The organism is Pontibacter liquoris, assembly GCF_022758235.1.
Classification (GTDB): Bacteria; Bacteroidota; Bacteroidia; order Cytophagales; family Hymenobacteraceae; genus Pontibacter; species Pontibacter liquoris.
The window spans coordinates 1,728,082-1,785,752 of record NZ_JALEBG010000001.1; the positions used below are offsets into that span (position 1 = coordinate 1,728,082).

At 51.7% G+C, this 57,671-nt stretch carries 43 protein-coding genes (1 of these 43 running past the window's edge); 20 read left to right on the top strand and 23 right to left on the bottom strand.

The genetic code is table 11. The features are described 5' to 3' along the window. From LWL52_RS07110 to dctA, 11 genes are all read right to left on the bottom strand, one after another. Positions 1 to 608: the 5' portion of a metal-dependent hydrolase gene (locus LWL52_RS07110; RefSeq protein WP_242920670.1), read on the bottom strand. The gene continues 73 nt to the left of window position 1, outside the view; only the first 608 of its 681 coding nucleotides appear in the window; the start codon lies at positions 606 to 608; the stop codon falls past the left edge of the window. 702 nt (positions 609 to 1,310) lie between these two features. Further along, complete coding sequence (locus LWL52_RS07115; protein WP_242918311.1) at positions 1,311 to 2,126, bottom strand: YsnF/AvaK domain-containing protein; 816 nt, start codon at positions 2,124 to 2,126, stop codon at positions 1,311 to 1,313. Positions 2,127 to 2,214: 88 nt separating this feature from the next. Continuing rightward, positions 2,215 to 2,775, bottom strand: a complete 561-nt coding sequence (locus LWL52_RS07120) for a YsnF/AvaK domain-containing protein (protein WP_242918313.1) — start codon at positions 2,773 to 2,775, stop codon at positions 2,215 to 2,217. A gap of 458 nt (positions 2,776 to 3,233) precedes the next feature. Beyond that, the gene (locus tag LWL52_RS07125; RefSeq protein ID WP_242918315.1) at positions 3,234 to 4,307 is read right to left on the bottom strand and encodes a 3-oxoacyl-ACP synthase III family protein; all 1,074 of its coding nucleotides are present in this window, start codon (positions 4,305 to 4,307) and stop codon (positions 3,234 to 3,236) included. Positions 4,308 to 4,616: 309 nt separating this feature from the next. Further along, positions 4,617 to 5,141, bottom strand: coding sequence for a DUF6438 domain-containing protein (locus tag LWL52_RS07130; protein WP_242918317.1), 525 nt, complete (start codon positions 5,139 to 5,141; stop codon positions 4,617 to 4,619). Beyond that, positions 5,125 to 5,715: a hypothetical protein gene (locus LWL52_RS07135; RefSeq protein ID WP_242918319.1), complete on the bottom strand. Its 591-nt coding sequence runs from the start codon at positions 5,713 to 5,715 to the stop codon at positions 5,125 to 5,127. The genes LWL52_RS07130 and LWL52_RS07135 overlap by 17 nt, the downstream gene beginning before the upstream one ends. Positions 5,716 to 5,851: 136 nt before the next feature. Next, positions 5,852 to 7,684 (bottom strand): membrane protein insertase YidC, encoded by a 1,833-nt coding sequence (gene yidC, locus LWL52_RS07140; RefSeq protein WP_242918321.1) that lies wholly within the window; start codon positions 7,682 to 7,684, stop codon positions 5,852 to 5,854. A 29-nt stretch (positions 7,685 to 7,713) separates the two neighbouring features. Further along, positions 7,714 to 9,342: a CTP synthase gene (pyrG, locus tag LWL52_RS07145; protein ID WP_242918323.1), complete on the bottom strand. Its 1,629-nt coding sequence runs from the start codon at positions 9,340 to 9,342 to the stop codon at positions 7,714 to 7,716. A 263-nt stretch (positions 9,343 to 9,605) separates the two neighbouring features. Beyond that, a complete protein-coding gene (locus LWL52_RS07150; protein WP_242918325.1) occupies positions 9,606 to 12,095 on the bottom strand; it encodes a zinc-dependent metalloprotease in 2,490 nt (829 codons plus the stop codon). 230 nt (positions 12,096 to 12,325) lie between these two features. Beyond that, positions 12,326 to 13,405, bottom strand: a complete 1,080-nt coding sequence (dinB, locus tag LWL52_RS07155; protein ID WP_255748677.1) for a DNA polymerase IV — start codon at positions 13,403 to 13,405, stop codon at positions 12,326 to 12,328. Positions 13,406 to 13,598: 193 nt separating this feature from the next. After that, on the bottom strand, positions 13,599 to 14,903 hold the full coding sequence (gene dctA, locus LWL52_RS07160; RefSeq protein ID WP_242918327.1) for a C4-dicarboxylate transporter DctA: 1,305 nt from the start codon (positions 14,901 to 14,903) through the stop codon (positions 13,599 to 13,601). 337 nt (positions 14,904 to 15,240) lie between these two features. On the opposite strand from dctA, the gene LWL52_RS07165 reads away from it, so the two are divergent. The 3 genes from LWL52_RS07165 to LWL52_RS07175 all read left to right on the top strand — a co-directional run bounded on the left by LWL52_RS07165 (position 15,241) and on the right by LWL52_RS07175 (position 18,073). Beyond that, a complete protein-coding gene (locus tag LWL52_RS07165) occupies positions 15,241 to 15,921 on the top strand; it encodes a type 1 glutamine amidotransferase domain-containing protein (protein ID WP_242918329.1) in 681 nt (226 codons plus the stop codon). 197 nt (positions 15,922 to 16,118) lie between these two features. Continuing rightward, complete coding sequence (cysM, locus tag LWL52_RS07170; RefSeq protein ID WP_242918332.1) at positions 16,119 to 17,000, top strand: cysteine synthase CysM; 882 nt, start codon at positions 16,119 to 16,121, stop codon at positions 16,998 to 17,000. A 221-nt stretch (positions 17,001 to 17,221) separates the two neighbouring features. Further along, positions 17,222 to 18,073, top strand: a complete 852-nt coding sequence (locus LWL52_RS07175; protein WP_242918335.1) for a pirin family protein — start codon at positions 17,222 to 17,224, stop codon at positions 18,071 to 18,073. A gap of 210 nt (positions 18,074 to 18,283) precedes the next feature. Here LWL52_RS07175 and LWL52_RS07180 read toward each other — a convergent pair whose 3' ends face one another. From LWL52_RS07180 to LWL52_RS07190, 3 genes are all read right to left on the bottom strand, one after another. Next, positions 18,284 to 19,333 (bottom strand): pseudouridine synthase, encoded by a 1,050-nt coding sequence (locus LWL52_RS07180; RefSeq protein WP_242918337.1) that lies wholly within the window; start codon positions 19,331 to 19,333, stop codon positions 18,284 to 18,286. A gap of 245 nt (positions 19,334 to 19,578) precedes the next feature. Then, positions 19,579 to 20,571, bottom strand: a complete 993-nt coding sequence (gene rluF, locus LWL52_RS07185; RefSeq protein WP_242918339.1) for a 23S rRNA pseudouridine(2604) synthase RluF — start codon at positions 20,569 to 20,571, stop codon at positions 19,579 to 19,581. 249 nt (positions 20,572 to 20,820) lie between these two features. Then, complete coding sequence (locus LWL52_RS07190; protein ID WP_242918341.1) at positions 20,821 to 21,270, bottom strand: DUF1622 domain-containing protein; 450 nt, start codon at positions 21,268 to 21,270, stop codon at positions 20,821 to 20,823. A gap of 262 nt (positions 21,271 to 21,532) precedes the next feature. Between LWL52_RS07190 and LWL52_RS07195 the strand changes: the two genes are divergently transcribed. Together LWL52_RS07195 and LWL52_RS07200 are read left to right on the top strand one after the other, a co-directional pair. Then, the gene (locus LWL52_RS07195; protein WP_242918343.1) at positions 21,533 to 23,398 is read left to right on the top strand and encodes a CocE/NonD family hydrolase; all 1,866 of its coding nucleotides are present in this window, start codon (positions 21,533 to 21,535) and stop codon (positions 23,396 to 23,398) included. A 616-nt stretch (positions 23,399 to 24,014) separates the two neighbouring features. Further along, complete coding sequence (locus LWL52_RS07200) at positions 24,015 to 24,653, top strand: hypothetical protein (protein ID WP_242918345.1); 639 nt, start codon at positions 24,015 to 24,017, stop codon at positions 24,651 to 24,653. Positions 24,654 to 24,919: 266 nt separating this feature from the next. Here the strand turns inward: LWL52_RS07200 and LWL52_RS07205 are convergent, their stop codons facing one another. Beyond that, positions 24,920 to 27,364 (bottom strand): zinc-dependent metalloprotease, encoded by a 2,445-nt coding sequence (locus LWL52_RS07205; RefSeq protein ID WP_242918346.1) that lies wholly within the window; start codon positions 27,362 to 27,364, stop codon positions 24,920 to 24,922. Between the two features lie 298 nt (positions 27,365 to 27,662). Between LWL52_RS07205 and LWL52_RS07210 the strand changes: the two genes are divergently transcribed. The 11 genes from LWL52_RS07210 (at position 27,663) to LWL52_RS07260 (ending at position 40,111) form a co-directional block, all read left to right on the top strand. After that, a complete protein-coding gene (locus tag LWL52_RS07210) occupies positions 27,663 to 28,202 on the top strand; it encodes a c-type cytochrome (protein WP_242918348.1) in 540 nt (179 codons plus the stop codon). 685 nt (positions 28,203 to 28,887) lie between these two features. Further along, positions 28,888 to 30,567, top strand: a complete 1,680-nt coding sequence (locus LWL52_RS07215) for a GMC oxidoreductase (protein ID WP_242918350.1) — start codon at positions 28,888 to 28,890, stop codon at positions 30,565 to 30,567. Positions 30,568 to 30,643: 76 nt separating this feature from the next. Beyond that, entirely contained in the window at positions 30,644 to 32,107 is a 1,464-nt protein-coding gene (locus LWL52_RS07220; protein WP_242918352.1) for a Gfo/Idh/MocA family protein, read from the top strand. A gap of 180 nt (positions 32,108 to 32,287) precedes the next feature. Further along, complete coding sequence (locus LWL52_RS07225) at positions 32,288 to 32,851, top strand: gluconate 2-dehydrogenase subunit 3 family protein (RefSeq protein ID WP_242918354.1); 564 nt, start codon at positions 32,288 to 32,290, stop codon at positions 32,849 to 32,851. 106 nt (positions 32,852 to 32,957) lie between these two features. Next, a complete protein-coding gene (locus LWL52_RS07230) occupies positions 32,958 to 34,124 on the top strand; it encodes a Gfo/Idh/MocA family protein (protein WP_242918356.1) in 1,167 nt (388 codons plus the stop codon). Then, positions 34,121 to 35,173, top strand: coding sequence for a sugar phosphate isomerase/epimerase family protein (locus LWL52_RS07235; RefSeq protein ID WP_242918358.1), 1,053 nt, complete (start codon positions 34,121 to 34,123; stop codon positions 35,171 to 35,173). The genes LWL52_RS07230 and LWL52_RS07235 overlap by 4 nt, the downstream gene beginning before the upstream one ends. A 21-nt stretch (positions 35,174 to 35,194) precedes the next feature. Further along, positions 35,195 to 35,686, top strand: a complete 492-nt coding sequence (locus LWL52_RS07240; protein ID WP_242918360.1) for a c-type cytochrome — start codon at positions 35,195 to 35,197, stop codon at positions 35,684 to 35,686. 6 nt (positions 35,687 to 35,692) lie between these two features. After that, positions 35,693 to 36,451 carry a 3-keto-disaccharide hydrolase gene (locus LWL52_RS07245; RefSeq protein WP_242918362.1) on the top strand — a complete coding sequence of 253 codons (759 nt, stop codon included), beginning with the start codon at positions 35,693 to 35,695 and terminating at the stop codon, positions 36,449 to 36,451. A 71-nt stretch (positions 36,452 to 36,522) separates the two neighbouring features. Next, positions 36,523 to 37,812, top strand: coding sequence for an MFS transporter (locus LWL52_RS07250; RefSeq protein ID WP_242918364.1), 1,290 nt, complete (start codon positions 36,523 to 36,525; stop codon positions 37,810 to 37,812). A gap of 108 nt (positions 37,813 to 37,920) precedes the next feature. Next, positions 37,921 to 38,886 carry a sugar phosphate isomerase/epimerase family protein gene (locus LWL52_RS07255; protein WP_242918366.1) on the top strand — a complete coding sequence of 322 codons (966 nt, stop codon included), beginning with the start codon at positions 37,921 to 37,923 and terminating at the stop codon, positions 38,884 to 38,886. Between the two features lie 175 nt (positions 38,887 to 39,061). After that, a complete protein-coding gene (locus tag LWL52_RS07260; protein WP_242918368.1) occupies positions 39,062 to 40,111 on the top strand; it encodes an NAD(P)-dependent alcohol dehydrogenase in 1,050 nt (349 codons plus the stop codon). Positions 40,112 to 40,796: 685 nt separating this feature from the next. Here LWL52_RS07260 and LWL52_RS07265 read toward each other — a convergent pair. The 5 genes from LWL52_RS07265 to LWL52_RS07285 all read right to left on the bottom strand — a co-directional run bounded on the left by LWL52_RS07265 (position 40,797) and on the right by LWL52_RS07285 (position 46,778). Next, entirely contained in the window at positions 40,797 to 41,963 is a 1,167-nt protein-coding gene (locus tag LWL52_RS07265) for a sigma-54-dependent transcriptional regulator (RefSeq protein WP_242918370.1), read from the bottom strand. 282 nt (positions 41,964 to 42,245) lie between these two features. Beyond that, on the bottom strand, positions 42,246 to 43,139 hold the full coding sequence (locus LWL52_RS07270) for a transglutaminase-like domain-containing protein (RefSeq protein WP_242918372.1): 894 nt from the start codon (positions 43,137 to 43,139) through the stop codon (positions 42,246 to 42,248). 473 nt (positions 43,140 to 43,612) lie between these two features. Next, the gene (locus tag LWL52_RS07275) at positions 43,613 to 44,713 is read right to left on the bottom strand and encodes a hypothetical protein (protein WP_242918374.1); all 1,101 of its coding nucleotides are present in this window, start codon (positions 44,711 to 44,713) and stop codon (positions 43,613 to 43,615) included. An 88-nt stretch (positions 44,714 to 44,801) separates the two neighbouring features. Then, positions 44,802 to 45,593, bottom strand: a complete 792-nt coding sequence (locus LWL52_RS07280) for an FRG domain-containing protein (RefSeq protein ID WP_242918376.1) — start codon at positions 45,591 to 45,593, stop codon at positions 44,802 to 44,804. A gap of 123 nt (positions 45,594 to 45,716) precedes the next feature. Then, positions 45,717 to 46,778, bottom strand: coding sequence for a PA0069 family radical SAM protein (locus tag LWL52_RS07285; RefSeq protein ID WP_242918379.1), 1,062 nt, complete (start codon positions 46,776 to 46,778; stop codon positions 45,717 to 45,719). Between the two features lie 991 nt (positions 46,779 to 47,769). Here LWL52_RS07285 and LWL52_RS07290 point away from each other — a divergent pair. Next, positions 47,770 to 48,648, top strand: coding sequence for an alpha/beta fold hydrolase (locus tag LWL52_RS07290; RefSeq protein ID WP_242918381.1), 879 nt, complete (start codon positions 47,770 to 47,772; stop codon positions 48,646 to 48,648). 70 nt (positions 48,649 to 48,718) lie between these two features. Here the strand turns inward: LWL52_RS07290 and LWL52_RS07295 are convergent, their stop codons facing one another. Beyond that, positions 48,719 to 49,153, bottom strand: a complete 435-nt coding sequence (locus LWL52_RS07295) for a hypothetical protein (RefSeq protein ID WP_242918383.1) — start codon at positions 49,151 to 49,153, stop codon at positions 48,719 to 48,721. A 189-nt stretch (positions 49,154 to 49,342) separates the two neighbouring features. Between LWL52_RS07295 and LWL52_RS07300 the strand changes: the two genes are divergently transcribed. Next, positions 49,343 to 49,804 carry an AAA family ATPase gene (locus LWL52_RS07300; RefSeq protein ID WP_242918385.1) on the top strand — a complete coding sequence of 154 codons (462 nt, stop codon included), beginning with the start codon at positions 49,343 to 49,345 and terminating at the stop codon, positions 49,802 to 49,804. 78 nt (positions 49,805 to 49,882) lie between these two features. Here LWL52_RS07300 and LWL52_RS07305 read toward each other — a convergent pair whose 3' ends face one another. Then, positions 49,883 to 52,291 carry an ABC transporter permease gene (locus tag LWL52_RS07305; RefSeq protein WP_242918387.1) on the bottom strand — a complete coding sequence of 803 codons (2,409 nt, stop codon included), beginning with the start codon at positions 52,289 to 52,291 and terminating at the stop codon, positions 49,883 to 49,885. A 581-nt stretch (positions 52,292 to 52,872) separates the two neighbouring features. On the opposite strand from LWL52_RS07305, the gene LWL52_RS07310 reads away from it, so the two are divergent. Then, the gene (locus LWL52_RS07310; protein ID WP_242918389.1) at positions 52,873 to 54,264 is read left to right on the top strand and encodes a sigma-54-dependent transcriptional regulator; all 1,392 of its coding nucleotides are present in this window, start codon (positions 52,873 to 52,875) and stop codon (positions 54,262 to 54,264) included. Beyond that, positions 54,254 to 55,609 (top strand): sensor histidine kinase, encoded by a 1,356-nt coding sequence (locus LWL52_RS07315; protein WP_242918391.1) that lies wholly within the window; start codon positions 54,254 to 54,256, stop codon positions 55,607 to 55,609. Before LWL52_RS07310 ends, LWL52_RS07315 begins: the two co-directional genes overlap by 11 nt. Positions 55,610 to 56,123: 514 nt before the next feature. Here LWL52_RS07315 and LWL52_RS07320 read toward each other — a convergent pair. After that, the gene (locus LWL52_RS07320) at positions 56,124 to 57,647 is read right to left on the bottom strand and encodes an MBL fold metallo-hydrolase (protein ID WP_242918393.1); all 1,524 of its coding nucleotides are present in this window, start codon (positions 57,645 to 57,647) and stop codon (positions 56,124 to 56,126) included. Positions 57,648 to 57,671: the final 24 nt, after the last annotated feature.

Consider the following 57,671-nt stretch of genomic DNA (forward strand, 5'->3'; position numbering starts at 1 on the left):
TCGTCTTTGTCTATTTTGATGTAAGGGAACGTGTCGTAGTGCATGCCGATCACCCGGTCTACCTGCACAAAATCGGCAGCGATCATGGCATCGTTAATGTCCATAGTAAAGTTATCGCCGATCGGCAACAGTGCAAAATCCAGATCGAACTGCTCAGGTATGAGCTTCATGTCATAGGTTAGCGCCGTATCGCCGGCAAAGTAGAAGGTCTGGGTTTCCGTTTCGACCACGTAACCGGTGGCTACACCGCCGTAGGAGCCATCCGGCATAGAGCTGGAATGTATGGCTGTCACCATTTTAACGGTGCCGAACGGGAGCGTTACTTTACCTCCGGGGTTAAGCGGATGCGTTTTTTCCACGCCTTTGTTTTCAAACCAGCTGGCTACTTCAAAGTTGGCGATTAGGGTGGCATTGTTGTTTTTAGCGATGCGCTCGGCATCAGCCACATGGTCGCCGTGCCCGTGCGAAAGCAGGATGTAGTCGGCTTTGATGCTATCCACGTCTATTTCCGAAGCAAGTTCGTTCGGCGAAATAAAGGGATCAAATAGAACACGATGCTCCCCAATTTGAAATAAGAAGCAGGACTGTCCGTAGTATGTTATCTCTATCATGTTGCTCGTTTTACGCTGGGATCAGCTATACATATAGCTTACATCCTGCACAAAGATACATTTTTTTACCCAATTTAGGAGGACCAAACCGGTACAGAGAGGGTATATTTATCCACACTTTTTGTGCACATTTTCCTGTTTATTGCAAGGTTAACAAGGAACGACTAAAAAGAATTTAAAGTGTAAAATACCCGGCCTCCTGCTATTTCTTTGCGGGTTTATAACCCAAAGGCTGTAGGCCTGTAGGCAAGCTACTGGATTTTAAATATAGATCATACTATATATTTCGATGTGCTGTACTGATCAGAAAGGGGAAGATGAAACTTCCTGGATGTGATGAACATACTTAAACATATAAATTATTTAACGGCTTGTAAAATGCTAAATAGTAGGCAGGTATAAAGTATGCCTTGTGTACTTCCAGCGGAATGGAATTCATACATTAGTACAGCTAAATGGAGTATAGTGGTAAGCTGCATTGGTTTAAGTAATTCCTTTCCAGCATGTTTTATTCAGATAGATTGTATGCAGCTAGCCTTCAAGCTTATTCTATCCGCATACTTGCTAAATAAGTAGCGATCTCTTTGTGAACTACGATCAAGGTAAGCAAGTATAGGACAAGTATGAAGCGAATGCTTCAGTAACAAAAAAGGACAGCTACACAGGCAGCTGTCCTTTTTTATACCTCAAACAAATAGGTTAAACGTTCTCCGGGCCTCTGCGGGGATCGTTTAAGCGGTCTCTGTCGTGGAGCTTATCAATTTCGACGTCCTGTTTACGTTCGGTTCCCCGAACGGTCTCCTGGCGTTCTTCTGTCGTTTTGTTCAGTCTCACTTCTTCCACTACCCGGGCTTCTTTGTTCACTACCGGCACTTCGGCATGCTCGGTCATGGTAATTTCGCCTTCCTTAAAGTTTTCGAGGTCTCGCTCGTTAGCCGGGCGATTTACGGGTCTGCGTTCTACATCGATGTGCTCTTGGCGCAGGCGCAGGCGCTCTTCTACCGGGCGTTCCACAATGCGGCTCCTGATATGCACGCCGCCTGTTTCTACTTCGCGCTTGCCCACCTTCATTTTTTCTTCTACTATCGGAATAGCGTTATTGGAGTTTATCCAGTTACCTCTTTTTTCCTGGGGCATGCTGCGGTATTTCTCGGCTCTGTCGTTTACATCAATGGCGCCGCACTTGTCTAGCAGTTCGGCAGCCTTTTTTGCCTGCTCCCTGCTTTCGGCATGTACTGTCAGTATGGATCCATGCTCCGCTACTTCTGCATACTTTTGGGATTCATCACGGTCATCGAACAGTGAACCAAAGAAATTTTCTGTTCCGCGGGCGTTCTCTACAGGCCTGTCAGGTGCTGCAGCGGGCGGGGCCATCCTGTTCTCATTTCTGTCGCGTAAGCCGTTCACGGTCAAGTCAATGTGGTCGCTTGGGATACCGTGTTGCATAAGTTCCTGCGCAGCCACCTGGGCGTCTACGCCATAATCAAAAATTCCTATTACAGTTTGTTTTTCCATCGTAGTTGGGTTTTATGTTACACAATCTCAGGCCAGCTCAGCTGGCCTGCTTCGGGAACGAAGCGTGGCTTATTCCCTGTAAAAAATATTATCTTGGTCTGTCAGCACTGTTTCTGTCTTCGCGGTTTACCTGAATTTCTTCTTTGCGGAGCGTTACTTCCTCCGGTTCATGGGTGCGTACCACGCGTTTGGTTACATGCAGTTCTTCCACCAAAACCAGGCGCTTTACCACCACAGCCTCCTCGCGCATCACCGGAATAATGGTTGTGTCACCTTCATACCGGATTTCAGGAGGGGCCTCCACATACTTGTTCACCGCAATCCGTTGCACGTCTATTTCCTCATGTGTGGTAGGGACGTCAACCGTCACCCGCTCTTCATGCACATTTTTAGAGATGTGCACCCGGCCAGTTTCCACCACCCGCTTGTCGATGCGGACATTCTCCTCAATAACAGGGATGATGTCGGATTCTTCGGTTCTGCTGCGGGGTTGTCTGTTCGTGTCATATTCCGCCGGCCTCGGAGCAATATCATCTCTGGCAGCAACATCATCCGTTTGCGGCGGGATGGGTGCATTGGCAGAGGTGGCCATGCTCTCGCGGAGCTTTTCTTCAAATTCGGATTGTATTTTTTTAGATGACTTGCTCATTTTCGTTCTTTATTAGCCGTTTTAAATATAGCTATTCAGGGTGGATTGCATTTAATTGCCCCTGTAGTTTTGTACGATGGCAACCGGTTTGCGTTCAGAAAAGATAAATTTTACCAGGCGTAAGCAGGGTGCAGTATGTAGAAAAGCGCCAAACCCATACCACTGATGAAATGAGAATCGGAAGGATAGCTGGTAAAAGATTCTACGCTCCCGGATTGACAGGTTGGTTTTGAAAAATGTGGGTTTGAGGGCCGGTTTCGGGACGCCGGTTAGAAATTCAGCAGGGGCAAGAAGAAGTATAAACCTGATCTGCAGCAGCCAGTTTGCGGATGGGAAGTATGGCTTGGCGCCAGCTTTAAACAGGGAGAACACAAGTATGGCCGGTGCCGGAAAACAGAAATCTGCTTACCGGCACCGGCCATACTTTTGCATTTTAAAAGAAGCGTTACTACAGGCGTTTATACTCGGTAGCAGATTGCATTGATGTTCATGCCGGCGCCAACAGAGGCAAAGAGTACAAGATCACCGGGCTGCAACTCATGCTCATCGTCTTTCCCTTTCCGAACCAGGTCATACAAAGTGGGCACGGTGGCCACAGAGCTGTTGCCCAGGTAATGGATGCTCATGGGCATAATAGCTTCCGGCAGTTCCCGTATGCCGTATAGTTTGTACAAGGCCTGAATGATGCCCTCGTCCATTTTCTCATTGGCCTGGTGGAGGAATACTTTTTTCACGTCCCCGATGGATACGCCGCATTTATCCAGGCAGTTCTTCATTGCCTCGGGCACCAGTTTTATCGCATATTCATACACTTTGCGGCCCTTCATTTTGATGTAGCGCACACCAGGCGTACATTCAGGTGCATACGAGGTAGCCATGTTGATGTAGTAAGCCTCATCCAGACTATGGCTAAGCGCGCTGCTACCCAGGATGCCGCTGCCGGTTTCAGGCACTTCCCGGTATTCCAGCACCGATGCGCCGGCCCCGTCACTGAAGATCATACTATCGCGGTCGTGCCGGTCGATTACGCGGGAGAGCGTTTCGGCTCCAATCACCAGCGCTTTTTTGGCGATGCCGGCTTTGAAAAAGGCATCTACCTGAATCACCCCCTGCACCCAGCCCGGACAGCCAAAAAGAATATCATAGGCCACGCAACCGGCATTCCGGATGCGGAGATTATGCTTCACGCGGCTTGCCAGCGAAGGCACGGCATCCGACTGCACAGTGCCCGCCACTACATTGCCAAAGTTATGGGCCACGATAATAAGATCGAGGGTTTCCGGATCGATGCCGCTGTCTTTCAGGGCTTCTTCGGCAGCAAGGGTGGCAATATCAGAGGTGGTCAGGTGCTCCGCCACATAACGCCGTTCGGCTATGCCAGTAATTTTCTGAAACTTCTCCACGATCACCTCCGGCGCAGTGCCGATGGGCGCATTGTTTTCGGTGAAAAAATCGTTAGCTGTAAATTCCTGATTCGTTTTTACCTCGGTGGGTATATAACTTCCTGTGCCTGTTATGACAGATCGCCACATAGTAGTATGCATAAATAAAAAAATAATGAAACCCGTTGTTGTTTCGCTTGGTCGGGGCAATGCGCAAGGCTGTTTTCAGGAAACAAGCTCCTGGCAAGCGCCCGGGAAACAACAGAATGGGAAACCCCGCCAAAGACCATTTAGCTCAAGGGTTTAATATTATACTGACAATATATATTTTAACCAACTCTTACGCAAGCAATGTAAGTTGTTTTTTGCTGTAAAGCAGGCGGTTTGCACGATTTGTTTTGCGCATCATTAGAGAGCCGGTAGCTGGTGTTATACTTGCTGGCGCAATTCCCGCAGCTGCTACTTTTCTTTCTTTGCAATCAGTTCGGTCAAAAGGGTTTCCAGCATTTTTTGAAACTGCAGCAGCTCGGGCGGGCCGCCCTGCTGGTGCTTGATGCGTTTGGCTACTTTGCCATCGAGGTAAAACGTAAAGTTAGTGACGGGTCTGTCTGTTGCCCGCGAGAGGTAAGTAGGCTGCAGGGACGTATAATGAAGCGAATCAATTTCCTGCCGGAGTTGCTGCAGGGCCGGCTCGGCCAAGTGCAAGTATAACGTATCGGCTGCGGGAGCATACTGGTACCCGATGTAGGTGATGCTACCGTTTTCGTAAAAGGTGGCTTCATAAGCCGGGCAGGTACCATAGCAGGGCGGTTTCTGAAAGAAAAGCAACGGCTGCGCCGGTGCTTTTCCGGCTGCTTGATCAGGAGCTGCCGCCCGGCACCCGGCCAGCAGCCCGGCACAGAGGCCTGTCAGGAGAAAGCGCAGCAGGATGGGGCGGAGCAACGGGCCGGAACGGATCATACCTGGGTTAATGTGCTGGTTCAACTTTTTTGAGCTTCCCATCCACAAACTCATACGCTTGTGGCGAGCAATCATGGCACTGGCTGTAATCTATAGTCGAATCGGGCGGATTTACGATTAGCAGGCGGCTGTTGGCGTTAAAGCGGGCGCCCATGCTGCTTTGTACTTTGTCCAGCACCATGCCGGTTTCACGGTCTATGACATAATGCGTCTGACAACTAGTGCCGCAGCCTACCGAAACCACCGTATACTTGCCCGCAAAATTAACACCTTCTTTCAATCCTTCGCGCAGAGCCGAGCGGTAGGTCCGGGCATCAGCGCTACCTGCTTCGTTCAGCTCCGATAGCCGGCCATGGTAGAGTTCTTGTACGCCATAGCTGCCGCTGTTTTCATATTCCTGCAGCGTAATGCGGTACTGGTCGTACAAACCGGGGTTTTCATCTGAAGAGATGGGCGTTTCCACCGAATCGCGTGCCAGTTGTTTCTCCAGTTTGGGGTGTGTGCTGGCAATCGATTTATCTTCGTCTGTGCCCTGCTGGCAGGCAACCGTGGCAAGGGCAAGCAGCAGGAAAGCAGGTTTAAGCAAATTCTTTTTCATGGTTTCAGGTTTGTAGCTTTTCATACGTGGCCGCAGCAAGTATAGCCAATAAAAAAGCCTTTCCGCAACCGGAAAGGCTTTTTATACTTAGATCAAGGCACCTGTTTATACTTGCGTAGCAGCAGGTGTCCTTTCCTTATTTCTTGGCTTTTTTCTTCTGCTGCTCTTTTTCCTGCGCTGCGCGCATGGCTTCCTGCATACGTTCTGTAAAAGAAGGGCCGCTGGTTTTTTTCTTATCCTTGCGTTTTTCCTTGTTCTCTTCCAGTTTGGCGCGCACCTTGCCTTCATCCACAAATCTGCGGATAATGGCCTGCTGGCTGAAGGTCACCATGTTCGACATGAAGTAGTATAAGCTCAGGCCGGCAGGGTAGGAGTTCAGCACGAACATGAAGATAACCGGCATCATGTAGCTGTAATACTTCATTGGCCCCTGCATGGTGTTCACCTGGTTGTTCGACCAGGTATACAGAATGGTCGAAGCCGTCATCAGCAAGGTGAACATACTCACGTGGTCGCCATAGAACGGGATGGTGAACGGCAGCCTCATAAACACATCATAGGTCGAAAGGTCTGTCGCCCATAGGAACGACTCCTGGCGCAGCTCAATGGAGTTAGGGAAGAAGTTGAACATGGCAAACAAGATCGGGATCTGCAGCACCATCGGGATACATCCGCTCATCGGGTTCACCCCCATTTCGGAGTACAGCTTCATGGTTTCTACCTGCGTTTTCTGCATGTCGCCATCGTTGCGCTCCTTAATGGCATCGATCTCAGGCTTGAGCACCTTCATCTTGGCCATCGACAAGTAGGACTTATAAGTAAGCGGGAACAGGATGGTTTTGATGTAGAGTACCAGCAGGATGATGATGATACCGTAGTTGGCGATGTAGTTCTCCAGGAAGTCGAACGCCGGAATGATCAGCCATTTGTTTACGTAGGAGAAAATGCCCCAGCCCAGGTCCAGGTTGTGGTCAAACTCATAACCTACGCTTTTGAGGATCTTGTAATCTTTCGGACCGAAGAAGTACATGAACTCTCCTTTGCCGTTCAGCACGTCCTGCGTCGGGATGAGAATCTGGGAAGCCACAGTTTTCACCACCGACGAATCGGCCAGGTCAACAGAAGTATGCAGGGATGCGCCGGCAAAATTGTTGCTGGCAATGATGCCCGCTACAAAGAAGTTCTGCGTATTAGCCACCCATTTTACCGGCTCGTTTACCGTTACATTTTCTTCTTTATCGGAAGGAGAGATCTTTTCAAAGCCATCAGCTACGGTAGCATAGTTGATGCTTGACTTGTGGCGGTTCTGCGTTAGGTCGCGCTCCAACTGCTTCAGGTTGTCGTTCCAGGTAAAGGTCATGTTGGTGCCGCTCACCTGGCCATTCAGACCCTGGAATTTAAGCTTATAGCCCAGCATAAAGCTGTTGTCATACAGCGTGTATACCTGCTCAATGTACTGGCCATCACCCAGCGTAGCGCGGTAAGCGATGGTTTGCGCAGGGCCTGTTTCGCTCTGAACCGTCTTCACGCCGGAGGGGGTAAAGTATAAATCAGACAGTTTTACCTTGCGGCCATCGTTGGTGGTAAAGGCCACGTCGGTTTCGCTGCTTTTGCTGTCGAATAGGTGGAGCGGCTTGCCTTCGTATGTTTTATAGTTCTTCAGCAACACGTCTTCTACCTGGCCGCCTTTGCTGGTAAACGTGATCTGCACATCCTGGTTCTGGATGGCAGTCGTACTGGCCTCGCCGGTGGCAGCAGCGCCAAAAGCGCCCAGAGCGGTAGCTCTGCGTGCCTGCGCCAGCGAGTCGTCTGCAGCAGTTGCGGTAATGTTGTGCGCTTGCACTCCCTTGGCTGTCTGTTCAATAGCCGCCTTCTGCGTCACATCCTTTTCCTTCCCTGCAAAAAAGAAAGAGTAGGCCAGTAGCAGTACGGCGATCAATCCAAAGCCAATCGCTTGATTTCTATCCATTTAATACTTCTTGAATTGTGTTTATTTGCTTATTTAGATTTTGCGTTATTAACAGCCGCTTTCATGATTGCCGCTTTCACGAACTTTACAAAAAGCGGGTGCGGATTCAATACAGTGCTTTTCAGCTCGGGGTGGTACTGTGCCGCCACAAACCACGGATGGTTCTGCAGTTCGATAATTTCCACCAGCCCTGTGTCTGGGTTTATACCGGTAGCCATCATACCCGCCTCCTCAAAAGCAGCTAAGTATTTGTTATTGAACTCATAACGATGGCGGTGGCGTTCCGAAATACGGGGCTTCCCGTAAATAGAATAAGCCTTCGATCCTTTTTTTAGTTCACAAGTATAGGCACCTAATCGCATAGTGCCGCCTTTTTGGGTAATTTCTTTCTGATCGGCCATCATATCGATCACCGGGTGCGGCGTTGCAGGGTCCATCTCAGTAGAGGCAGCGCCTTCGAGCCCCAGCACGTTGCGGGCAAACTCCACAGCCGCGCATTGCATACCCAGGCAGATGCCAAAGAAAGGGATGTTATTTTCGCGTACATAGCGGATGGCCTCCAGCTTGCCTCTGAAGCCGCGCTCCCCGAACCCGGGGGCTACCAGCACGCCATCCATGGTGCGCAACAGGGCACCCACGTTCTCATCGGTTATATTTTCTGACTGGAACCACTTGATATTTACTTTGCACTCGTTGGCGGCACCCGCATGTATAAACGATTCTACAATCGATTTATAAGCATCCGGCAATTCCACATACTTGCCTACCAGCGCAATATTTACTTCAGCTGTCGGGTTTTTAAGGCGGCCCAGAAACTCTTTCCAGCTATCCAGGTTGGGTTCTGCTTTGTGGGTGAGCTTCAGCTTGCTCATCACGCGCTCATCCAGCTTTTCTTTGCGCATGAGCAGGGGCACGTCGTATATCGTTTCGGCATCCAACGACTCGATCACCGAATTGATGGTCACGTTACAGAAAAGAGCGATCTTTTTGCGCAGGTCTGTCGGAATCGGATACTCCGAGCGGCAAACGAGGATATCAGGCTGCACGCCAGCTTCGGAAAGATCGCGTACTGAGTGTTGGGTTGGTTTTGTTTTCAGCTCGCCGGCCGCTTTCAGGTAAGGCACCAGCGTCAGGTGGATCACACAGGATTCGTGCACGCCCAGGTCCCAGCGCAGCTGGCGCACTGCCTCAATGAAGGGCAGCGACTCAATATCGCCTACACAACCGCCAATCTCCGTGATCACAATATCAAACTCGCCTGTCTGGCCCAAAAGCAGCATGCGGCGCTTGATCTCGTCAGTGATATGGGGTACCACCTGCACGGTTTTGCCCAGGTAGGCGCCTTCGCGCTCCTGCATGATCACATTATAATAGATACGGCCGGTGGTGACGTTGTTTGCCTGCGAAGTAGCCGTGTTGAGGAAACGCTCGTAATGCCCCAGGTCCAGGTCAGTTTCTGCGCCGTCCTCGGTTACAAAGCACTCGCCATGTTCGTAGGGGTTCAGCGTTCCCGGATCGATGTTGATGTAGGGGTCAAATTTCTGAATAGTTACAGAGTAGCCTCTCGCCTGCAGCAACTTAGCAAGAGAAGCGGAGATGATGCCTTTACCGAGTGAGGAGGTAACGCCCCCTGTAACAAAAATATATTTAGCAGCCATAAGTTAGGTTAAGTCTTATGGACTGCAAAGTTAGGCTATTTATTTGATTATACCGCCATCGGGTGCATTGTTGTAACATTTGTATAGGATATCTTTCTTAATTATCAAGCAAAGCGCTTTTATTTTGGGGATTGGGTTCATGCCATACTTGTTCTGTTGCTCCTGATCGTAAAGGTGCCTAGTCCTATAATCGGAGGAGTGCCCTAAAACAAAAATCCCCGGCTCGTGGGCCGGGGATTTTTTATTGGAAGTATAAGCAAGGGTTATGATTTTGGATTCAGGATATTGTCGATGCGGACAAGGGCATCCTGCAGGTGGTACTTCGTCATGGCATCTTTTGTTTGCGGCAACGATGATTTGATCTGGTTACGCAGCAGGCTCAGCTCGCCACGCACCAGCGGGCGGATATCTGACTGCGCCACATTCACGGTCGAAGCGCTGGCACGGCTCATACCCGGTCTCGAATTCTCCTGGTCTTTCATCAGGAAAGCCATGCGCTCCAGGTAGCCGCGCTGCAGGTTGCGACGATACATATCGATGGTTTTTCCCGAGCCGATCTCAGCCCAGACGCCGTTGCGAACGTCTGCCATCATTTCCGGCAGGGTATAAGCGCTGTTGCCCAACATGGCCTGCGTTTCCAGCAGACGTGCCATGCGGCCCGGCTCCAGTACGTTGTTCAGGATGTTTACCTGTGCATTGCGCACACGCTCCACAGCCCCGTTGCTTTCGATCTTGCGCAGGATGTTGTCGTCCAGCATCCAGGTAGGGGTGGCAAAGCCTTCCGTGTTCAGGAATTTAACGGCACGCTTCTGCTTTTCTTTCGGCACAGCTGCGTACACATCGCCTTTCTGGTCGTAGGTTTTGTAATTTTCATACACCCCGCCGATGTTAGCCGTTACGTGGCCCATGTAGCGGTTCCACTGGCCCAGTACCTGACCGTACATTTCCTCCAGATCGTCGTAGTTCTTGTTGCTCTCGCCGGTCCATTCGATGAGCTTGGGCATGATGCGCTTCAGGTTTTTGATGCCGTAAGTGCTGGCCAGCATCGCATCATCACCCAAATCTTCTGTCTGCGACGAAGGGTCAATGGTGTTGAACTGCTGACGACCGAAACGGTACATCGGGTCGTTTTCTTTTTCACGCACCCACTTGACTAATTTTTCGGTGTTGTCGCGGCCATTGGTTTCCGGGAAGTAGGAATAGCCCCATTTCACAGAGTACTTGTCGTATGGTCCGATGCCCGGCATCAGCGCCACGCCCTTGTCTTCCGGCTGTGCCACGTAGTTAAAGCGGGCATAGTCCATGATAGACGGCGCCGTACCCATTTCCTTGGTGAACTTGGCATCGCGCAGCTTCTCTACCGGGTAGGCCGCGCTGGAGCCCATGTTGTGCGGCAAGCCCAAGGTATGGCCCACCTCGTGAGAGGACACAAATCGGATCAGTTCGCCCATCACTTCGTCTTTGAACTTCACGCTGCGGGCATCCGGGTTAATGGCCGCTGTCTGTACAAAGTACCAGTTGCGCAGCAGGTTCATCACGTTGTGGTACCAGCCGATGTGGCTTTCCAGGATCTCACCAGAGCGCGGGTCGTGCACGTTCGGGCCGTAAGCATTCTGCGTTTCAGAAGAGAAGTAGCGGATAACCGAGTAGCGCGCGTCTTCGGTGCTGAACTCCGGATCTTCTTCGAAGCTCGGCGGATCTTTGGCAATGATGGCATTTTTGAAGCCGGCAGCCTCAAAGGCCTTGTTCCAGTCCTCTACGCCTTGCTTCAGGTAAGGGCGCCATTTCATTGGCGTAGCCGGGTCGATATAGTAAACAATAGGCTTTACCGGCTCTACCAGTTCGCCACGGGCATAGGCTTCCTTGTCTTTTGGCTCCAGCTTCCAACGTACGATGTAGCGGCGCTTGGCGGCCCGCTGTTCGTCGGTGCCGTAATCGGTTTGCGAAAGGGTGAAAAAGCCAACACGCTGGTCGAACGCACGGGCAGCCATCGGCACTTTCGGCAGCAGCAGCATGGAGTGATTGATCTCCAGGGAGATTGTACCGGCGCTGGAGTTTGCCGGCGGCTCGGAGGCCTCGTACGTCATTAGCGACCGCGCCTCGATGTTCATCGGGAAGCTTTTCACGCCTTCAATAAAGGAGCGTTTGTCGTCCAGGCGCTTTACTTTATACTTGTCGCGGTTCTCTTTGTCGAGGCCTAGGGCGGGCACGTCTTTGGAGAAAAAGTCAGTTACTTCTACTACCGAGGTGCCCTTGTTAAAGGCTTTGATGTCGAAGGCCTGGATAACAGGAGCCAGGTTGGAATTTTGTACCGAGTGAAATATTTCCAGCGTGTCGCTGGCTACGTTCTGGTAGGAGATGAGGCGCAGCAAAATGCGGTTTCCTTTTTTCTCCCAGCGCAGCATCTGGCTGTTGAGCTCCTCGCCGCCATAGCCAATGTTAGTAGCTGTTTTGGCAATGCGGCTCACCATCAGCATATCGCGGTTTAGCAGCGTATCGGGGATCTCATAAAAGTACTTCTCGTCGATGCGGTGCACTTTAAACAGGCCGTCGTCGGTTACGGCTTTGGCCGTGATAACATCGCTGTAAGGGTGTGGGCCGCTTTCTTCTTTTTTAGATGGGGCTGCGGGTGCAACCGTTTCCTGCTTGTGCTTTTTTTTCTTTTTGCTTTGCTGCGCATGCGCAGAAGGCGCCAGCAGGGTGCCGGCCAGAAGTAAAGCAGCCAGCGGAAGGTGGCGTACAATTTTACTCATGAGGGTGAATTAAGAAATAGGATTAGTTTAGAGGCTTAAATATAGGTGATAAGATGCCAATAAAAAGAAATATCGATCAACAACCCTTTCTTCTCGATTAACGGGCAGGAGGGAAGCAGTCCTTTTTTCTTATGAAGCCTACAGATTAGCACTAAAATTTGGCTGGCCAGGTATAACGCTATACTTGCTGCCGGCCAGGGCTGGTATGAAAAGGAGCGGGAGCGTAGCGCTTAAAAGTCCAGCGTGAGCTGGTAGCCTTCCTGCTTATCGTGCTGGTAGAGGAGGCTGGAAACGGAAATGCCCAACAGCCGCACCGGGAACTGCGGGAGATGGGGCGTGTTCAGCAAGTCGCGGGCTATGGTATAAATGGCATCTTCGCTGCTGAACTCGCCCAGGAAGGTTCTGCTGCGCGTTTGCTGCGTAAAATCAAAATACTTGACCTTAAGCGTGACCGTTTTGGCTGTTGCCTGCAGGCGCAGCATGTCCTGGGACACTTCGCGGGCAAGAAACTGCAGGCGTTCCAGCATATCGGGCTCTTCGGTCAGGTCCACATCAAAGGTGCGCTCGGCGCCAATGGATTTGCGGATGCGGTGGGGCTGCACCTCGCGGGTATCGCGGGCGCGGGCCACCTGGTAGTAATAGCGGCCAGTTTTGCCAAAGTGGCGCACCAGCTCTTCCTCCGAACGGGCCCGCAGATCAGCACCTGTCAGGATCCCCATCCGCTGCATTTTAGCGGCTGTTACCTTGCCAATGCCATGAAACTTTTCAATGGCCAGACCGGCCACCAGTTCCTCGGCTCGCTCCGGCGTAACGAGGGTAAAGCCATTGGGCTTATTCATATCCGAGGCGATCTTAGCCAGAAACTTATTGAACGACACACCCGCCGAAGCTGTCAGGCCTGTTTCTTCGACTATTCGTTTTTTTATTTCTTTGGCAATGATGCTGGCCGAAGGCATTCCGATCTTGTTTTCGGTTACGTCCAGGTAAGCTTCATCCAGTGAGAGCGGCTCTACCAGATCGGTATAGGAATGAAATATCTCGCGGATCTGGCGCGACACGGCGCTGTAAACTTCAAAGCGGGGCTTTACAAAGATGAGGTGCGGACAGCGCTGGGCCGCAATACGGGAGGCAAGTGCCGAATGGACGCCATACTTGCGGGCTTCGTAACTGGCTGCCGCCACCACGCCCCGCGCTTTGGAGCCACCAACGGCCACAGGTTTTCCCCGCAGTTCCGGGTTGTCGCGCTGCTCCACCGACGCAAAAAAGGCGTCCATGTCCACATGTATGATCTTTCGGATGGGCTGGCTCAAAATAACAGGTATAACGCAAAGATAAAGCAACACGAAGAGAAAAACGCGGGCATATGAAATTATTCCATACTGCTTGTTCTCTCACTTTCAGTTTGTTTCAACCAAATAGTTAGCGCTACTCACAATATAGGTTCAGTTCCTAAAAATATTAATTTGGAATTTTAGGAAGTCTGCTCGGTCAGGCTTAAGCTGTTCACGAATAATGTTCGCTTTTCCCAATGCCGGCCGGTTCCGCTTCGATCAGGTCCAGGTTATTGGCTGGATTAATAGCGGCCTGGTAAGCTACTTCACTGAACTCATTTTCGCTTTTGGCAATAACCACCGTCGCAATGCCGTTGCCGATCATGTTGGTAATGGCGCGCGCCTCCGACATAAACCGGTCTACGCCCAGTAAGATGGCAATGCTCTCGACGGGGATCACCTGGAGGGCCGAAAGGGTAGAAGCCAGCACGATAAAGCCACTCCCGGTTACGCCTGCTGCCCCTTTCGAGGTGATCATCAGCACCCCAATAATGGTCAGCTGCTGCCCCAGCGAGAGCGGGATGTGGTAGACCTGCGCCAAAAACAGCGTAGCCATAGACAGGTAAATGGAGGTGCCATCGAGGTTAAAAGAGTATCCGGTCGGGATCACCAGCCCAACCACCGATTTGGAGCAGCCAAAGCGCTCCATTTTTGTCATCATACTGGGCAGCACCGACTCCGAAGAAGAAGTGCCCAGCACGATCAGGATCTCTTCGCGGATAAACTTGAGGTATTGCCAGATGCTGAACTTATAAATATAGCATAGCAGGTTGAGCACCCCGAATATGAACAGCGCCATGGTCAGGTATACTGCCAGCATGAGCTTGCCCATGGGCAGCAGCGTCTCCAGGCCGTAGGTACCCACCGTAAACGCCATACCGCCAAAAGCACCGACCGGTGCCAGCAACATCACCAGCTTCATGATGTGAAAGAACACTTTGGAAATTTTGTCGAAGGTGACCAGCAGCGAGGCGCCTGCTTCGCCCATGCGGTTCAGTCCAAATCCGAAGAGGATGGCAAAGAACAGGATCTGCAGGATGTCGCCTTCGGCAAAAGAGGCAAAGAGGTTATGCGGTACGATGTGCGCAATAAATTCGCCCCAGTTGATGCCGCCGGCGCTAGTGGTGTATTTCTCCACCTGTGCAGTATCGGTAACTGTAACAGCAACCCCGCTGCCCGGCTGCAGCACGTTGGCCACTACTACCCCGATGGCAATGGCAAACGTGGTGATCAGCTCGAAGTATAACAGCGCCTTGCCGCCCACCCGGCCTACTTTGCGCATATCGCCCATATGCGCAATGCCCAGCACAATGGTGAAAAAGATGATCGGCGGGATCAGCATGTTGATCATGTTGATGAAGGTCTGGCTGATGAGCTTGGCCGTAGGCGCAAACCCCGGAAAGAAGATGCCAGTCAGCACGCCGAGCAAGATGGCTAACAGTACCTGGAAAGACAGGTGAGAGACGATTCGCTTCATATTGCAGGAGTTAGGAGAGCCTTATACTTGGTTTCGGAGGCGTAAACTAAAAAATAGGCCGCACAGTTTCGCTTAATTTTTTCTATTAAGGCTAAACGCGCTGCCCTGCTTTTTTACATAGCCTAGACTATACTTTAGCAGGCTGTGGGGCAGGATACGCCGGAATGATAGGTAAAAGGATAGCAGCTGTTTAAAAGGGCCAGGCGCTGCAACAGGTTTTAATAATGCTGGCTGAACCAGATGCTCGATCAGGATTTCAAAGAATAGCTTCCTGATCGTGCAAGAGGTTATCCCGTATGCAGTACTAGTATACACATGTTACCTAAAACGATAAGCTATGAATGTATTGATAGTGCTGACCTCGCACGATAAACTTGGCGATACCGGCCATAAAACAGGTTTCTGGATTGAGGAATTTGCCGCGCCTTATTATACGCTGGCTGATGCCGGCGTGAACATCACTCTAGCTTCGCCGAAAGGAGGGCAGCCCCCCATCGATCCGAAGAGCGATGCGCCTGATGCGCAGACCGACGCCACCCGCAGGTTTAAAGCAGACAAAGAACTGCAGCAGAAATTAGCGCACACCAAAAAGCTGAGCGAGGTGAATGCCGCTGACTTCGATGGGGTATTTTATCCCGGTGGGCATGGCCCTTTGTGGGACCTCTCCAATGACAAACAATCCATCCACCTGCTCGAAACATTTGTGCAACAAGGCAAGCCTGTAGCGCTGGTATGCCATGCCCCGGCTGCCCTGGCGCAGGTAAAAGGCCCGGACGGCGAGCCGCTGGTGAAAGGCAAAAAAGTAACCGGCTTCACCAACTCCGAAGAGGAAGCAGTGCAGCTCACCGACGTGGTGCCTTTCCTGCTCGAAGACAAGCTGAAAGAGCTGGGCGGCAACTATAGCAAAGGCGCTGACTGGCAAAGCTATGTACTCAAAGATGGTTTGCTCATCACCGGGCAGAACCCGGCCTCTTCAGAAGATGCTGCAGAAGAGTTGCTTAGCATGCTTCAAAAGTAAAATTGCCCTATCTAACGATATTGCCCTATCTAACGATCATGCCGGGCACCTGCTGGCGCCTGGTGGGATTATTATGTTTAGCAGTCGTGGGCCGGTCCGAATTGCCGGGTCATCTTTTTCAGCTCAGGAGGCGGCTGTGTTAACAATCCCCGACCTTCATTAGTTATGGCAGCAAAAGGATCATCAAACTAGACAACATGGCTACCTTATTCGATTGTATTGGCAACACGCCACTAGTGGAATTGACACATATTAACCCTAAGCCGGGTATTAAACTGCTGGCTAAACTGGAGGGCAATAACCCCGGCGGAAGCGTAAAAGACCGCGCAGCTTATAGTATGATCAAAGGGGCGCTGGACAGAGGGGAGCTGACACCAGGCATGAAACTGATCGAGGCGACCAGTGGCAACACAGGCATTGCCCTGGCTATGATCGCGCGGCTCTTTAATGCTGAAATCGAGCTTGTAATGCCGGCAAATGCCACCAAAGAGCGCGTGCTGACTATGGAAGCCTACGGGGCCAAAGTGACCCTGACGCCAGCTGAAGCATCGATGGAGGGCGCCATTGATTACGTGAACGACAAAGTGGCCGGTGGCGGCTACCTGGTCTTGAACCAGTTTGGCAATCCCGATAACTACAGAGCCCACGTGCTGACCACGGGCCCGGAGATCTGGCGCGATACGCAGGGGCAGGTTACGCATTTTGTTTCATCAATGGGCACCACGGGCACGATCATGGGTGTTTCGAGGTATTTAAAAGAACAGAACCCTGCCGTGCAGATCGTAGGTGCGCAGCCCGTGGAAGGCTCCCAGATCCCGGGCATCCGGCGCTGGCCAAAAGAGTACCTGCCTAAAATATTTGAGCCCGAGCGCGTGGACAGGACCGTGGATGTGTCGCAGGCGGAGGCGACGGCCATGACCCGAAGGCTGGCGCGCGAAGAAGGCATTTTTGCAGGGATGAGCAGCGGCGGAGCCGTGCACGTCGCCACCAAACTGATGGATGAACTGGACGAAGCGGTGATTGTATGCATTATCTGCGACCGCGGCGACCGGTACCTGTCTTCAGACCTGTTCGGTTAAGATTGCCTTAGGCACAAGTATAACAGTCCATCCCCTCAACAGTATGAAAAATCGGTCGCGATTGCAGTATTGAATTTAAGTCGGTGGTCATGAAAGTAAGTAGGACAGCGGAGTGGCAAGGGAAGGTATAAAGCAAAAACAGGGATTTGAACTCAAGGGGAACAAATCGTATATTTACATGTAGGTACATTTAAAGTATACAGAGAACGAAGCACACACATATGCGGAAAATTAAAAAGTTACATAAGGCAGTCTATGCGCCAGTGGATGACCTGTTGACCTACCGGGCTTTGCCAACACGCGAAGTAGAATACATTGATCCCTTTCTATTTCTGAATCACCACGGGCCACAGCAGTATGGGCCAATCAACCGCGGGCTGCCTTTCGGGCCGCACCCGCACCGGGGTTTCGAAACGCTCACGTTTATACTGGAAGGCGACATCATGCACCAAGATACAGGCGGCGGCCAGAGCGTAATAGAAGCCGGTGGCGTGCAGTGGATGACAGCGGGCTCAGGCCTGATCCATGCCGAAATATCCTCAGACGAGTTTAAGAAGAACGGCGGGGCACTGGAGATACTGCAGCTGTGGTTTAATTTGCCAGCCAGGTATAAAATGGTAAAACCCCATTACGTCGGGCTGCAGAAGGAAGAGATCCCGGTGGCGGTGGAAGATAACGGCAAGGTAAAAGTGCAGGTAGTTTCCGGTAATTGGGATGGGGTGAAAGGCCCGATCGATTCCATCAGCGACATAAGTATGGCGAGCATTGACCTGGAAAAAGGAGGCCGTTTTACGACCACTATCCCCGCTGAACGAAACATCTTTTTTTATGTGGTACGGGGTGCAGTGCAGGTAAACGGCGAAAGAGCGGAGAAACTCACACTAGTGGAATTCAGTAACGAAGGGGAAGAGTTAGCGGTAGAAGCCCTGGAAGAAAGCGTGATCCTGCTGGGCCATGCCAAACCCTTCAATGAACCCGTCGTATCGCATGGCCCTTTTGTGATGAACACCGAAGACGAGATAAGAGAAGCGTTCCGGGATTACCAACTCGGCAAGATGGGCCGCTGGGAATAAAGGCAAGAGGTATACTTGGATTACCGTATACTTGCAGTCTAAGTATAAATTCAAGTATAACAAACAAGGATTGTACCTAACAGCTTGCGTTATACTAGTCCAGGCAAGTACAAGTTTTTAGGAAGGCCTGAACAGTTTCAATGGAAAAACAAACCGCCCCTGTTGCAATCGTGCAGCAGGGGCGGTTTGTTTGAAATCATACTTCTTAAATTAACGCGGTCGTCTGGAGGAACCTTTTCCGGTGGCACTGGTTCTGCCCTCGTTTTTAGGCGCACTGCTTCTGGGTGCAGCTCCGCGGTCTTTTGGTGCTGCTGCTCCGCCTCTGGGCGCTCCTCCCTTGCCAGTGCTTCGGGTGTTTTTAGCGCCTGGAGCTTCTGGACGGGATGTATTTTTTTTTCCTAGCGTGTTGCCCGTACTGCTCTTGCCTCCTGGTTTGGACTTGCCTATCCGCGGGCCGCTTTCCGGTTTCGCATACGACCTGCTCCTGGCGGGCCTGTCCTCTTCGTAACGCTCATTTCGGCTACTGCGGCCCATTTCAGCGCTTTTAGCTATTCTGGTAGCTGCGGTTTGCCGAAGGCTTTCAATTTCTGCCTCTGTTAAGGTGCGCCAGTGGCCGGTGGCCAGCTTGGCCAGCGTAATCTGCTGCACGCGTAGCCGCTGCAAATGCACCACTTTATAACCCAGTGTTTCGCACATGCGCTTCAGGTTATGGTTGGTGTTAGGGGGCAACACAATTCGGAAACGTGTCGGCCCTTCTTTGGCTATAAAGTTTTTCTTCTTGTTCTCGCCGGCCTCCGCTGCGCCGCCGGTGCTCAGGTTGTTGATCAGATCCTGCGAGATCAGCTTGTCTACTGTTACGATGTATTCCTTCTCGAACAAATTATCCGACTTGGTCATCCTGCGCACCAGATCATTGTCGTTGCACAGAAACAGCACGCCTTCCGCTTCGCGTTCCAGGTGGCCGATGGGCTGGATGGAAGCCGGGTAATTGATGGCCCGCACCACATTGTCGCGCACTGACGGATCTGCATTGGCTGACATGTTGGAGGGTTTGTTAAACACCAGGAAAACAGGCTTTTCTTCCCGTACCGTCAATAATTGGTCATCGATGCGTACTTTGTCTTTGGCGGTTACTTTGGTACCGGCCTCGGGTCTTTTACCGTTTACCGTTACACGCTCTTCTTCAATAAGCCTGTCGGCTTCGCGGCGGGAGCAGAAGCCCGCGTCACTGATAAATTTATTTAATCGCTTTGGTTCCATGGTCTGTGGGGCTGCACGTGGTATAGTATAAGCGGCTATACCTTGTTACGCCGGTTTTTAAGAGAAAGACAAAATTACAGCAAAAGGATTGCTTTACCTATTGCCTCACGCCTGAGATGCACGGGGCATTTAACTGCCCCAAATTTTTGATGATCCTTTTCTCCTCCATGCGACGATAAAGCTGCCGACGTAACAACAGATTCCCCACCTTAGAAAAGGAGGGGAAGAGGAAGTTAGATTTTCAATTAGCGTTTTCTGCCACTTTTTGGAGCGCCGCTGCGGCCGGGGCCACTTCTGTTTCTGCCGCCGGTTGCGGTGGCGCCTTTCGATGCCCCTCTGGAGCCTCTGGCACTATTGGTGCTGCTCTTCGGTTTTTCGCGTTTACCGGCCGGGGTGCTTTTAGAACTTCCTTTGGAGCCATTGCCCGGCCGCGCCGTACTCCCGCCGGAGGTACTACGCGGCTTTGGTTTGTCTTTTCTGGCCGGCCCCTCGCTCGCGCGTTTCTTGCCGGTAGAGCCTTCTTCCGTTTTAACAGAAGTGGCTACCAGCTGCTGCAGTTCTGCTATTTCGGGGTCTGTCAGGTTGCGCCACTGGCCCAGGGGCAGCTTGGCCAGCGTCAGGTTCATGATGCGGGTGCGCTGCAGGGTTTGTACTTCGTAGCCTAGCGCCTCGCACATGCGGCGGATCTGGCGGTTCATGCCTTGGGTAAGGATGATGCGGAACCTGTTGGCGCCTTCCTGCTGCACCACGCATTTTTTCGTGTTCACCCCAAGTATAGACACGCCGTTGCTCATTCGGTCCACAAAATCCTGGTTAATGGGCTTGTCCACCGTCACAACATACTCCTTCTCGTGTTTGTTGCCGGCCCGCAGGATCTTGTTTACAATGTCGCCATCGTTTGTGAGGATAATAAGCCCTTCGGAATCTTTGTCGAGGCGGCCCACCGGGAAAATGCGTTCCGGGTAATTCACAAATCGGATGATGTTGTCTTTCTGCGAGGTATCGGTGGTGGTCTCGATGCCGGGCGGCTTGTTAAGAAGCAGGTAGACCGGCTCTGCTTCATTTACTTCCAGCGCGCGCCCGTCGATGCGGATCTTATCTTTTCCCGTTACTTTGGTGCCTGCCTCCGGCAACTTGCCATTTACCATCACCCGTCCCTGTGCAATAAGCTTGTCGGCTTCGCGGCGGGAACAGGTGCCTGTATCGCTTATAAATTTATTTAATCTTATGGGTTCCATAGGTTGCGGAATATACAAAGGCGGCGTTTGGTCCATGCTGGTCTTTCTGCCAGCTGTGCCCGGGCCTTTTGTACGAGCTATACTTGTTCTCTCAAAAGTACGGGAAAGCGCGTGATTAACCTATACTACGCACAGCAGAGCCGCAGGGCAGGCGTTTAATAAAGTATACGGAAGCCCTATTTGGCTGCCTCACTTTGCCATACTTGCCGCTGCTATAACTACCCCTAATAAGAGCAGGACTTTGCCAGGCTAACTTTCGTTAGAAGCTGTGCTAGGCGTTAAACTTCTGTCGTCATTATCGCCGGTCGCTTCTTTTTCTTCCTGCATTTCTTTGGTGAGGAAATAGTTAAGCATGGTCCGAATCACGGCAATAGCGCCCAGCTTGCCGATCTGTTCCCAGGAAGGAGCAATGGCCGTGGAGAGAATGTCAGCTCCCAACTGAAACTCCAGCGCCAACGCCAGGTATCGGGCCAGCACCAGCCGGATCTTGTTATAACTTTGTATCTGTGGCGGAACAAGAGCTTTTATAAAATAAAAAGCGGCAATGATTACGCCTAGGCCGATAATGAGAGCCCCAATGGTTTCCACACCCAGCTTGAGCCACTGCACAGCCGTAATGATGGTTTCTTCCATTTTCTGTGGGCCTGTTGCCTCGGAGGGGGCGGAAATTGCTTCCTGGAGCAAGTATAGATATTGCATAGACAGGGGTTAAGTAGGTTGCTAATTCGCCGGTTCCAGGTATACCATGGCCCGGTTCCTGACTCTTTACGCCATCGGGTTTTAAAGGTATACCTTTTACGGCCGTTCAGCCGCCCAGGGCATCAGCTAAAGTAGCTCCTTGCAAGAACAAAATACGCTTGCCAAACCAACCTGCAGTGCCGGCATGTGCGGCCTGTAAAGTTACTTTCCTTCATTGTGTTACCACATTTTTTATATATTGCCGTTCCATCATTTCTATCCCATGAAAAAAATTTACGCTCTTTTGCTGCTGGTCGTCTTCTGCAACGGCCCGCTGGCAGCACAAAACAAGTATGCGGAGGAACACTACACCAAGGAGGATGTATACATCCCCATGCGCGACGGTACCAAGCTGTTTACCTCTATATATACCCCGAAAGATGCTTCGCGCAAGCAGAAATACCCGATGGTAATGCAGCGCACCTGTTACAGCATTGCGCCTTACGGAGCCGGTAAATTTCCGGCCCGCCTGGGCCCATCGGAGACTATGATGAAGGAAGGCTACATATTTGTATACCAGGATGTGCGTGGCCGCTACAAAAGCGAAGGCACCTGGACCAACATGACCCCAATCATCGACAAGAAGAAAGGTAAAAAGCAGGTAGACGAGGCCTCCGATACCTATGACACCATCGACTGGCTGCTAAAGCACGCCGCCAATAACAACGGCAAAGTGGGGCAGTGGGGCATTTCGTATCCTGGCTTTTATACTGCTGCGGGCATTTTATCAAACCACCCGGCGCTGAAAGCTTCTTCGCCACAGGCGCCTATTTCAGATTTCTTCTTTGATGATTTCCACCACAACGGTGCGCTGCTCGAGAGCTACTTTTTTACCTACCCGGTTTTTGGGGTGCAAAAGACAGATACCACCAGCAAAGCCTGGTATTCGGACCAGATGATCAAGCCGGAAACAAAGGATGGCTACCAGTTTTTGCTGGACATGGGCCCGCTGACCAATGCCGATAAGTATTACAAGAACAACTTTTTCTGGCAGGAAACCATTAATCACCCCAACTACGACGAGTTCTGGCAGAAGCGCAGCTTGCCGCGGCATTTCGGTAAAGTAAAACCGGCGGTGATGTTTGTAGGCGGCTGGTTTGATGCCGAAGACCTGACCGGCCCATTGGCCTTGTTCAAAACGGTAAAGAAATCGGATCCGACGGCGTATAACACCATTGTAATGGGACCCTTCGGGCACGGCCGCTGGTCGCGCGAAACCGGCCATACTATGCACAGCAACATTTACTTTGGCGATAGCATTGCCACGTTCTACCAAAAGAATATCGAAGCTAAATTCTTCCAGCATTTCCTTAAAGGCAAAGGGGATAAAGCATCCGGACTGCCAACTGCCTATATGTTCGACACGGGTAAAAAAGAATGGAAAACGTTTAACCAGTGGCCGGTACCTACGGCAACGCGTCAGAAATTATACCTGGGGGCCGACGGCAAAATAAGTATGACGGCACCTGCCGCAGCCGGTTCGGTTTCGTACATCAGTGACCCGGCTAAACCGGTACCCTACACCGAAGACAATACCACCACAATGGGCTTTACGCCGCACAACTACATGAGCGAAGACCAGCGTTTTGCCGGCCGCCGTCCGGATGTACTGGTATACCAGACCGATGTTCTCGAGGAGGATGTGACGCTTGGCGGGGAGATCATGTCGCACTTAAAAATTGCCTCTACTGGTACAGATGCGGATTTTATTGTGAAGTTGATCGACGTTTACCCCGGCGATACGGAGAACAATGACTACATGCCCAACAAGAACATCCTGCTGAGCAACTACTGGCAGTTGGTACGGCTGGAAATTATGCCGGCCCGTTTCCGCAACAGCTTCGAAAAGCCCGAGCCGCTGGTGGCCAACCAGAAGACGGACGTGAAAGTGCCCCTGCAGGACGTGCTGCATACCTTCAAAAAAGGCCACCGCATCATGATCCAGGTGCAAAGCACCGCTTTCCCGCTGTTTGCCCGTAACCCGCAGAAGTTTGTAGAAAATCCCTACAAAGCCATTGCCAGCGACTACATTAAAGCCACCGAAACAGTGTATAACGACAGCTATGTAGAGGTGGAAGTGCTGAAATAAGCGTTTTATACTTTATACTAGCGCAGCGCCGCTGTTGGTGAAAAATCACCGGCAGCGGCGCTGTTGTTTTGTAGCAGAATTTAGCACAAGTACAAAGGCGCAAGTATAAAACAGGTGCTGATGCAAGTATAAGTTTAAGCTGACTTAAACTGCTTTCAAATTGCTAAAACTGGCGCAAGTGTTAAGTGAAGCGTCACTTGTGACCTGCAGTAGGGCGAGTCTCCAGACTTGCGTAGCAAAGTATAAAACACTTCTGATGCTTGATCACCAGGTATAAATTAAGCGACAACTTTGCTGTTTTGGATTTCTTAATCCGGAAATAACACTTAAGCGGATTTCCTAATCCGCGTTAGCAGCAATAGGGGGATCAGGAAATCCCCGGCAGGAGGCTTTTGAACTGAGAAGTTCGCAAGAGCACTAAGCGGTTCTTGATTTTGTAGCGTATCTTCTTTTTGTTTTTATAGGGTAGTCTTGCTTCAAAGGAAAGCTTATGTAACATGCATGACAGAAAAAGAGTATTAGCCCGAAATATCATAAATACCCTATTTAGCTTGTAATTACCTTATGCGGCCGACACTTTCGGGTATAAGGAATCTCCTATAATAAATTTAAATGCATGAAAAAAGCTTTACTTTCTCTTCTACTATTGGTGTTTATATTGCAGGTTGTACATGCGCAGGATCGCATCACAAAGCGTTCGGGGGAGAGCATTCAGGCGAAAGTGCTGGAGGTGGCACAAACCGAAATACGCTACAAGCGTTTCGAGAGCCCGGAAGGACCTACCTATGTGATAGCTAAAAATGAAGTGTTGCTGATTGAGTATGCAGACGGCACAAATGGTGCGTTTAAGCTGGAAGAGCCGGAAGCAGCGGCCCCTCCGCGACCAACTAAGCCGCAACCTGCAAAAGTTGATCAGGACCCGTCCGACACCTCGACACCAGTCATGCAACTATATCAACAGGGAGCAGCGGATGCTTACCTGTATTATGACGATTATAAGAGTGCTGGGACAGGCGTCCTGGTTGTCAGTCTGGTTTCGCCTTTACTTGGCCTTGTACCGGCTATCGGTGCTTCCGGCACGCCGCCGCAGCTCAAAAACATGGATACGCCCAATCAGCAGATGCTGAAAGAGCCGGACTATGTGAAGGGCTATCAGAAGACAGCCAGGAAGATCAAGTCCGGTAAAGTATGGAAGAACTGGGGAATTGCCTTTGGTGTGAATTTGCTCGCCGTCATAATTTTGGTTCAGCAGTAGCACCCGATTCAGGCCTTTAACTGTTAAGCTGAAAATTATAAAATTAATGAGGATCCAACTGGATAGAAGTATAAACCTGTAGTTGGAAGTTAACGCAAGTCTGGAGATTAGCTCCATCGAAGATACAAGTCACCCTTCGCTTATACTTGCGTCAGCTCTAGGCATAGTATAGTTTAAATTTAAACTCTGACAAAAGTCGTTAAATAAGAAAGCCCGCTCACGCCAAAACGTATTCGGCAGGAGCGGGCTTTTTATACTTATACATTCTACTCACATCCTAGAAACGCACCACTACCGATCGGGGCGCCGGGTGGCAAATCCAGCTGGCGGCTGGGCTTTAGCTCTTCCGGTTTTTCGATACGGGCCAAAGCAAACAGAACATGGGCCCGGTAACCAGCATCCCGTGAACGTTTGGCCTGGCTGGTTGCAAACTTTTTAAGGTCCGCTATCGCTGCTGTGGCGATCGCCCGGGCCTGGGTTGATGCATTTTCGTCCTGGGCCAATGCCAGCAAATGCGTTAGCACCAGTTGCTCTGTTTGCAGCTGTACCTGTCCCGGCAGTCCTTCCTGGCGGCGGCTTTTCCAGGTGTCGTTTACCAGTTGCGTTACTACTTCCTGCAAACTCAGGCTGTTACCGCGAGCGCCCAGCTCAACCAAACGCGAGGCGCGCTCGGGATGCAGCAGGAAGGAGAGCGTGAATTCAGCAGAAGCTTCGGCGGCAGCCAGCGGGTCGAAGGTCAATCCGGTGTGTTTGGCAAATAACTCGCGGCTGTTGCGCACGCCCGGGGCACGGGGCGGAATGAGTTTGATGATATCCTCGGGCAACGTGAGCACTTCCGGTGAAATAGTTTCCAGCAGCGCATCAAGTGCCTTTTGCTGCGCACGTTTGCTCACCACCTCAGTTACCAGCTGCTTATCGCCCCGCGTGGCATAGGTATAATTCACGCCACCAATGAGCTTGGCAACAGCTTCGGTCTGGTAGCGGTGGTAATTGTAAATCGGCACCAACACATCTTCCAGCGTGCTCATGGCCGCACCGGGCTTTATGTTGTTCTCAGAGAAATTCTGCAGCGCCTTTTCACGGATTTCCAGGACCTGCTGCAACTCGTCGGTCGCGTTGGCACCATTGTCCCAAAGGTGGGCGAGGGGGTGTGCGCCGCCTGGCGCACGGGCATCACGGTCCGAGATGAAAAGCTGCCCGCTAGCGGTGCCGTCTGCCAACAATTTGTTCAGGGCCTGCTGCTCGTTGGTGTTCGCAGGAAAATCCTGGTAGCCGTACGTAATGGCCAGCTTGTCCCAGCTGCCGATGCCGGTCTCATATGCCTCCCGCAAATCAATTTTACCATCGCGGGTAAGCTGTACCTGCGGATGCGGGTAATCCATGACCGAGGCATTGTTGTTGGCGCTGGCAGCATAGTTGTGCATCAGCCCCAGGGTATGGCCCAGTTCGTGCGCCGACAGCTGCCGGATGCGGGCCAGAGCCATGTCCATCATCGCTTTGTTTTCCGGCTTGGCGGCTTCATAGGGCGCCAGCAAACCTTCCGCGATCATGTAATCCTGGCGCACGCGCAGAGAACCCAGGCTCACATGCCCTTTGATGATCTCGCCCGTGCGCGGGTCCGTTACCGTAGCGCCATACGACCAGCCACGTGTGCTGCGGTGCACCCACTGGATCATGTTGTAGCGCACATCCATCGGATCGGCCGAGTCGGGCAGCACTTCTACCCGGAAAGCGTTTTTGTACCCGGCGGCCTCAAACGCCTGGTTCCACCAGCGGGCGCCTTCCAGCAAGGCCATCCGGATCGGCTCGGGCGCACCATTATCGACATAGTATACCAGCGGCTTTACGGCTTCGGAAGTGGCTGCGCCGGGGTTCTTTTTCTGCAAACGGTGGCGGGCGATGAAGCGCGTTTCAATGTCGCTGTTGATAGGAGAGGCATAGTCGTAATAGGAAACGCCGAAGTAGCCGGCCCGCGGGTCCATCAGGCGCGGTTTATACTTGTTGTCCGGTAATTCGATAAAGGAGTGGTGCTCCCGCAGGGTAAGCGCCTGCGCATCGGGCGCTACTTCGCGCACAAATCGGCCGGCATCTTCCCCTCCGGTAAAGGTAAGTGTGGCTTCAAACTCCGAGTTCTTCGGGAAGTTCTTCGTGCGGGGCAGGTAGAGCGCCGAGCGGCTGGGATCGAGCCGGTAGCTGCCTTGTTTGGTGCGTTTTATACTTCCGGTCACATCGTGGGCATCGCGCAGCAAAAACTCGGTAGCATCTACGAGCACTTTGTCGTCGTCGGCTGCTTCGGCCTTAAATCCCCACAGGATCGATTGGGCAAAGGACTCTTCCACCGCGCGTTTTTCATTTTTATTTTCGGTAATGGCGCGGTAAGCGAGGTTGGGCTGTACCAGCAATACTTTTGGCCCTATGCGATTAAAGTATACCACCCGCTCGCCGCCCAGCTGCCCGCGATCCAGGCCAATGTCGTTCGAGCCGAGGCCGGCTGGCAGGGAGTTCACATATAGGAATTCCTGATTGAGCTTGTCTATTTCGAGCCATATTTTGCCGCCCGCTTCATCATAATAGAAAGTGAAGTAGCCGGGATATTTTTTCATGCCGGCCGTTTTCGAGCTGATACCCGGAAGCTTCTGGGCAAAGGTGCTGCTGGTTAGTGCCAGGAAGAGCAGCAAAAGCCAGCGTTTTTTTGAAAGGGGTGATGTCATGGTGTCGTTTAGATTAAGGAGAACCTATATTAGGTATTTTTCACCGGATCTGAAAACAACGGGCCAAACAGGTGCTTTGCCGTTTGGGCTAAAGCCCTGTTGGCCAGACCGGCTGACAGCTTTTTGCCGGGCGGAATACCGCCGCCTATTAGCACCTTATGTAGCAGGGCCGCGTACAAATAAGAAAGTTAACGGGGATGTAAGAATAAATTTCTGCAACTTAACAGCGTGTAAAAAGTACACCAACGAGCAGTTGTCCTATAAACTGACCATCAAACAAACTATTAAAAGTAATACAATGAAAAAAACAATGCTGATTCTGGGGTGTTGTACCCTGCTTTATGCGTGCGGCGGCAACAGTGAAAATGCCGAGTACGAATCATACTATGACCAGGACAAAAAGGATGATACTACAGCCATAGCAGACGACTATGTAGCGCCCGCACCACCGCAGGAAGGCGGCGCAACCTCCGACTCATCAGCCATTGACGCGAAAGAGAAAACGACGAAAATGCCTGCTGATGCTACCACTGCGCAAACAACCGGAACCGCTGCCGCCACAGCTAGTGCCGATGTAGAAAAAGGAAAGAAGCTGATCGCCCAGTCCGATTGCCTGAGCTGCCATAAGGATAAAGAAAAATTGGTTGGTCCGGCGTATTCCGCAGTAGCTGACAAGTATGAAGCGAACGATAAAAATATCAGCTACCTGGTGCAGAAGATTCAGAAGGGCGGCAGTGGCGTTTGGGGGCAAATTCCCATGACGCCGCATCCTAACCTGAGCAACGACGATACCAAAGCCATGGTGCATTATATATTGTCCCTGAAAAGCAAATCCTAAGAAGCTCTTGCTTTCATACACCTGGCAGGCAAGCATAAGATCATAGAAACGCCTGCGTAATATTCAGTGCAGCATACTTAAAAAGGGAGGCCTTCCTGTTCATGGAAAGGCCTCCCTTTTTTGCTTTGGAAAAGAGCACAGCCGAACGGTTCCGGAGCTTAAAATTACGCTTAGGCCAGTTTTTGAAAGTCCTGCCGTATTGCTGCTGCGCGGCCACCCGCGTCTTCACTGAAATTCAAACCTTTACAGCGGGTCATTTCGGCGGGCTATACTTTCTGCTTCGAGCTAAAACCGGGTTTAAATGCTTTAGCGGCCCATTTATTTGTTTAAACTTTTGTTATTGTAAAATGAATATTTTACATTGATTATTAATTGAGTGTGTGCTCACCTGAATATGTAACAAATACCGGGTTTTTCAGGTATGAAGTTTCTTAGTTTGCACACTATATAGTATACTTCAGATTCAGTTGGCAAGGGTGGTTTGCAGTGACCGGTACTACGTAGTTTTTTTAGAGTACCATACCTCTTGTACCGACACTTTTTACAGTACCTCTTTTTACTCCGGCCGTTCACCCGCCGGGAGCAGGAGCAGGGCATACTGCTGCTGGCTTTTTAGCGCAAATATTAAAGATGACTGATTATAAACGATTTTCCTGTTTTTTAACACCTGCTATAACTTCTGAATATGGCCAATAATGTATATGATGCCATTGTAATTGGTTCCGGTATTTCCGGTGGCTGGGCAGCCAAGGAATTAACCGAAAAAGGATTAAAAACCATCATGCTGGAGCGTGGGCGTAACATCGAACATGTGAAGGATTATGTAAATGCCAACAAAAACCCCTGGGATTTTCCGCACCGGGGTGGCCGCACCCAAAAAATGATCGAAGAACATCCCGTACTCAAACGGGATTATGTGCTTAATGAGCAGAACGAAGATTATTGGGTGAAAGAAAAGGAAAGCCCTTATGTGGAAACAAAGCCATTTGACTGGTTCCGGGGCTACCATGTAGGCGGCCGCTCCCTGATGTGGGGGCGCCAGAGCTACCGCCTCAGCGACCTGGACTTTGAAGCCAACCTGAAAGACGGCGTTGCTGTGGATTGGCCTATCCGGTACAAAGACATGGCCCCGTGGTACAGTTATGTAGAGAAATTTGCCGGAATTAGCGGTTCCCGCGAGGGCATTCCGCACCTGCCGGACGGTGAGTTTCAGCCGCCCATGGATATGAACTGCGTGGAGAAAGACGTAGCTGCCCGCATCAAATCGCATTACAAAGGTGACCGCCACATGATCATCGGGCGAGTAGCTAACATCACGCAGCCACTGCAAAGCCGCACCAATTGCCAGTATCGCAACAAATGCTGGCTGGGCTGTCCTTTTGGCGCCTACTTCAGTACCCAGTCTTCAACGCTGCCGGCAGCCATGGCGACCGGCAACCTGACGCTCCGTCCTTTTTCTATTGTCACCAAGATCCTGTATGACAAAGACACCAAGAAGGCAAAAGGAGTGGAGGTGCTCGACGCGGAAACGAACCAGACCTATGAATACTTTGCTAAAATCGTATTCCTGAATGCTTCGGCCCTGAACAGTACCTGGGTGCTGATGAACTCGGCCACTGATGTATGGCCCGAAGGGCTCGGGAGCAGCAGCGGTGAACTGGGGCATAACCTCATCGACCACCATTTCCGGGCAGGTGCATCGGGTAGCTTTGATGGTTATGAAGATAAATACTACTACGGCCGCCGTGCCAATGGTATATATATTCCGCGCTTCCGCAACCTAAACGGCGAAAAACGCGACTACATCCGAGGCTTCGGCTACCAGGGCAGCGCCGGCCGCGAAGGCTGGAGCCGCGAAATTGCCGAGATGAATATTGGGGGTGCCTTTAAAGATGCCTTAACGGAGCCAGGCCAGTGGACCATGGGCTTGACAGGCTTTGGTGAAACATTGCCGTACCATGAAAACAAGGTATCGCTCGATAAAAAGAAAAAAGACAAGTGGGGACTTCCGGTCCTGGCTATCGACTGCGAGATAAAGGACAACGAGAAAAAAATGCGCCTCGACATGATGGCCGATGCCAAAGAGATGCTCGAGATTGCTGGGGCTAAAAATGTGAAAGCTTACGATGCCGGTTATACTATGGGCATGGGCATTCACGAAATGGGTACTGCACGTATGGGCCGCGATCCGAAAACATCGGTGCTTAACGAGTGGAACCAGGTATGGGACGCCAAAAACGTATTCGTAACAGATGGTGCCGCCATGACTTCGGCCGGTTGCCAGAACCCATCACTGACGTACATGGCGCTTACGGCTCGCGCAGTAGACCATGCGGTGAAGGAACTCAAAAAACAAAATATTTAACAAGTGCACCGGCAGCAAGTAGCGAGCCGGTGCCTTTTTGTTTAAAGTATCATGTTCAATTAAAGTAGCGAAAACCATGTCCGAAGAAAAATCAGCCGAATCAACAGCGGGTAGCACCCGGCGAGACTTTATAAAAGCAGGAGCGCTGGCTGCTGCAGGATTTATGATAGTGCCACGCCATGTGCTGGGCAAGGGTTTTCTGGCACCCAGCGACAGGCTGGTGGTTGCGGGCGTAGGAGTAGGGGGCAAAGGCGAAAGCGACATTGCCAGTTTTTACAAGAGCGGGAAAGCGGATATTGCCTACCTGTGCGACGTAGATGACCGCAGAGCAGCCACTTCGCGAAAGAATTTTCCGAAAGCCAAATATTATAAAGACTGGCGCGAGCTTTTCGATAAGGAAGGAAAGAAGTTTGATGCAGTATCAGTATCCACCCCGGACCATAACCATGCTATCATTACGTTGGCTGCCATGCAGCTGGGCAAGCACGTGTATGTGCAGAAACCCCTCACGCACGATATTTATGAAGCCCGGGCGCTGACAGATGCCGCTAAGCGCTACAAGGTCGTAACTCAAATGGGAAACCAGGGCGCCTCCGGTGATGGCGTTCGGCAGCTGCGCGAGTGGTACGATGCCGGTGTGATCGGTGATGTACACACGGTTTACTGCTGGACTGACCGCCCCGTGTGGCCGCAGGGTATTCCGTGGCCAACTGCCAAAACCGCGGTTCCCAAAGAACTGGACTGGGATCTGTGGCTGGGAACAGCCCCTTACAAAGAGTACGTAGATAAACTGGTGCCCTTTAACTGGCGTGGCTGGTGGGACTATGGTACCGGCGCGCTTGGCGACATGGGATGCCACCTGGTAGAAGCGCCCTTCAGCGTGTTAAACCTGCGCTATGCGCAGGACGTGCAGGCAAGCGTAGGTAGCGTGTATGTAGATGAGTTTAAGCGCGGCTACTTTCCGGAAAGCTGCCCGCCTTCGAGCCACATTACCTTAACGTTCCCGAAAACAGACAAGACGCAAGGTCCCGTTAAGGTGCATTGGATGGATGGCGGCATTCAGCCGGAGCGTCCGGAAGAGCTGGGTCCGAATGAACTGTTCGGCGATGGCGGCAACGGAACGCTGTTTGTGGGCACCAAGGGCAAAATGATGGCCAGCACCTATGGCGCAGATCCGCGCCTGCTGCCGCTCTCCAAAAATCAGGAGGTAAAAGTTAAGCAAACGCTGGCCCGCGTGCCGGGTGGCGCCGATGGCCACTATGCCCAGTGGGTAGAGGCTGCCATTGCCGGTCACGGTAAAAAGCAGGTAAGTTCGCCTTTTGAGATTGCCGGCCCGTTAACGGAGGCGCTGCTGATGGCCAACCTTGCTATCCGCGGGTTCGACATCCAAAAGCCAAAGGCTGATGGAAACGGCTTTGATTATCCGGGTCGTTACGTAGAGCTTTTGTGGGATAACAAGAACATGCGGGTTACTAATTTCGACGATGTGAACCAGTTTGTAAAGCGGGAATACCGCAAGGGCTGGAAACTCGGCGCATAAAGCATTACTTTATACTTCACTGGCTGTTGAGTAATGTAAGTATAGCTAAACCGATTTTGTCGATCGGGCTATACTACAAACGCGGCAGCTTAGCTAGAGCTATCAAAAAGCAATGTGGTAGCTTGCGTTTGAATATTGATTCTCATTAACCTATATCTTTAAAACTGTCATTTACAGCGTATGAACAGAAGAGAAGCTATTTCGGCAGTTGCCTTGCTGCTGGGCGGAACAGTAGTAGGCGCCGATTTGCTGGTGTCCTGTACACCGCAATCAAAAAAGGTCGATAATCTTTTTGACAAGAATGTGGTGGCGGAGCTCAACGAAGTGGCCGACACCATACTTCCTGCCACCAGCACGCCGGGTGCCAAAGCAGCCAATGTAGGCGAGTTTATGTCCCGGATGGTGACGGATTGTTATACAAAAGATGACCAGGAGGTATTTAAGAAAGGGATATCGCAGCTTAACGAGGCAAGCGATAAAAAGTACAGTAAACCTTTTATGGAGTTAAATGCCAAGCAGCGCACCGAGTTACTGACCGGCCTTGATGCCGAGCAGAAGAAGTATATGGCCTCCAAAAAAGAGGATGCGCCCAGCCATTATTTCCGGATGATGAAGGAGCTGACCCTGCTGGGGTATTTCACTTCCGAAATAGGAGCCACGCAGGCTTTACGCTATGTGCCGGTGCCGGGTCGCTACGATGGGTGCATCGACTACAAAAAAGGCGACCGCGCCTGGGCAACCTAAAGGGTACGTTTCCGCAGAAAAAGAAACAGGATACAGTAGCAGGCGCTGGCCAATAGCAGGTATACTTACTGGGCAGCGCAGGATTTTTCATATCTTTTAATAACAGATGCATAAAAAAATACGCTTAGGAATGATAGGCGGTGGAAAAGGAGCCTTTATCGGCGCTGTCCACCGGGTAGCCGCGCAAATGGACGGCATGTATGAGCTTGTCTGCGGTGCTTTTAGCAGCAATCCCGAAAAATCAAAAGAAAGCGGCGCGCTTCTGGGCCTTTCCCCGGAGCGTGTCTATACTTCTTACCAGGAGCTCTTTGAGAAAGAGCAGGCTTTGCCCGAAAACGAACGGGTACAGGTTATTTCGATCGTAACCCCAAATCATGTGCATTTCGAACCGGCTAAGCTGGCGTTGCAAAGTGGCTTTGATGTGGTGCTCGACAAACCCATGACCTTCTCGCTGAAAGAAGCCCTTGCCCTGCAGGATGTGCAGGCGCAAAGCGGCCGCCTTTTCTGCCTCACCCATACGTATACCGGCTACCCGATGGTGAAAGAAGCCCGCCAGGTTATCGCCTCCGGTAAGCTGGGCAAGATCCGCAAAGTATACGTGGAGTACCCCCAGGGCTGGCTGAGCACATTTGAAGAAGGCAGCGACAACAAGCAGGCCTCCTGGCGTACCGACCCCAGCCAGAGTGGTATAGCCGGCGCCATGGGTGATATCGGTACGCATGCCTTTAACCTGGCCGAGTATGTCAGCGGTCTGGAAGTAACAAAGATCTGTGCCGATATAAACGTGGTAGTAGAAGGCCGCCAACTAGACGACGATGGCGCCGTGCTGCTTAAGTTTAACAATGGTGCCAGTGGCGTGCTGTTTGCCACCCAGGTAGCAGCCGGAGAAGAAAACAACGTGAAGATCCGGGTGTATGGCGAAAAAGGCGGCCTGGAGTGGCAGCAGGATATTGCCAACACCCTGCAACTCAAATGGCTCGACCGCCCAACCGAGATCTACCGCACCGGTGGCGGCTACACCAGTTCGTTTGCGCAGCACAATACGCGTACGCCGGCGGGCCACCCGGAAGGGTATCTGGAGGCCTTTGCTAACCTGTATCGCAACTTTGCCCTGTGTGTGCAAGCCCGCAATGCCGGCGAGCAGGCCAAACCCGAATGGCAGGATTACCCGGGCATAAAAGAGGGCGTGCGAGGCATGGCCTTTATCGAGCGCGTCATTGCTTCGGGCAAGTCGGATCAGAAATGGATGGAGTTTACAACTGAAATAAGATGAGGACAATAAAAGGACCCGCCATTTTTCTGGCGCAGTTTATCAATGATGCGGCGCCGTTCAATAGCCTGGAAGCTATCTGCCAATGGGCCAAAGGACTGGGATTTGAAGGCGTGCAGCTGCCCACCACCGACAGCCGTTTTATAGACCTGCAGAAAGCTGCTGAAAGCAAGACCTACGCCGATGAGGTGAAAGGCATTGTAAATGCGGCAGGCCTGCAGATCACTGAGCTTTCCACGCACCTGCAGGGGCAGTTGGTAGCCGTACATCCGGCCTACGATCTGCTTTTCGATGGATTTGCCCCGGAGCAATACCGCAACAATCCCAAAGCCCGGACTGAGTGGGCGGTGCAGCAGCTGAAGTATGCAGCCAAAGCCTCGCAGAACCTGGGTCTGAACGCCAGCGTTACCTTCAGCGGTTCGCTGCTTTGGCCTATGGTATACCCATGGCCGCAGCGCCCGGCCGGGCTGGTAGATACCGGCTTTAAAGAACTAGGCAACCGCTGGCGCCCGATCCTGGATGCTTACGACGAAGCGGGCGTGGACCTTTGCTACGAGATCCATCCCGGCGAGGATCTGCACGACGGCATCACCTACGAAATGTTCCTGGATGAAGTAAACAACCATGCACGGGCCTGCCTCTTGTATGATCCCTCGCATTTTGTGCTGCAGTGCCTCGATTACCTGGCCTTTATCGACCACTACCATGAGCGCATCAAGATGTTCCATGTAAAGGATGCCGAGTTTAACCCAACCGGGAAGCAGGGCGTGTATGGCGGCTACCAGAGCTGGGTAGACCGCGCCGGTCGTTTCCGTTCGCTGGGCGACGGGCAGGTTGACTTCAAAGCCATCTTCAGCAAACTTACTGCTTATGATTTCGAAGGCTGGGCCGTGCTGGAGTGGGAATGCGCCCTGAAGCATCCGGAAGAAGGTGCCCGCGAGGGAGCCGAGTTTATCAAGAAGCACATCATCCCGGTAACCGACAAAGCGTTTGATGACTTTGCCGCCTCGGGCACTGATGAGGCCCTGAATCGTACATTATTAGGTTTGTAATCAATTAAATAACAGTATACTATGAAGAAGTTAATTGCCATGCTTAGCTGCTGTGCCGTGCTGGCAGCCTGCAGTAACAACAATGAAAATGCTGCCGGTGATGAGAAAGCGGCTGACCAGGCGTATAACGATGCCACCTCTGATGCTGAAACCAGCGCTGCGGCCAAGCAATCGGAAGTGGATACAAGTATAAATGATATTGGCACCAGCAATACAGGTACTGCCGAAACAGCTGCCGCCGGAACGGGCGACACCTATGAAAAAGGTAAAAAGCTGATTGCCCAGTCTGATTGCCTCAGCTGCCACCAGACGCAAACGAAGCTGGTGGGCCCGGCTTACGAGGAGGTAGCAAAGAAGTATGAAATGAATGACAAGAACGTAGACTACCTGGCGCAGAAAATAATTGCGGGGGGCGCCGGCGTTTGGGGCCAGATTCCGATGACGCCGCATCCGGACCTGAGCAAGGAGGATGCGGCCGAAATGGCCAAGTATGTATTGTCACTAAAAAAATAAACCACTATGCTACGGAAAATCCTTACGCTTTTACCGCTGACTGCGCTGCTGGCCTGCCAGACGCAGCAAAACGAAACCGACATGACGACAGCTGCCGATACGGAAACTGCCGCTCCGGATGCTACCCAAACAGCCGAGGATTGGATTCCTTTGTTTGACGGGAAAACCACCAACGGCTGGCATTCTTACGGGCAAAGTACTGCCGGTAATGCCTGGAAGGTAGAAGATGGCACCCTGCACCTGGATGCAGCCAGCAAAAAAGCTGCCACGCCAGCCCAGGGCGGCGATCTGGTAACCGACCAGGAGTTTAAGGATTTTGACCTGCAGTTGGAGTGGAAAATTGCCAAAAACGGGAACAGCGGCATCATCTTTTATGTGCAGGAAGATACCGCCAAGTATGATTATGTGTGGAACACAGGGCCAGAAATGCAGGTGCTCGATAACAATGGCCACCCCGATGCCAAGATCCACAAGCACCGCGCCGGCGATTTGTATGACCTGATCGCCAGCAGCGAAGAGCCGGTGAAGCCGGCAGGGGAGTGGAATAAGGCCGAGATCATCAGCAAAGACGGCAAGCTGGAGCTGTTTCTTAACGACAAAAAAGTGGTAACCACTACCATGTGGGATGACAACTGGAAAAAGCTCATTGCCGGAAGCAAGTTTGCCGATATGCCTGATTTCGGCACATTCAAATCCGGCAAAATTGCCTTGCAGGACCACGGCGATGATGTCTGGTTCCGCAACATCAGGATCAAAAAGCTTTAACCAACAGGTTGACAAAGCATACGAGCGTAGCACAAACAAAAACTAAACCCTTAACTTTTAACTGACTTTTTATGCAAACGATCCAAAGAGAAAAGCTCTTCTGGGCAAGCTGTTTCGCACTGCTGGTGACCTCTCTGTCATTCGGTATCCGTGCCGGAATTCTGAACCAGCTGGGCGTGGACTTTAACCTGAATGCCTCGGAGCTTGGCACCATCACGGCCACTGCCTTCTGGGGATTTCCGCTGGCCATTGTAGTGGGTGGTTTCGTCGTGGATATTATCGGCATGAAGCGCCTGCTGGTACTGGCCTTCTTCTTCCACCTGGCGGGCATTCTGCTCACGGTGTTTGCGCAGGGCTACTGGACGCTGTTCCTGTCCACGCTGCTCATCGGCATTGCCAACGGTACGGTAGAAGCAGCCTGTAACCCGCTGGTAGCTACGCTGTACACGGAAGAGAAAACAACCCGCCTGAACTACTTCCACCTGTGGTTCCCGGGTGGTATCGTGATCGGTACGCTGCTGGTGTTCCTGTTCAACATGCTTGGGCTGGGCTGGCAGATCCAGGTGGCTGTGATGATCATCCCGACACTTGTTTATGGCTACCTTTTCCTTAAGCTTGATTTCCCGGTTACCGAGCGTGTGGCATCCGGTTATACTACCTCCGACATGTATAAAGCTATTTTCTCGCCTTTATACCTGTTTGTTTTCATTTGCATGTTCGGTACGGCCATCACCGAGTTATTTACCGGCCAGTGGATCGATGTACTCCTCAAGAACGTAACCGACAACGCCCTGCTGATCCTTACGCTCACTACAGGGGTGCAGGTACTGGGCCGCGCCATGGCAAGACCGGTGTTAAGCCGTTTCAGCCCGACAGGCGTGTTGTTCCTTTCTGCTGTTTTGTCGGCAGTAGGCATTTACCTGCTCAGCACCTTAACCGGTAATACCATTTTCCTGGGCGCCATTATTTTCGGACTGGGCGTAACCTATTTCTGGCCAACCATGATCGGTTTTGTGGCCGAGAATATACCAAAGTCCGGTGCATTAGGCCTGAACCTTTTGGGCGGAGCCGGTATGTTTGCCGTATCGATCTATACCATTTTTATGGGTGGCTACTACGACAGGATCGTGACCAGCCATTTGCCTGGTGGTGCTAACCTGGAAGAATATGTGGGTGCTACGCCCGGAACCGGGATGGCCGCAGCCCTGGATAATGCCAAGAACCTGGCAGGTCCGGAAGTGCTGCAGGCAACCCTGCTGATCCCTATCTTCCTGATCTTTGCGTTCGGTGGTCTGTTCCTGTACATGCGTGGCAGAAAGAAGCCGCACAGCGAAGGCAGCTACGCCACAGCGCATCATTAATCGCCTTGTACTTTTAAACCTGGTAAAGCGCGTACGCCTGGTACTTTACCTCAGGAGTATGCGCTTTATTTGTTTACCTAACTCAAACTAAACTAAGACTAAAACGAAATGAACAAAAGACGATCTTTCCTTCAGCAATTAGGTATGCTTTCTGCCGGTGTTTTCCTGACGCCCGCGCTGGTTTCCTGCGGTACTGACAACAAGACCACCGCAGATACAGCTGCCACCGATACGGACACTACAGGCAGTGCCGCAAGCGATTCGACAAATGTCGCCACCAAAGGCGCTCTTACGGCGGTAGGCCTGCAGCTCTATACCCTGCGCGACCAGATTTCAAAAGATGTAAAAGGCGTGCTGGCAAAAGTTGCTGAAGCAGGATACCAGACGGTAGAAACGTATGGCTATTCTAAAAAAGATGGCTTCTGGGGGATGGATGCCAAAGCGTTCGGGGAGCTGTTGAAAGCTAACAACCTGACTTCGCCAAGTGGCCACTATGGTTTCGACCAGATCCTGGCTGATAACAACCAGGAGGTGCTGAATTCCTATATCGAGGCAGCCAAAGCTACCGGCCAATCCTTCATCACCATTCCATACTTAGGCGATAACCTGCGCAAATCTGCCGACGGGTATAAAAAGCTTGCCGCGCAAATAAACAAGGCTGCTGAAACCGTAAATAAATCAGATCTGAAGCTGGCGTATCACAACCACAACTTCGAGTTCCAGCCGCAGGGCGATACTACCGGCTACGAAATCCTGCTGAAAGAAACAGATCCGAACCTGGTAAAAATGGAGCTAGACCTTTACTGGGCAGTTAACGCCGGCAAAGATCCCGTGCAGATGTTCCAGCAGAACCCCGGCCGTTTTGCCATGTGGCATGTAAAGGATATGGACAAGAACAACCGTGACCTGAACACCGAGATCGGCAGCGGCAGCATCGATTACAAAAACATCTTCGCCAAAGGCGCATCAGAGGTGCAGTATATTTTTGTAGAGCAGGAAAACTTTGCCCAGGGCATGGATCCTTACAAGAGCATTGCCCAGAGTGCCGCTTACGTAAAGAACACCTTGTTATAAAAAGGTAATTAGTACATAAGTGCAGATTGGCGCGGGCCATAGCAGCGAAAATATAGCTGGTATGGCCCGCGCTATTTTATTGGGATTCTGTTTTTCGGACTAAGTATAACAGCTGCGGAGTTAACAATTGGGGTGTATCTTTGTTGCATTATCTTTTACTAACAACTACTGAACTATGACAGCAATTAATGCTTATGCTGCCTTCGATGCCAAAGCGCCACTGGGGCCATTTACCCTGGAGCGACGGGAGGTAGGCGAAAATGATGTGCAGATCGAGATCTTATACTGCGGCGTGTGCCACTCTGACCTGCACCAGGTGCGCAACGAGTGGGGAGGGGCCATGTACCCGCTGGTGCCCGGCCACGAAATAGTGGGCCGCGTAACAAAAGTAGGAAACCAGGTATCAAAGTTTAAGGAGGGCGACCTGGCTGGCGTGGGCTGCTTTGTTGATTCCTGCCGCCATTGCCCCAGCTGCCAGGAAGGCCTGGAGCAGTATTGCGAGGAAGGCATGGTGGGCACCTACAACAGCAAGCAACGCAACGGCCGTCCGGAACCGACTTATGGCGGCTACTCCAGCCAGATTGTGGTGGATGCGGCCTATACCTTGAAAGTACCGGAAAATCTGGAGCTCTCGCGGGTAGCGCCGCTGCTGTGCGCCGGCATTACTACCTACTCGCCGTTGCGCCAGTGGAAGGTAGGCGCCGGGCACCGAGTTGGCATTGTGGGCCTAGGAGGTCTGGGTCATATGGCAGTGAAACTGGCAGCTTCGATGGGGGCTGATGTAACCGTGCTGAGCACTTCGCCCGAAAAAGAAAAAGATGCGCGCGAACTGGGTGCCCATCATTTTGCGATCACCAAAGACAAAGATGTGCTGAAAGGCCTTTCCCGTACGTTTGATTTCATCATTGATACGGTTTCGGCGCCGCACGACCTGAATGCTTACCTGGGCATGTTAAAGCGCGATGGCACCATGATCTTACTCGGTGCGCCGCCGGAGCCTTCGCCCGTAGCAGGTTTCAGTCTGATCAATGGTCGCCGCCGATTGGCCGGTTCCCTGATCGGCGGCATTGCCGAAACGCAGGATATGCTGGACTACTGTGCCGAACACAACATCATGTCAGATGTGGAAGTAATTCCTGTTGACTATATCAACGAGGCCTACGAACGCATGCTGAAAGGCGATGTGAAGTACCGCTTTGTGATCGATATGGCCAGCCTGAAGTAGATTTCGAAAGGAGCGTTTGTAAAAGCCCCTGCAGATTATGTTTCTGCAGGGGCTTTTTATATCCGTAACATCCTTACAGCAATGCTGTATTTTGCAGCTTCATCCTTTTAATATAAGCCTCGAATTTTTGGCTTTTCAGGGTACCCTCAATCACTTTCAAAAGGGACTTTAGACTGATGTGTAGCAACAGCATACTTGCATGGTAAAAGCTTCATCTCCCTTCCACCAAGATCCTTTCAGGATGACAAAGAAGAGGAGAATAAAGGAAATCAGAATATAGAGAATTTATACTTAATCAGAAGTATAAACCTAAGCTATCGAGTTGATACCAGTCCTTGGGTTGAGCGCCTTGGTGTGTTGCGGTGCCGCGCATGCGGCAGCCCGCAGCGAAGCGAGGAGCAGCTTCACGCCACAGCGCGAAACGCAAGGACGAGGCCCCGCGGACATGGAGCGCTCCAAAGACAAAGGTGAAACAAGGCCAGTATAAGACTTAGGAAGACAGCTTGCTACCAAGTATAGCCAAAGGATAAAGGAGCATCAATGGCAGCTAACAATAGTATCCTCTAAATCTTCTACAAAGTATAGCCATAGTAGAAAACCAGCAACAAACTACTACTTCCAAGTATTACCTGAATCCACTCCTATAAGATCAGCACCTGCTACAAGCAAAATACCAAACCAGACATCAACCCACCACCGGGCGGGCATACGCCTTGGCGTCTTCCAGCGAGATCTCGGGCCCGCTCATGATCACCAGGCGTTCTACCACGTTGCGTAACTCGCGCACATTGCCGCGCCAGTCCAGTTGCTGCAAATATGAGAGCGCCTCCTGCGTCATTACTTTGGGCTTGTTGCCGTAATCATTGGCAATATCATTTAGAAACTTATTTACCAAGTCCGGAATATCCTCGCGACGCTCGTTGAGGGGCGGCACATGGATCAGGATAACACCAAGGCGGTGGTAAAGATCTTCCCGGAAGTTACGGGCTTCAATTTCCTCGAGCAGGTTCTTGTTGGTTGCCGCTACCACGCGCACATCCACCTGAATGTCTTTATCGCCGCCTACGCGCGTAATTTTATGCTCCTGCAGGGCGCGCAGTACTTTGGCCTGGGCCGATAAGCTCATGTCGCCTACCTCATCCAAAAACAACGTGCCGCCGTTGGCTTGCTCAAATTTGCCAATGCGCTGCTTTACGGCCGAGGTGAAGGAGCCTTTCTCGTGGCCAAACAGCTCGCTTTCTATCAACTCGCTGGGTATGGCAGCGCAGTTTACCTCTACCAGCGGACCTGCACTGCGGTTGCTCTGCTCGTGCAGCGCGCGGGCTACAAGCTCCTTGCCCGAGCCATTGGGCCCGGTAATCAGCACGCGGGCATCGGTGGGGGCCACTTTCTCGATGGCCTGTTTTACCCGCAGCAGGGCAGGCGAGGCGCCCACCATTTCGTAAGTTTTAGAGATCTTTTTCTTGAGGATCTTGGTCTCTGTTACAAGCGTCGATTTATCCAGCGCATTGCGGACCGACACCAGCAGCCGGTTCAGATCGGGTGGCTTCTGCAGAAAATCGTAGGCTCCTTTTTTGGTCGCTTCCACGGCCGTGTCGATCGTTCCATGGGCAGAGATCATGATGAAAGGCGTGTCAGGCACCAGCGCCATGGCTTTTTCCAGCACCTCGATGCCATCCATGCCGGGCATCTTTATATCGCAAAGCACTACATCATACTTTGCTTTTCCCATCAGCTGCAGCGCCTTTTCGCCGTCCTCAGCTTCGTCTACATTATAATCTTCAAATTCAAGTATTTCTTTCAGCGTGCTGCGGATGGCACGTTCATCATCTACAATAAGTACTTTAGGCATAAATGCGCTTTCGGTTTGTATGGCGAAGTATAAGCAATTAGCAGCCGCTTGTCAAGGGGCTGCTGCTGTGTACGGGTAAAAACGATAGAATGGTTAACCAGATTGCTTGCCGGTTGGCTGAATGGCAACAAGCGTTGGCAGAAGTTCGCAAATAAGCAGGGATGCAAAGTACAGTAATTGCGCCTGCTTATACTATAACATGGGCTTGAGCAGGAAGAGGACAAGTTTGCCTCTTAGAAATCAATTTACCGTTTGGCCAAACTTGCATCCGGCCTTCAAACATTACTTGTCGAAGGTAATCACACTGTAGAGTTGCGGCTCCAGGAAAGGGCCTCCGGGGTAGCTGGCGGTATAATCTAAATTGATCCAGAGCTCGCCGTTTGTCTCATGGAAATGAATCTTGCCGCCGTTCACTTCGTCGGGGAACAATGTCCGCACGGCATAGCTCACCTCATCCAGGTCATCCACATCGCCTACTTTCACTTCGGTATACATGTGGTTTTCGGTAATCACGATGCGGGCTTCACCACCAATCGCCATCACGGAGGAGGCCATCAAGATAGCATAATCGTCGCAGTCGCCGGCCAGCAGCCCCATACTTTCGGTAGGATGTGCGTAGTAATCCATGCCGAGCGGGTCGTTCACATATTTCCAGTTCAGGCGGATATGCTTGAAGAGGGAATAGTAGCGGGTTACCTTGCCAAATTTGCGGTAATACTCATCATTAAAATAACGGGTGGAGTTTTCGACGGCAAAAGTGCGCACTTTGGGGTGCGTCGGCTGCATGGCCCGCTTCACGCGCTGGTCCTGAAAGTAGGTGCCCCGCACCGGTTTCAGGTACGAAACGTTATGCGGGTTGCTAGTCATGTTCACCAGCATGGCATTGTAATCGCCGTAAATGCCTTCGAGCGAGGTATCGGAGAACGTGCTGTTGACGAAGAGAATGCCCAGTAGCCCAAAAAACATGAACACGATCAGGCGTGGACTATAGCGGGTAATCAGCACAGAGGCACAGGCGGAGAAGATGAGGCAGATCATAAAATGAAGCTCATACTCCATGGAGCCATAAGGCTTAATATAAAAGCTAAGCAGCACGGCCATCGGGAAAACGATCATGATCTGGATGAACCGCAGGGCAAACTTAGTAATAGACGAAGATCGGAAATGTCGCGTCATAATTTCCCATTCTCTTTTTATGGTGTCTGGCGCAGCTAGTAAAGAAACCCCTCACTTATTTGCAAAGCAATAATGCTCTTACCTGAGTAACACAAAAGCCGGGCCCTTTTACTCCGTAGAAATATAATTTTTTCAAAAATTTACTGTTTGCAAACTTCCGAAATTATACTTACCTTTTTAGATTTAATGCGCCGCTGTGTTGCGAATCTCCTATTCCAGCCTTTAAACTTGTTATCAGCCAGGCAGCTGATTTTAAAATAAGCTGCTAAGCACGACTTTAAAGTATACCGCAGGGCTAACAGCAGCAAAAACGCCGGATCCGGCAAAGCAATCTAAAAGTATAACTGAATGCTGAATGGCTGTCCAAGTGCCGGAGGGTCGTTTATACTTTAACGGAGCTACCTCCGGCCATAGTACTGCTGCCAGCCTGTATGTTCCGGCTATTATGCAGCATTCAGTTATACTTACTTCAGTTACTGATATTGGATGTAAAGCGGCTTTGGAGTGAGTGCCAGGATCTCTTCCGGCGTCATCAGGCGCGAGCTTTTCTTCAGGTCGTTTTTGTAGAACAGCTTAAAGCCCGTAAACTGCACCGGCTCTTTCTGAATGTAACGGCGGTAAGTGTCTCTTTTTAAAGTATGATGTCCCCAGCCGTCCATGTGCATCACAATGCCTACTTCGGGTCGCAGTTTGATATTTTCAGAATTCGTGATCATGTGCTGCGTAAAACGGTGCACGATCAGGAGTTTGGGCGGCAGGTTGTTTTGCTTTACCAGGTCGGCCAGGAACTGCGATGCGTAGTTTATATCGGCTGCATCGTAGGTGCCAATCTTGCGGCCGGGCACGCCACCTTCCTTCATCGAGAATTCCGGATCGATGCCCAGGTGCACCTGCGGCAACTTAAGGAATTTTTCCAGCTGTGGCAATTCTTCCTGCAGTGTGCTTCTACCTACCTGCACATCCAGGAACACAATCGCGTCGCGCTTTTGAGCCATCGCCAGCACATCTTCTATCATTTTGTCGCTCATGCGCAGGCGGTATTTTTCGCCACGACCGGGCTGGCCCTGTGCTGTAACCACAATGGCATGCAGGGCGGGCTGCACAGGCGTCAGCGAGTCTGCTTTGGTCCAGACAGCTACTTCTTCATCCAGTTTAGCCAGCATCTGCTCCGGAGGCAATTCTCCCAGAATGCCCATTCGCTTGGATAGGGGATTGCCATAAAAAGCAATGATGCGCTTGTGAGGCAGAATGGCACCCGGCATGGGTTTCGGACCCGGGTAATCCCAACTGCTGTCTACGGCAACTGCTGTCTTTACAGGAGTTGCGACCATACTGGTATCCGCTACAGCCGATACGGTAGTATCCCGGCTGGTCGTTTGCTTTTCAGCCACCTGTATTCCTGATGTTGCTTCCTGTTCCTGGGTGCAGGCGCTGGTCAGCAGCAGACCGCAAAGTATAGCCGCAGCCTTAGAAGTATAATGTTTCGGAGTGGTCCGGTTTGCCGGAATGGTGTTTTTCTTTAATTCATTTGGGTGAAAAAGGGTGTTTTCACGAAGCAATCTGCGCAGTATCATTCTTGTAAGATAAAAGTATTTGATCTGCTGAATTTAGACCTTTTCCCCGACAATAACGGAACGGCACCCGCATAATTTAGTAAAAACTTTAGCGATGGGTATAATGGCGCTTGAGCCACTGGCTTAGCCCCTGCAGCCCCGGAAAAAGAACGCGCTCTGTGATGTTTGCCTGGTCCAGCTTGTCGCGCACTTCCCATTTGAGCGCAGCCGGTATGATTACCCGGAAGTACAACTCGGGATGCTGCTGCAGCCACTGGCTAAGTTCAGCCTTTACATCCGACATCATCGAGAAGAGGGCATACTGGTGAATGATGCGCGCATCCAGCGAAGGAGGCTCCAGAAACAGCACATAATCCTGCTCCTGAAAACTCCGCAGTGCTTTTAAAGAAGGAGCTACCGGCTCGAGTACTTCCGGGGTAAATACGTTGGAGCCCTCCTCGTCCAGCGCTTTTTTAAGAGGAGCCGGCAGGTACTCGCGTGTTTTTACATAGTTGATGCACCACACAGCCCCGTCTTCGTCGTACTTGGAAAGGTCTTCGGTGGCAAAGTGCAGCGCTACAAGCGGCGAGTAAGTCCAGTCGAGCAGGCGGGTGGGCAAGCCGTGGTGCTGCGCCACTGCAAGCCAGTTCCAGAACGAGTCGCCGGGCGAGGCGTTGCTGTGCGCATACTTGCGGAAATTGCGCAGCAGGTGTGGCTCCAGTTGTTCAAATTTGCTGCCGATGCGCATGATACTTGTTCCCAGGTCATAGGATTTGCTCCAGCTGCCCCGGTACACATAGTCGGAGCGGAAACGTTCTATTTTCTCGTCCCAGCTATGGTCAAAAAGAGCGGCCTGCAGCTCTACCCAAGTGCGCACGGTAAGGTCTTGTCCGGGTTCCATAAAGGTGATTTTAAGAAGGCATTACAGCCATCATACTACAACCAGAACGGGAGGTTGCGCCTGTTAGGATGTTTCCTGTAAGTATAAAGTATACCCAGAGACCTGCTTTATACTTGTCCTTCTTTAAAATAGCCCCAGTTGCTTTCCGGCGCGGGTGCAGAAATGGGTGTAATTAAAAGGCCTGCTGCTGCGCCCAGCCAGGTATTTTTGTTTGCTCAGTTTAAACAGGTTGCCAATGGTTTCGGCAAATTTGCCCTCGCCACGCATGCGCGTACCAAAGCGGCTGTCGTTTAGTTGGCCACCATGGCAATCAGCGATTTGGTGAAGCACTTTCTCAGCACGTTCTGGAAAGGCCTGCCGGATCCAGTCTTCAAAAATAGGTCCGACACTTCCGTTGAGGCGCACTATATTATAAGCAGCATTGCAGGCACCGGCCTCCGCAGCCTGTTTTATGATCTGCGGAATCTCAGAGTCGTTTAGCCCCGGGATAACGGGCGCCACCATGATGTTTACATCCAGTCCGGCGGCCGCCAGCTGCCGCACCACCTCCAGGCGTTTGGCCCCGGAGGCCGTGCGGGGTTCCAGTTTTTGTCGCAGTTTTTCGTCTAGGGTGGTAATGCTGATATTGACGTGCACCAGGTCCAGCTTGTTGAGCTCCTGCAGGATGTCCAGGTCGCGGAGGATGAGCGCATTTTTGGTGATGATACTGACCGGGTGACGGTATTGCAGGAGCACTTCCAGGATGCGGCGCGTGAGTTTCTTTTTCGCTTCGATGGGCTGGTAGCAATCGGTGTTACCCGCCAGCATCAGCGGCATCACCTGCCAGTTTTTACTTTCCAGTTGCCGGGCGAGCACTTCGGAAGCATTCTCTTTGACGATGATCTTACGCTCAAAATCCAACCCGGCGCCATAGCCCCAATACTGGTGTGAGTTGCGGGCATAGCAGTATATGCAACCATGTTCGCAGCCCTGGTAAGGGTTCAGGGAATAAGAAAGCCCAATATCCGGGCTCTCCACTCTGTTCACGATCCTTTTGGGATGCTCTGTAAAGAACTCTGTTTTGGAGTTGGAGAGCATGGGCTCGTCCAAGCCTTCCAGGTGCTCGGCCACATAGGTTTGTTTCAGGTAGGGGTTAACAGGGTTATACTGCGCGCCGCGTCCTTTCAGGTATTCTTCCGGTTTCATCGTTTTATTGGGTATGAATTATGCTCTTGCTTGTTGCTGTATGTTGTTGTTTTAAAGAGGCATGAATTGTATGATGCTATTATTGAAAAGAAGTGCTTGTGATACTATGTAGTTGTAGTTCTTCCTCAGCTCTATTATACTTTGCAGTGGCTTTCTTATGCTTTGATTTATACCTTGCTATACTTGCTAGCTACTAGTATTCCGCGGTTTTATACTTGTCCTGTTTCACCTTAGGCTTTGGAGCACTCCAAGCCCGCGGGGGCTCGTCCTTGGGCATCGCGCTGTGGCATGAAGCTGCTCCTCGCTCGCGCTGCGGGCTGCCACTATCGTGGCACCGCAACACACCAAGGCGCTCAACCCAAGGACTGGGATCACTTCGATAGCTATGGCTTAACGACCGTTACTTGTAGGGACAGGTCGCGACCTGTCCGCACGATGGCAGCTGCCATAAAACTTTAGCCTAAGTATAGCAGAAGCAGAAAGTTCCCCTTTGAAGGGGGTGGGGGGATGTACTTCTTTCATTATATCACTTTGCTTGTATCTAATTAAACAGCCCTCTTTCGATTTTGTCATTCTGAAAGGATCTTTTGCTCAAGCTACTGAAGCCAAAATAACACCGTTTATACCTTACCAGCAGCAATTACAGCCTCCCATCAGCAACTCACCGATATGCGTGGTGTAGCGGGGCAACATCTTGATACATTGCATCTCTTAATGACTTGGTTTGTCTGGCGCGTACAGCATCTCCAGCTAGGCTGGCAGTTGCTCGGTTAAGGGGATATTGTTTCTTTCATAATTTCTTTTACTTGTCTGTCGGAAGCCAAATATATAGCTATTACTAATATATTTAGTTGTGAACACTAATAAATTTAGTATTTAGTTTTGACAAAAGCAAAAAGAAAACAAAAACTACGTATGCTGTAGCAGGAATAAGCCTGTTGGGTACTAAGCAGCAGACATCTTCAGAGGCTGCAATTCAGTAATTTAAAGCATGGAGATTCGGCAGACAACCTATACCCTGAATGATATTACCCTGCATGTTGCAGAAGCAGGAGGGAAAGCAGATCAGGTAGTGCTTTTCCTGCATGGCTTCCCGGAGGGAGGATATGCGTGGCGCAGGCAGTTGCTATACTTTGCAGCAAAGGGCTACCGGGCCGTAGCCCCCGACCAGCGGGGATATAACCTTAGCAGTAAACCGCAGGGGGTGAAAGCCTATACAATGGAGCACTTAGCGGCCGATGTTGCCGCCCTGATCCGGCAGCTCACGCAGGACAAAGTATACCTGGTAGGCCATGACTGGGGTGGCGTCGTAGCCTGGGCGGTAGCGCAGCAGTACCCCGACCTGCTGGAAAAACTCGTTATCCTGAACATTCCGCACCCGCAGGTAATAAGTGCCCAGTTGCACAGCAATCCCCGGCAGATGCTGCGCAGCTGGTATGCCGGGTTCTTTCAGCTGCCCTGGCTGCCCGAGCGTGTCTGCCGCGCTTTCAACTATAAGCTAATGGAAAGAAGTATGGTAATATCTGCCCGCAAAAATACGTTTTCACCCAACGACATGGCCTGTTACAAAAAGGTCTGGCAGCAACCTCATGCGCTCACAAGTATGATCAACTGGTACCGCGCCTACAAGTATAGCAAGCTGCGGGTAACAGGAGAGATCCGGGTGCCGACACTGCTGCTCTGGGGAGAGCAGGATACTTTTCTGGGCAGCGAGATGGCCCAACCAAGTATAGCCCGTTGCCGGCACGGGCAGCTGCGCTTTCTGCCCGGCGCCACGCATTGGCTGCACCACGAAGTACCTGACGAAGTAAACCGGCTATTGGAAGCGTTCATCAGCCCGGGTGGTAATGATACAGGAGTACAAGGATAAACGGCATAAAAAAGCCCTGCCGGGTTATTTCCGGCAGGGCTTCTGACTATTTGGTTATGGCACGTATGGCTTAGTTGCCGAACCAGGCTTGCCACGGAATGCGTGCCAGGATCAGGATCAGGCCCAGGCCATAGAAAATGTAAATGTTACGGAAGCCCTTTGGCGAACCTACCGCACGCTTGGCGCGGGCGTAACCGATCGTGATCAGCACCACGGCAATGATCATCGTGAGTGGGTGCTCCAGAATGTATAGGCGCGACACGGAATCCTTCATGGCAGCGCCGGAGAAATTAGACGCACCCAGCGGCGAAACAAAGTATAAGATCAAACCCACTACCCATTGCAAGTGAGTCGGGATCAGGCCCAGCAGGGCCATTTTGCGGTTGCTATCAGTAAAAGGCCTGTTGCCCGAGCTGCTGCTTAGTGCGCTGATAATGGCTATTACAAGCCCTGCCAGCACCAGGTAAGCCAGGTAAGAATGGATGTTCTGCAATACCGTGTACATGTTGTCGTATCGATTTAAGATAAATGAACAGATAGGTTTAAGACAAAAGTACACGTCTTTTCTTTATTTCCGCTTAAATGTCAGTTTCATTTTGATTCCAGAATGGGAAGCGGCGCGCTGGAAACAGGGGCATGCCAGACACCGGCACGGCCGCAATGCGTAAGTATAAGCGGCCATCCTGTTATACTTATGCAAGCCGTTATTTTTTGTGGCATCCAGGCCAGCGGGAAATCCAGCTTCTACAAAGCGCTCTTTTTTGATACGCACGTGCGCATCAGCCTGGATCTGCTGGGTACCCGCCACCGCGAGCAGCTTTTTCTGCAGGCCTGCCTTAAAACAGGGCAACGATTTGTGGTGGATAAAACCAATGTGACGATCGAAAGAAGGCATTCCTATATTCAGCTGGCAAAAGCGGCAAAGTATGAGGTGGTGGGCTATTACTTTGAAACCGATCTTGCCAGTGCGCTTCAACGCAACACCGGGCGTTCGGGTAAAGCCGTGATACCGGAACGGGGTATCCGCGGCACCTTCCGGTTACTGCAGCCCCCAAGCCTAGGCGAAGGCTTCGACCGGCTGTATACCGTGCATTTACTGGCGGGCGGGCAGTTCGAAGTGCTGCCGCATCCGCCTGCCACCATCCCTTCCAGCTAGCAACTGAGCTTTAGCGGTTATCCTATAAAAAAGGCGGCTCTTAACAGGGCCGCCTTTTTATAGGATAACCGGGTGCCGCTATTCGGTTTTGAGCGAAGTAACCGGGTTGGCCACTGCAGCCTGTATCGCTTTGGTGCTCATGGTAAGCAGGGCGATAAACAGGGTGGCCAGGCCGGCAAGTATAAACGGCCAGTAACCGATGCTGATACGGTATGTAAAGTCTTCGAGCCACTTGCCCATGACATAATAAGCAACAGGCGCTGCCAGGATAAACGCAATGAGGACCAGCTTCACAAATTCTTTGGAGAACAGCACCGTAATGTTGAAGATCGAGGCGCCAAGCACTTTTCTTATGCCGACTTCCTTGGTGCGCTGCGCCGCCATAAACGCTACCAGCCCATAAAGTCCCAGGCACCCGATAAAAATGGCGATAAAAGAGAATACCTTAAAGAGTTGGTCCTGGCGGGCTTCGTCCTGGTAAAATTGGGCGATGGTTTCATCCAGGAACTCATAGTTAAACACATCATCCGGGTACGCCTGGTTCCATACTTTCTCGAGTTGCTGCAGCGCCTGCTGTTTCCGGCTCATATCGATTTTGGCCGATAGAAAGCCATAGGTTTGCGGATTAGGGAGCATAATGCTGGGGTCGATGGGCATGTGCAGCGGGTTCTGGTGAAAATCTTCTACCACGCCGATGATGGTCGCTTTGAGGTGGCCGCCATTGAGCGAGATTGTTTTGCCAATCGCGTCGGCGGCTGTTTTTACCCCCAGCTTGCGGCGCATGGTTTCGTTGATCAGCACGGCAGCTGAGTCGGTGTTGTGGTAGGGGCGGCCTGCTGCCAGTTTAATATCGTAGAGTTTGATGTAATGCTCGTCGGCATACTTCATGTTGGCACTAAAAGGAGCATCCTCGCTGGCATGATCGAAGGCGAAGTTGGAGCCCCAGGTCATGTTAGCCGACGGCGGGGAGGCGGCAAAGCTCACGTTGCGGATGGCGGGGCTCTTCAGCATTTCCTGACGCAGCGGGATGATTTTCTGACCCGCCTGGTTTGGCAGCCTCACCGTAACCACGGCTTCCTTGTTAAAGCCCAACGATTTGGACCTGAAATAATCCATCTGGTTATTGACCAGGATGGTGCAGATAATGAGCACCTGGCAGATGGTGAATTGCAGCACCACCAGCGCCTGGCGGATGGGCAGGCCCGCAACCTGCTGGGTATTCATGCGGCTTTTGAGAGCGGCAATAGGCTGGAACCGCGACAGGATGAGGGCAGGGTATAGGCCGGCAAAAAGCGTTACAAGCAGCACCTCCGCACTCAGGAAAAACAGCAGCACGGGGTCCTGCAAAATGCGGAAGGTGATCTTGAGTTCCAGCAGTTCATTGAGGTAGGGCAAGGCCAGCTCGGTAAGTATAACCGACAGAAAGGTAGCCAGCAGGGTGATCAGCAGCGTTTCGCCCAGGAACTGCAGCATCAGTTGGGTTTTGCTGCTGCCTAGTACCTTGCGCACGCCTACTTCTTTTGCCCGCTTCACAGCCTGGGCGGTTGCCAGGTTCACAAAGTTGATGCAGGCCACCAGCACCAGAAAGATCCCGATCAGCGCCATCGACCAGATCATCTCCCGGGAAATGGTGCGCTCCCCGAAATTGCCGTAATCGGCATTAAAGTGGATGTCGTTGAGCGGCTGCAGGCTGAGGGTTTCAACGGAGCTCTTATCCTGCTTCCGGTTCTTGTTCACAAACGTGCTTATTTCGGCTGCTTTGGCCTCTGGCGATACCCCCGCTGGCAATTCTACATAAAGCTGCTGGTTGCTGTAGAGGGTATTGAAATTGCTCAGGTCCAGGTTAGTGTAGTTCTTGTACGAAGCATAAGAAATGAGCATCACAAACGGAAAGTCGCTGTTGGAGGGGAAATCCGGAATCACGGCAGCTACTTTCAGGGTCAGGATGTTGTTATACTTGATCGTTTTGCCCAGCGCCTGGCCATCCGGAAAATACTTATCGGCAATACTTTGGGTCAGCACCACGTTTCCGGGCTCGGCCAGGGCAGGCCGCGGATCGGTTGTGCCTTTGTCAAAATCGAACAGGTCAAAGAAGCTGGGCTCGGCAAAAGCAATGGCACCTTCTTCGCGAAAGCGTTTGGGAGCTGTGTTGTAGTCGGCCGGGATGTTGATCTGCGCTCCTTCTTCGCCGTTGAGCTGCGTGATAGTTTTCAGGCCCAGGTTGCCATTGGCGCGCAGCAGTGCAGGTATGGGGAAGCGGGTACCTGTGTTTCGGAAGATGCCATCGGGGTAGCTGGTATCAGAGTTGAGCCGGTAAATATGGGCGGCCTTGCTGTGGAAGGCATCATAGCTCAGCTCATACTTGATGACCAGAAAAAGCAGGATGCTGCACGTAATGCCCAGCGCCAGGCCGGCAATGTTCAACAGGCTGTAGCTCTTATTTCGGAGCAGCGAGCGGAACGCAGTCAGGAAGTATATCTTTACCATCGCTTTATTTGTTTAAATAGGTTTTCGCTTGTCCGGATCAGGATTTACAAGAGGGGAGATTACTGGGATAAAACTGTAGAGAATAACATGTAGATAAAAGCAGCTTCATGTCTGCCTTCCACTTTTAAACTTCCTGCATCCTGTAAATTCCTGAATCCTGAAAATCCTGATTTCAGACAAACATACCTTGCCAACTCTTGTGCCAGAACCGGAAAACCGCCCTGCTCCGCTGCTACAGCACTTCCGGGGTTTTTCGGGTGTCCACGGCCGGACAAAAGAGTGTCCACCAATGGACACCGGACAGTGCTATTTATCCTCGGAAAACTGTATCTTAGTTGAGGCAAGTATAAAGTATAAAACTTAAATAAGCCTGAATAAACTAGCCTGAGCCTGTTTCTGACCTGACGGGGAGCTTAATAGCACTTGTCTTTGTCACCTCAGCCGCGACAAGGTACCGATCTGGCACAATGTTTTATACTAGCGAGACAAGTATAACAAGTATAAACCCGCAGCTTTACATTAACTTATTCATTAATTCGCTCATTCACGCATTCAAACATCAGCTCATTCAAAATAAAACCATGGAAGAACAGAATTTAGGGCGCATCCTGGTCATCGATGACAACGAGGACGTGCTGTTTTCGGCAAAGATGCTGCTGCGCAAACACGCCCGGGAAGTGGTGATGGAAAAGAACCCGAAAAAGATCCCGTTCCTGCTTTCCAACGAAGACTTTGACCTGATTCTGCTCGACATGAATTTTACCGAAGATACTTCAAGCGGGCAGGAAGGCTTTTACTGGCTCAAGGAGATCCTCAAGTATGATCCTTCGGCGGTGGTGGTGATGATCACGGCTTTCGGGGATGTGGAGATGGCGGTGCGGGCCCTGAAGGAAGGCGCCACCGATTTTGTGCTCAAGCCCTGGCAAAACGAAAAACTGCTGGCTACGCTTTCCTCGGCTGCCAAACTGCGCAAATCCTACAAGGAAGTAGATCAGCTGAAGGAAGTGAACCGCTCGCTCACTGCCGAGCTCAACTCGCCGCAAACGGTTCTTACCGGACAGAGTATGGCCATGCACCAGCTTTTTTCCATGATTGATAAAGTGGCCCGGACCGATGCCGATATTTTGCTGCTGGGCGAGAACGGAACCGGCAAGGAAGTAATTGCCCGCACCATCCACCAGCGTTCTTCCCGCGCCGATAAAGTTTTTGTGACTGTGGACATGGGCGCTGTGACCGAATCGTTGTTTGAGAGTGAGCTGTTCGGACACAAAAAAGGCGCGTTTACCGATGCTAAAGAAGACCGCATCGGCCGCATAGAAGCGGCCAATGGCGGCACGCTGTTCCTGGATGAGATCGGCAACCTGTCGCTGGCTATGCAGGCCAAATTGCTGACTGTATTGCAGCGGCGCGAAGTGATCCGGGTAGGCACCAACAAACCCATTCCGGTTAATGTTCGCCTGATCAGCGCCACCAACATGCCCCTGAAAGAGATGGTGCAGCGCAACGACTTTCGCCAGGATCTGCTTTACCGCATTAACACCGTAGAGCTGCATTTACCGCCCCTGCGCCAGCGGCTGGAGGATATTCCGGTTTTTGCGGAGCATTTTCTGGCAACCTACGCCCAGAAGTATAAACAGCCGGTAAAACACCTGGGCGCTTCGGGGCTGGAGAGATTGCGTCGCTACAACTGGCCGGGCAATGTGCGCGAGCTGCAGCATGTGCTCGAGCGCGCCTCGATCATGAGCGACAACCGCACACTCGAAGCGGACGATTTCTTTTTCCTGGCCGAACACGAACCACCTGCTTTAACAGCGGAACCTAACAATGCGCAGAGCCTGGACCTGGATGAGCTGGAACGGGAAACGGTGCTGCGCGCGCTGCAAAAACACGAAGGCAATATTTCCAAAGCAGCCAAAGAGCTGGGCTTATCGCGTGGCGCCCTCTACCGACGACTGGAGAAGTATGAGCTTTAGAAACTACCGCCTGCAGCTGCTGTTGCGCGTGGCCTTGCTGGCCCTTTCTATTTATTTTTTTGCAGCGCTGGATTTTAAACCTCAATACCACAGCACGCTGCTAGGCCTGGGCGCTTTTATCCTGCTGCAGGTATGGCTGCTGGCTCGTTTGCAGGAGCGTACCAACAAGCTCTTCCTGCGCTTTCTAAATTACATTAAGTATGATGATTTTACGGAGCTCTTTCATACAAAAGGAGAGGGCAGAAGGCAGCACGAACTAGCCTCGCGGCTGAACGAGGTGATGCTGAAGTTCCGGGAAGTACGCGCCGAAAAGGAAGCGAACATGCTGTACTTTGAAGCAATTGTGCAGCATATCGGCATTGGTATTATCACCTATAAACCCGATGGAAGTATCCTTTTGCTTAACAACGCAGCCCGGAAACTGCTCCGCATCAGCCAGGCGCAGCAATTAAGGGAACTGGCCCTGGTAAGCCCGGAACTGGCGCAAAGCCTGCACCAGCTCAAGCACGGAGAGAAAGTGCTTGTGCCGGTGCGGCAGGAGGGAGAGCAGGCCAACTTATCGGTGCATGTCATGGAGCTCTCGCTGTTGGGCGACCGCATTCGGCTGGCCTCTCTCCAGAACATACAGCGCGAGCTGGAAGAAAAGGAGATGGAAGCCTGGCACAACCTGATCAAAGTACTGACCCACGAGATCATGAATTCCGTAACGCCCATCGCCTCGCTCTCGGCCAGTGCCTCCGAAGAGATCAGCAGCTTTACCGAAACGCAAACAGAAGAAGTAACGCTGCTGCGCGAAGAGCTCGCCGACATCGGGCAATGCCTGCAAACCATCAGCCGTCGCTCCGATGGCCTCATCCGGTTTGTAAGTGATTTCCGCAACCTGACCACCCTCTCCGAACCGCAGATTACCCGGTTTAATGCAAGTAAATTGCTACATGAAATCAAACTGCTGATGCGCGAGCAACTGGCCGCCAGACAGGTGAAACTGCAGGTAGAAGTACCCTCGGAAAGCCTGCTGCTGGCCGCCGACAGAACCATGATTGAACAGGTGCTGATCAACTTGGTAAAAAATGCCATGGAAGCCGTGCAGGAGCAAGCAAATGCCCAAATTATGCTGCACGCCTACCTCGACGAGCGTAGCCGGGTAAGCATAGAAGTGGCCGATAATGGCTCCGGCATGACCCCAGAAGCGATGAGCAAGATCTTTATTCCTTTTTTCAGCACAAAGAATACCGGTTCCGGCATCGGGCTAAGCTTGTCCCGGCAAATTATGCGGCTGCATAAAGGCACTATCTCGGTACAGTCGGAGCTGGGACAGGGCACGCGCTTCGTACTGCGTTTCTGACCCCCATCCCAGCTCTCTCCTTTATCGAGGACCATTTCACAATACAGGTAAAAGTGAGCTACACCTGGCGCGGGTATTAACCCGTGCTTTTTTGTGTAAGTTAAGTCTTTGACATTACGCGGCTGCAAGGCGCAAGGCTACGCAGCCAAATCATCTGGCTAAACTAGGATCGCACCTATACTTCCGCTATCCATTTCCGCGAGTCTCCAGACTCGCTTCCATTATTCGTAACGGGTTAATACCCGCGCCAGTAAGTACTTATAAGTCGGTGCATTAAAGCGAGAAAGTATAAGCTCTGGTGCAAGCGTCTGCTTGCGCTATAAAAGTAAGTCCTTCAAAGGCCTCGCAGTGTCTTTCAGACCTGCGAGTGTCTGGGGCAAGAAGCAACAGCGTAACCAGCAGCTGCACTTGCAAAAAGCACCCTAAATACTACAAGGTCATATCCAAAAGAAAAAGGAGCCGAAGGAAACGATATATCATCCTCCGGCTCCTTTCTTATTCTTGTAATTCTTTACTACTCCACGGAGGCTACAGCCGCTGCTTCCAGTAGCTTGGCATAAGGCAAAAGGCCGGTGTGCATAGCAAAAACATTTTTAACCTGCAGGTTTTCGCGCCGGATAGCCGCTACGACTTCGGCAATGTAAGCGGGCTGAAAGAAGCTGCCGTCGCGGTTTTGCTGCGCCAGGTCGCTGGCGTAGAGTAGCTGGTGTTCGGGGAAGTATACCATGACCATGCGCTCGCCACTTTCACCCCGTATTGGGTAGAGCTCCAGGCGGTTGCTGCCTTTGCCCAGCACGGTTTTACCGGCCACCGTTTTGAAGTTCGGTTTATATTTGCGTGATGACGGCAGGGCAGCAGCAGACGGGAACGAGGCAGCTATAAGTCGCTCCAGCAAAGGCTTGTTCAGGTTCAACGTATAGACTGGCAGTTTCTGCGCCACAGCCTCGCGCACGCCGGCTACATGCGGCCAGGCATCCGACGTGCTGATGACCGCTTTCACCTTCAGATCCGGGTACAGCTCCCGGGCTTTCGCAAGCGCCTGGGCCGTATAGCCACCCGAGATAGGCGCTTCCAGCAGAATTACCCCGTCTTCCTGTTTAATGAGCGCTACATTCCAGTAACCGGGAATCTGCAGTACGCCCGGTGCGAGTTCCTGCGGCTGTTTATCCGGGCGGCCCAGCGGTAGTTTGTTGTAATCTGGCACAGGCTGTGCGGCAAACTGCTGCTGCACCTGCTCCGGTATGGCAAACGTGTCAGCCGGAAGGGCAGGGTTCAGCGCCAGGGTCAGAATGGTAAATTCCTTGTATGGCTGGTTGTTACGGTACAGGTTATACTGCAGCGGATACTGTATGCCTTCCGGCGTGAGCGACCAGAGGGAATAGAACTGGTCGCTGCGCACGTTACCCCATACCGCCCAGAAAAGATCCTGCGGATACGCCCGCGTGGTTTGCAGCAGCGTAGGCAGGTGCGAGTATGTGTTCAGGTATAAGCGGACTTGCGTGTTGCCCTGGCTGTAGGCCACGCCATGGTGCAGCACACCCTGCAGCACGGTATCTTTCAGGGCCCGCAGATCAGACGCTTTCAGGGCCAGCAGCAGCACTTGTTCGGGCGCCTGTTGCAGTGTTTCTTCCGCCTCATCGGCCATCGTGCTGCGGCCCGGCGACAGCTGGCCGTTTGGGGCAAGTATGGCCACGGTGCCGGCGGCATATACGGTTGTTTGTGGCGCCCATTCAGGCTGCTGCGTATTGCGGCTTTCCGTGAGCGTGCGCAGGCGTTGGTGTTCGTAATCCCGTAGCTGCTGCACCTGGGTATAATTCACAATCCAGGGGCCTTCCGGCCGTTCCGATTGCTCTAACAGATACGTATGGCCGATGCCTGTGAGGCGCAGCGTATGCAGCTGCGCCAGCTTTTGCTGCCCGCCCATGGCAGCTATACTTTGGGCGATGAGTTGCTGAGGATTTGCCGGCGCGGGAGAACTGCCGGCATAGGAAAGATGCGTGCTGCCAACAAGCAGCAGCAGCGGAATCATTTTTTTCATGGTTTTAGGTATGGTTTGGAACGA

Excerpts from the sequence above, each read along its gene's own strand:
- pyrG (WP_242918323.1), bottom strand. The coding sequence starts at position 9,342 with ATGGCTGCTAAATATATTTTTGTTACAGGGGGCGTTACCTCCTCACTC.
- LWL52_RS07150 (WP_242918325.1), bottom strand. The coding sequence starts at position 12,095 with ATGAGTAAAATTGTACGCCACCTTCCGCTGGCTGCTTTACTTCTGGCC.
- LWL52_RS07230 (WP_242918356.1), top strand. The coding sequence starts at position 32,958 with ATGCATAAAAAAATACGCTTAGGAATGATAGGCGGTGGAAAAGGAGCC.
- yidC (WP_242918321.1), bottom strand. The coding sequence starts at position 7,684 with ATGGATAGAAATCAAGCGATTGGCTTTGGATTGATCGCCGTACTGCTA.
- LWL52_RS07315 (WP_242918391.1), top strand. The coding sequence starts at position 54,254 with ATGAGCTTTAGAAACTACCGCCTGCAGCTGCTGTTGCGCGTGGCCTTG.
- LWL52_RS07320 (WP_242918393.1), bottom strand. The coding sequence starts at position 57,647 with ATGAAAAAAATGATTCCGCTGCTGCTGCTTGTTGGCAGCACGCATCTT.
- LWL52_RS07250 (WP_242918364.1), top strand. The coding sequence starts at position 36,523 with ATGCAAACGATCCAAAGAGAAAAGCTCTTCTGGGCAAGCTGTTTCGCA.
- LWL52_RS07195 (WP_242918343.1), top strand. The coding sequence starts at position 21,533 with ATGAAAAAAATTTACGCTCTTTTGCTGCTGGTCGTCTTCTGCAACGGC.
- dctA (WP_242918327.1), bottom strand. The coding sequence starts at position 14,903 with ATGAAGCGAATCGTCTCTCACCTGTCTTTCCAGGTACTGTTAGCCATC.
- LWL52_RS07280 (WP_242918376.1), bottom strand. The coding sequence starts at position 45,593 with ATGGAACCCGGACAAGACCTTACCGTGCGCACTTGGGTAGAGCTGCAG.
- LWL52_RS07225 (WP_242918354.1), top strand. The coding sequence starts at position 32,288 with ATGAACAGAAGAGAAGCTATTTCGGCAGTTGCCTTGCTGCTGGGCGGA.
- LWL52_RS07175 (WP_242918335.1), top strand. The coding sequence starts at position 17,222 with ATGCGGAAAATTAAAAAGTTACATAAGGCAGTCTATGCGCCAGTGGAT.
- LWL52_RS07270 (WP_242918372.1), bottom strand. The coding sequence starts at position 43,139 with ATGACGCGACATTTCCGATCTTCGTCTATTACTAAGTTTGCCCTGCGG.
- LWL52_RS07260 (WP_242918368.1), top strand. The coding sequence starts at position 39,062 with ATGACAGCAATTAATGCTTATGCTGCCTTCGATGCCAAAGCGCCACTG.
- LWL52_RS07125 (WP_242918315.1), bottom strand. The coding sequence starts at position 4,307 with ATGTGGCGATCTGTCATAACAGGCACAGGAAGTTATATACCCACCGAG.
- LWL52_RS07115 (WP_242918311.1), bottom strand. The coding sequence starts at position 2,126 with ATGGAAAAACAAACTGTAATAGGAATTTTTGATTATGGCGTAGACGCC.
- LWL52_RS07245 (WP_242918362.1), top strand. The coding sequence starts at position 35,693 with ATGCTACGGAAAATCCTTACGCTTTTACCGCTGACTGCGCTGCTGGCC.
- LWL52_RS07285 (WP_242918379.1), bottom strand. The coding sequence starts at position 46,778 with ATGAAACCGGAAGAATACCTGAAAGGACGCGGCGCGCAGTATAACCCT.
- LWL52_RS07180 (WP_242918337.1), bottom strand. The coding sequence starts at position 19,333 with ATGGAACCAAAGCGATTAAATAAATTTATCAGTGACGCGGGCTTCTGC.
- rluF (WP_242918339.1), bottom strand. The coding sequence starts at position 20,571 with ATGGAACCCATAAGATTAAATAAATTTATAAGCGATACAGGCACCTGT.
- LWL52_RS07120 (WP_242918313.1), bottom strand. The coding sequence starts at position 2,775 with ATGAGCAAGTCATCTAAAAAAATACAATCCGAATTTGAAGAAAAGCTC.
- LWL52_RS07300 (WP_242918385.1), top strand. The coding sequence starts at position 49,343 with ATGCAAGCCGTTATTTTTTGTGGCATCCAGGCCAGCGGGAAATCCAGC.
- LWL52_RS07255 (WP_242918366.1), top strand. The coding sequence starts at position 37,921 with ATGAACAAAAGACGATCTTTCCTTCAGCAATTAGGTATGCTTTCTGCC.
- LWL52_RS07200 (WP_242918345.1), top strand. The coding sequence starts at position 24,015 with ATGAAAAAAGCTTTACTTTCTCTTCTACTATTGGTGTTTATATTGCAG.
- LWL52_RS07220 (WP_242918352.1), top strand. The coding sequence starts at position 30,644 with ATGTCCGAAGAAAAATCAGCCGAATCAACAGCGGGTAGCACCCGGCGA.
- LWL52_RS07190 (WP_242918341.1), bottom strand. The coding sequence starts at position 21,270 with ATGCAATATCTATACTTGCTCCAGGAAGCAATTTCCGCCCCCTCCGAG.
- LWL52_RS07240 (WP_242918360.1), top strand. The coding sequence starts at position 35,195 with ATGAAGAAGTTAATTGCCATGCTTAGCTGCTGTGCCGTGCTGGCAGCC.
- LWL52_RS07295 (WP_242918383.1), bottom strand. The coding sequence starts at position 49,153 with ATGTACACGGTATTGCAGAACATCCATTCTTACCTGGCTTACCTGGTG.
- LWL52_RS07265 (WP_242918370.1), bottom strand. The coding sequence starts at position 41,963 with ATGCCTAAAGTACTTATTGTAGATGATGAACGTGCCATCCGCAGCACG.
- cysM (WP_242918332.1), top strand. The coding sequence starts at position 16,119 with ATGGCTACCTTATTCGATTGTATTGGCAACACGCCACTAGTGGAATTG.
- LWL52_RS07210 (WP_242918348.1), top strand. The coding sequence starts at position 27,663 with ATGAAAAAAACAATGCTGATTCTGGGGTGTTGTACCCTGCTTTATGCG.
- LWL52_RS07205 (WP_242918346.1), bottom strand. The coding sequence starts at position 27,364 with ATGACATCACCCCTTTCAAAAAAACGCTGGCTTTTGCTGCTCTTCCTG.
- LWL52_RS07135 (WP_242918319.1), bottom strand. The coding sequence starts at position 5,715 with ATGAAAAAGAATTTGCTTAAACCTGCTTTCCTGCTGCTTGCCCTTGCC.
- LWL52_RS07305 (WP_242918387.1), bottom strand. The coding sequence starts at position 52,291 with ATGGTAAAGATATACTTCCTGACTGCGTTCCGCTCGCTGCTCCGAAAT.
- LWL52_RS07235 (WP_242918358.1), top strand. The coding sequence starts at position 34,121 with ATGAGGACAATAAAAGGACCCGCCATTTTTCTGGCGCAGTTTATCAAT.
- LWL52_RS07215 (WP_242918350.1), top strand. The coding sequence starts at position 28,888 with ATGGCCAATAATGTATATGATGCCATTGTAATTGGTTCCGGTATTTCC.
- LWL52_RS07165 (WP_242918329.1), top strand. The coding sequence starts at position 15,241 with ATGAATGTATTGATAGTGCTGACCTCGCACGATAAACTTGGCGATACC.
- LWL52_RS07310 (WP_242918389.1), top strand. The coding sequence starts at position 52,873 with ATGGAAGAACAGAATTTAGGGCGCATCCTGGTCATCGATGACAACGAG.
- LWL52_RS07275 (WP_242918374.1), bottom strand. The coding sequence starts at position 44,713 with ATGATACTGCGCAGATTGCTTCGTGAAAACACCCTTTTTCACCCAAAT.
- LWL52_RS07290 (WP_242918381.1), top strand. The coding sequence starts at position 47,770 with ATGGAGATTCGGCAGACAACCTATACCCTGAATGATATTACCCTGCAT.